This window comes from Desulforhopalus sp. IMCC35007, assembly GCF_005116575.1.
GTDB lineage: Bacteria > Desulfobacterota > Desulfobulbia > Desulfobulbales > Desulfocapsaceae > Desulforhopalus_A.
The window spans coordinates 1-57,671 of record NZ_SWCN01000025.1 but is presented as its reverse complement, the minus strand read 5'-3'; the positions used below and the strand labels follow the sequence as shown (position 1 = coordinate 57,671).

The window sequence follows — 57,671 nt, the reverse complement described above, 5'->3', positions numbered from 1 at the left end:
CTTGAATACTCATTCAACCTTAACCACTTTTTTTATGAAATACACAACAAAAATTGAAAACTTAAGAACAACATTTCCCTCTATATGATACGGCTGGTTTATCTTGCGCTTGGCAACTGCTGTCATGGTTAAAAAGTTTGAAACAATTTCTATCGAAGAGTATCTATTGTTGTATCAAATCTGAGGATTGTACATCTGCACACATCTCAACCTTCTTTTTTAAAAAATTATTTTTTCATCAGCAGATGAATCCATCTTGGCGGATCATAAATGACAGAAAAGACAAAGATATCCCACCCCGCTTCAGCGGGCGTCACCTTGACTAACTATTATTGGATCGGAATTGTTGCGGCAACCTTTGGCATAACTTTCGTGGTCTTGCTGAATATGTTCACCCCACTTCAAATTGCCGTGAATAGTATATCAGAACAGGGCCGAACAACCTCTACAACTACATTTGCAAGTATCGTTCTTCCTCGACTGTTCTTGATACTTTTTATTTCTTACACCGTCATAATCCTAGGTTTGAGACAGTTGCTCAAGCCCATAACAATTTGTCTACGAACAGATCAAAAAGGAGGAACGCCAAATAAAAAACAGTTGCAGGCGGCCAGAAAAAGACTGTTGAGACTCCATATTCTCTTTGCCCAGATGAACATATTACTCTGGTTTTTCCTACCTGCATTGGTTGCCACGGGGGCAGTCATCAACGATACGCTGGATTACAAGACAGCCATTATTTTTTCTGCCAGGGCAAGTATGATTGGTCTTATCTCCTCTTCAATTGCTACCCTGCGGATAAAAATCGCTTCTCGCAAGACACTTATTCCCCTGTTTTTCCCTGCAGGGGTGTTAGACCAGACGGAAGGAAGTACCCCGAGCTCCCTCGGGCGACGGATACTGATTGTGAGCCGTATGGCCGCCTTAATCCCTATAATTATCCTCCTTATAACCCTCCTGACGGTCCAGTGGGAACTTGAAAACGTGTCTGTTTCCGCCGAGGTTTATGGAAAAGAACTGATCATCTTCACCCTCATTCTTACGGGTTGGGTGTTTTTATTTTCAACTCTCCTCAGTCGACTGCAAACGCGCATAATTGTAGAGCCTATACATGATCTGGTCACCAGACTTAAAGGTGTTGAGCAGGGAGAGTATAACGAAAAAATTCTTGTCACCTCAAGCGACGAAATTGGTTATGCCGGAACCGTTGTGAACGCCATGACAAAGGGCTTGAAACATCGATTGGCCCTGCAACATTCTCTCAATCTTGCAGGCCAGGTTCAGCAGAATCTCTTGCCTAAAAGTAACCCTGTTGTTCCCGGACTCGATATAGCAGGACTGAGCATTTATTGTGATGAGACAGGTGGAGACTACTATGATTTCATTCATTTTGAGGAGAGAAATAGCAGCAAGATAGGTATCGTCATCGGCGATGTTTCCGGCCACGGTATTTCCTCTGCATTGTTGATGGCCACAACCCGTGGTTTTCTTCGCCAACGCACGGCTCTGCCTGGATCTATCTCGGAGATAATTTCAGACGTGAACGTTCAACTGGCAAGAGATGTGGGTGACTCAGGCAATTTTATGACCATGTTTTACCTGACAATTGATACGCTGAATCAGAGTATGGAATGGATACGTGCAGGTCATGACCCTGCCATACTCTATGATCCCAAATCCAACTCCATCTCTGAATTGAAGGGGCCTGGAATTGCACTCGGAGTTGATCCAACCCACCAATTTACAAAAAATAAGGCAGTAACTCTTGACGAAGGACAAATAATTTTACTCGGAACAGATGGCATTTGGGAAGCCAGAGATCCTCATGGCAAAATGTTTGGAAAGAGGTCCGTGAATAAAATTGTAATGGAGAACTCACACCTCAAGGCCGCAGAAATCATTGACAAGCTTACACGTGCACTCTCTACATTTCAGGGAAATCTTGCCGCTGAAGACGATTTTACCTGCGTCATCATTAAAACCTCTTCTCCAGATAAGGATTTGGTTGGAAAATCAGGAAAAATAGGACCAGAAAAAGTACATTAATTTATCGCATTGTGATTATTGTTTCTTCACCTCAGCAAACGGGACTCTTGCCATCCTGCAATCTCGCTTTTTTGAGATAATATTTATATTCGATGAAAGACAGCAGATAAAACAACCTTGAATAATCGTTCAATAACTGTATTGACAAGTGATTTTCAAGACTATACTTTGGTCGATTCATCAAGAATAAGCCGTACATTCCAAAAAGATCAAGAGAAACAGTATAATAGCTTGTCGCTGTCAAGGACCTGTACAAACTTACGGAATGTTGGCAGGTAACGCCTGGAAGAAAGATGATGACAAAAATACCGACGTACTCTTATCAATCAAAAACTCAGTTAGACAGTCATGTCGTTACAAATATTCACCGCTGGTTTTGTCGTCAGTTCTGCGTTATAAAAGCTACATCTGAAAGCTTCGAAGATGTTAGCTACGCTCCCCTGCGCATTCACCATATAAGCGGTTTAACAATACCAACTCCCCTTTAGTGACCAAGAAGAGTATCCCTATGCCATCTCACTTAGAAAGCCAGCTACAACTCCTGAAGAACCATGATACGCAGTTATTCCTCAAAGGCGTGCTCCATGGGATCGAAAAAGAAGGCCTGCGAGTTGATGGATCAGGGGCGCTTTCTCTTCTTCTGCATCCCCAGGAACTTGGGGCTCCACTGACAAACGGTTCGATTACGACTGATTTTTCCGAATCACTCCTGGAACTCATTACTCCGGTATTCTCCGATCCGGCAACGACACTCGATTATTTGCAGGCGGTCCATCAATTTACCTACTCCCACCTGGACAATGAGTTGATCTGGGCGGCAAGCATGCCTTGCCATATTGCTGATGCGTCGCTGATACCGATCGCTCAATTCGGTAAATCAAACAAAGGACAGATGAAACATCTGTACCGTGTTGGCCTTGCCCACCGTTACGGGAAAATGATGCAGAGCATTGCAGGTATTCACTATAACTTTTCTCTTCCAGACGAGTTCTGGAAGGCCTACCAAAAGCTCCAGGGTGACCGGGAAAGTCTGCAAACATTCAGGTCCTCATCCTATTTTACACTGATACGAAACTTTCGCCGTCATTCCTGGCTTCTCTTGTATCTTTTTGGTGCCTCGCCTGCGATTTCCCGCTCGTTTTTAGCGGGTAAACAGCACAACCTCGAACCATTACTGGAAGATACCCTTTTTCTTCCTTACGCGACCTCACTTCGAATGAGTGGTCTCGGCTATTCCACAACGGCACAGTCCTCGCTGAGTATCTGTTTTAATCATCTCAAAACTTATATAGAATCACTGACAAAGGCGATTCTCACCACGCATCCGCTTTACGAGAAGATAGGAGTTAAGGTTGACGGTCAGTATCGACAACTCTCCACAACTGTACTGCAGATTGAAAATGAGTATTACAGCGATGTACGACCCAAAAGAGTACCAGAACCTGGTGAAACGGCCTTACTGGCTTTGAAAAACCGCGGCGTTCAGTACATCGAAGTACGAAATACTGATATCAACCCTTTACTGCCTCTGGGCATTGACCTGCGGCAGGCGCTCTTTTTAGATATTTTCCTGATCAGCTGTCTGCTTATGGGAGATGACCTGTTAAGCCCTGAAGAATGCAAAACGGTCACTGAAAATCTACAGAGCGTGACCACGAGAGGCCGTGAGCCTGGTCTTGAACTCCTCTGTCCCGGGGGTAAAATAAAGCTCAAAGATGCGGGCATCAAACTCATGGATCAGATGGACCAGACAGCCGGGCTACTCGACTCGGTTCACAACACAGGTATATATAGCGAGGCCCTGACATTTCAACGTGCAAAACTACAGGAGTCCGCGCTCACACCATCTGCGCAGATTCTTGATCGCCTTACGTCCTCAGGCCTTGAGTACACGCAGTGGGTGGTAAATATGAGTAAGGAGCATAAACAAACCCTGCTGCAGAGCCCCAAAGATGAGGCATTACTCACAAGTCTTGCCCGCCAGGCATCAGATTCCGTTACAAAACTCAAAGAAATCGAGGACAATGACACCCTGGATTTTGATGAATTCCTGCGTCGCAACCGGACGGGCGGCATCGAGAAATACAGCTAACCTGGATTTCTTCCATGAGCATTTTGATTGCAAACACAACTTGATTGATCAGAAATTCGGGTTAAAGGCCACCTTGAAAACCGACGGTGGGGAAATTACCCCGAAAAAAGAAACTGCAACCGGCACCTCTCTTTGCCATTTACGACAAATGATCTCCCAACCAGGCCAGCTGAAGCCGGTCTGGCCAGCGATTGTAAAGATTTTCCATTCCAGACACCTTTCTTTTTGCAGAAAGAATTATACTTTATAGTACGTTGTCGTCAATACAAGCAGATTCACATGCTTAAACAGTGTTCTACTGGCCAAAAGCAAAAGGAGACACAGTATGCGTATAGGTGTTCCAAAAGAGATTCATACGGGTGAAAAACGGGTAGCAACAACCCCGGAGGTTGCTACACTATTACAAAAGCTGGGTTTCGAGGTCATTGTCGAGACCGGAGCGGGTGCTGCCGCAAAATTTACCGATGACGCCTTTCGGGCCGCCGGGGCAAAGGTGGTAAACGACAGCCAGACCCTCTACAATGAAGCGGAGATCATCCTCAAGGTTCGTCCCCCAAAAACCGACAATGATCCGGCAGCCAGGGAAGTTGATCTCCTGCGGGAAAGACAGACCCTTATCAGTTTCATCCAGCCCGGTCAAAACCAGGAGCTCTTAAAAGAGCTGGCCGATAAAAAGGTTTCTGTGCTGGCCATGGATTCAATACCCCGTATCTCACGGGCACAGAAGATGGACGCTCTCAGCTCCATGGCAAATATTGCAGGATATCGGGCCGTCGTCGAGGCCGCACAGCATTTTGGCAGGTTTTTCACAGGACAGATAACGGCCGCCGGCAAAATCCCTCCGGCAAAGGTATTGGTTATCGGAGCAGGAGTCGCCGGACTTTCGGCCATAGGTGCTGCGAGAAGTATGGGAGCCATCGTCCGGGCCTTTGATACCCGTCCTGAAGTCAAAGAGCAGGTTGAGAGCATGGATGGTGAGTTTTTGATGCTCGATTTTGCAGATGAAGACGGCTCCGGTGAGGGTGGCTATGCCAAAGTCATGAGTGAGGAATTTATCAAAGCCGAGATGGATCTCTTTGCCCGTCAGGCCAAAGAAATTGATATCATCATTACCACAGCGCTCATCCCGGGAAGACCTGCTCCTGAGCTGATCACCGAGGCTATGGTTGAGACAATGAAGGAAGGAAGCGTTATTGTCGATCTTGCAGCCGAAATGGGCGGTAACTGTAAACTCAGTGAACCGGACCAGGTGGTAGTAAAACACGGCGTCACCATCATCGGTTATACGGATCTTCCCTCTCGGCTGGCCACCCAGTCCAGCCAGCTCTACGCCACCAACCTTCGCCATCTTCTAACCGATCTGACACCAGAAAAAGATGGCAGGATCGTTCTTAATATGGACGATGAGATCATTCGTGGAGCAACCGTCACCCACGCAGGTGAAATAACCTGGCCACCACCAGCCCCCAAACTTTCAGCCGCCCCGAAAAAACAACCCACGGCTGCGCCGGTAAAACCTGTTCTTGAAAAAAAGCAAAGCCAGGTTCCTGTGATTGTCGGTCTTGTCATAGCCTGTTTTGGTTTGCTGGGGCTTGGAAGTGTCGCCCCTCCTGCCTTCATGTCCCATCTTACCGTTTTTGTGCTGGCCTGTTTTGTCGGCTATATGGTGGTCTGGAATGTCACTCCGTCGCTGCACACACCCCTGATGAGCGTTACCAATGCCATTAGCAGTATCATCGTAATAGGTGCACTGCTGCAGATTTCCTCTGATCGGTTTCTCATCGTATTTCTGGCGGGAATCGCGGTTTTGATTACCAGCATAAATATTTTTGGTGGCTTTGCCGTCACCCATCGCATGCTGAGCATGTTCAGAAAGTAAGGGGGGATCACATGTCTCAAGGTATAGTAACTGTAGCGTATATTGGTGCCACAATATTATTTATCCTGGCCCTCGGGGGTCTGAGCCGTCCGGAGACTTCAAGGCGCGGCAATTTTTACGGCATTTTCGGCATGCTGATGGCCGTCGTTGCCACAATTATCGGTATTGTCGCTGACAATTATTTTATCCTGATTGCAGCCGTCGCCATTGGCGGTACCATAGGAATTACCCTTGCCAAAAAAGTCCAGATGACCCAGATGCCCGAACTCGTTGCGATCCTGCACAGTCTGGTTGGTCTGGCCGCAGTGCTTGTAGGGTATGCCAATTTCATGGACCAGCACAATATTCTTACTGGCATTGACAAAACAATCCACGATGTAGAGACCTATCTTGGAATACTTATCGGTGCCCTCACCTTTTCCGGTTCGATCGTCGCCTTTTTAAAACTGAGCGCCAAGATCAGCGGCAAGCCTCTTTTGCTGCCAGCCCGTCACTGGCTTAACCTTGGTTTACTTGTGGCAGCAACCATACTCGGTGCTGTTTTTGTCAGCCAGTCTGCTGCGGGAAGCGGTACTTTTCCGCTCATCCTTATGACTGTTATCGCCCTTATCTTTGGCGTTCATATGGTCATGGCAATTGGCGGAGCCGATATGCCTGTGGTGGTCTCCATGCTCAACAGTTATTCCGGCTGGGCGGCTGCAGCCACCGGTTTTATGCTCAACAACGATCTGCTCATCGTGGTTGGTGCCCTGGTTGGAAGTAGCGGTGCAATTTTAAGCTACATCATGTGCCGCGCCATGAATCGGAAATTTATTGCCGTTATTGCAGGAGGTTTTGGAACCTCCGGGGGAACAACTGTTGCAGGTTCTGAAGAAGAAGCGGGTGAAATTATAGCCGTTGAAGCAGCAGAAGCGGCGGAACTGCTGCTCGACGCCAAAGAAGTTATGATTATTCCCGGCTACGGCATGGCGGTTGCCCAGGCTCAGCATACCGTACATGAAATTACCCGTAAATTACGGGAAAAAAAGATAAACGTTCGCTTTGGAATCCACCCCGTTGCCGGACGTATGCCGGGCCACATGAATGTGCTTCTTGCAGAGGCAAAGGTGCCCTATGATATCGTTTTTGAACTCGACGAGATAAATGATGATTTCCCCAAGATTGATGTCTCAATCGTCATTGGTGCCAACGACATCGTTAACCCCGCCGCCCAGGAGGTACCAGACAGCCCGATCGCCGGAATGCCTGTTCTTGAATGTTGGAAAGGCAAGACGACCATCGTGTTAAAACGGTCAATGGCAACCGGTTATGCGGGGGTTTCCAATCCGCTTTTCTATAAAGAAAACACCAGGATGCTCTTTGGTGACGCTCGAGAAAGCCTGGATGCGGTATTAAAAAGTATTGATTAACCCCGAAGTGTTGTCCATATGGTATCCTAAACTCAAACCATGCTATCAAAGAGCAAAGAACATCTCTTTGATAGCATGAATCTCTACTGCTGCCGACAATAACAATCTTGACGATCCAATGTTTTTTTATTAATTCAAAACGGAGACCTTAAAAGCGCAGCAGATTGCCATAACATGTATGTAGAAATTCAGATCTGCATATATGCATATTTCGAGTTATGTAATAGGCCAAGCCACCCAGACTCGCACTGGGATGGCTTTTTTTATTTATAACTCTGATATCAAAAATCCGGCAATGACAGCAAAACTCCTTGTTATCGACAATTACGACTCGTTCACCTACAATCTGGTGCAGATGTTCCGCCAGTATCCGCTGGAGATCCAGGTACATCGAAGCGACCAAATAGATGTCGCCGGAGTGGCACACTCTTCTCCCGACTATATCCTCATCAGTCCCGGACCTAAGGCACCAGCAGATGCAGGCATCTCACTGCCTGTGATTGCAACCTACTACAAAGATGTTCCGATATTAGGCGTCTGTCTTGGAATGCAGTGCCTCAACGAAGTGTTCGGTGGTCTCACCACCCGCGCGCCGCAACCCGTGCACGGCAAAACATCTCATATCTTCCACCAGGGTGCAGGTGTTTTCAGGGACCTGCCATCCCCCTTTCGCGCAGCCCGCTATCACTCCCTGATTGTCCAGCCGCGGCCAGATGCCCTGCTAGATCAACTGCTTGTCACAGCAGAAACCAAAGACCAGATTATTATGGGACTGTCACACCGCCACTACCCGCTCCACGGTGTACAGTTTCACCCTGAAAGCTTTCTGACCGACCACAGTTTTCAATTGATAGAAAATTTTTTACGTCTCGGATCCATGGAGAAAATATGATGAACAGTAAAATGAATGCGCTCAGTACATGGGTCGGAAAACTGTCAGGGGTACATATTGAAAACATCGAGCTGCATATTGATTTTCTGGAACTGGCGTCCCGTTTTGCCGACTTGCCAGGCACCGTAGTGCTTATGAGCGGCGGGGATCTCGACTGCGCCCGCTACCATATATTAGGCGCCCTCCCCTGGCTCACCCTCTCAGCCAATATCCGGCAGACTCAGGTTACCATAGACGATCAGGAGCTGATTATCCCAGGTAATCCCTTTGCAGTCCTTCGCCAGTTGCTGGACAGGCTTGCTCTACCCGAAGGTGAATGGCCGGAACCCCTGACAGCTGGCCTTCTGGGCTATTTTTCCTATGACTTAAAAGATTGTCTTGAACAGCTGCCGTGCACAACCGTAGACGATCTCAAACTGCCCGATATGCTGCTCTATGCCCACTCTTTACTGGTTGTCCATGATAAACAGACGAAGACCACACAACTGATGATACCAAAACGAGAGGCTGCCTCCGGATATCCGGATACAGCTGCCTGGCTGGCTGAATTTGATCGTATTGCTGCTGTAAAAAGATCCGAACGTGCCTCGTTTGCAGGTGACAGCGTTGAACTGTCATCAAACTTCAACCAAAGCTCCTATGAAGAGGCCGTGCAGCAGGTGCGCGAATACATCCGTGCAGGAGATGTTTACCAGGTCAATCTTTCCCAGCGGTTTCAGACCCCTTTTACGGGAGATAGTTACAACTTATTTTGCCATCTCTATCAACACAACCCGGCACCTTTTTTTGCCTATGTCCAGGCAGGCAACCATCAGATTGTTTCTACCTCACCGGAGCGTTTTCTGCACCGCAGGGGTTCCAAGGTGGAAGCCCGTCCCATCAAAGGCACCATGCCACGTGGCAGAGGCCCGGAGGAAGACCAGGCCATGCAAGCAGCCCTTGCCGGCAGCGACAAGGATGACGCGGAGTTATCGATGATTGTAGATCTGTTGCGCAATGACATCGGCAAGGTGTGCGCGCCTTTTTCCGTGCGGGTCGCCCGGCACAAGCGCATGGAGGCTTACGAAAACGTCTACCATCAGGTATCAATTGTCGAGGGCGTTCTTGATGCGGGTAAAACTTCTGTTGATCTGATCGAGGCCTCATTTCCAGGAGGCTCCATCACCGGTTGTCCGAAAATCCGCGCCATGGAGATCATTGATGAACTGGAAAGCCATCGCCGTCATCTTTACTGCGGCAGTATCGGTTACCTGAGTTTCCACAACACCATGGATCTTTCCATTGCCATACGTACCGCCACGATTATGGACAGCACCCTCTATTTTTCCGTGGGAGGCGGGATCGTCATCGATTCCGTACCCCAGTTTGAATATGAGGAGACCCTGCATAAAGGAAAAAATCTGATTGAGGCCTGCCAGGGAGGACGGACTCATTCACATTGGCAGCAGGGGTGAAACAGCAACATCCATTGCACAGATACTTGAGTACAAGAGCACTCAAAATCCGTTACATTTTGCAGCGCAACCGGCGAAATGCAGTGGCCTGTTGAGCGTATGCGTTCTGTCCTTACTATACTGTGACTCCTGCCCTGATGCTATCGGCATAGAGCCTGCTTTCTATGTACAGTGAAAGGGAGGCCACCGCACGGTCACAAACTGGAAAAGTCGGAATCCCTTTTCCCAGCAGTGCATCACGAAAAGGATCGTAGAGTCTTCCGCCATCAACCACCGCAATTACGGGAACCTCACTGTTACTGGCCACCTCAGAAAGCAACGATACAATCCCCTTTGCAGCATCCATGGAAAATGCCTGCCCCCGCGTTTTATCAAGGGTATGCATGGCCGGAGATAAGGGATCAAGGCCAACAACAATCGCATCGATGGCACCGTCTTCAGTCAACACCCGGACAATTTCCGCGTGGGCCTCGTCATCTGCAGACGGATTAATATCTAAGGGATTGGACACAGTGACAAGCCTGTCCAGCCCCTTCTCCGCCAGCACTTTTTTAATCTCGCCAGTCGTTGTTGCAGAATAACTCGCCAGTTGCATCTGAAAATCATCTGACTGAATGGAATCTGCCATACCAACAGCCTCAAAGCCTGCGCCACTCATCGCAGCGAGGCGGTTTCCCTTGATTTTTTTCTTGCCTATATTTTCAGCCAGAAGAAAAAGATCCTGAAATTCGGTAAAGGATCTGGCCACGATGGCTCCGGCCTGGCGGATACAGCTCTCACAAACCATATAGTCTCCCGCAAGAGAGGCGGTATGACCGCTGGTGGCTGTCTGGCCCTCCGGGGTGCGCCCAGCCTTGTAAAAAAGGACTTCTTTGCTCATCAGCACAGCTCCACGGACGGCTTTGGCAAATTCAAGACCATCAAGATCATTAAAACCTTCCGCGTAGACAGCAATAACATCAACCTCAGGGGAATCCTTAAAATATTTTGCCATGTCGCCCAGGGTAAGATCGGTCTGATTGCCCATGGAAACGAGATAAGCGGGCGCCAGTTCAGGGCACTGACTGGAGCGATGCAGCATAAATGCACCGCTCTGGCTCACCAGGGCTGCACGGTGAGGCTTGATCTTTCTATTTTTGGGCAGTTTTTCCTCAGGGATAAACCAGGTGTCATACTTACCCGGATGGGATATGACCCCCATGCAGTTTGCCCCTAAAAACACAGGGCCGCCACCTTCTGTTGCGTGGACACCATTAATCTTGGCGATGACCCGCTCGGCCCTCAAGCGACTCTCCTCGTTTTCTCCCATTCCCCCGGGGATTAGCATGACACTGTTGGCACAATCGAGATCAACAATCTCATCGACCAGAACCGGAACCTGTTCCACGCCAATTGCCACAACAAAAAGATCCAGTTTTCCAGGCAGGGATTTAAGGTCAGGCACACACACCACACCATCGATCTCATCTGTTCCCTGCTTGACAATAAAAACCTTTTCCCTGCTGTAGCCCTGCCCCAGAATATTATCGAGAATGATACGACCAAAATTTTTACGCGTGGCTGAAACCCCTATCAAACCAATAGTTTTAGGATGAAGCAAATTGTCGATCTTGGCAACGGGCCTCCTGTTGTCCACTCTTTGTGGCAGTGAAAACTTGCACATGCCATCCAGGGGCACCATCAGAAAATCTGTAAATGCGTACGGATTAATCTCCATTTCCTCAATGACATATTCTGCATCGGGATTGGTGATCGAATAGGTGCATCCCATCTCTATAAAAGAGCTGAAGCATTCAATGAGTTGTTCATCTGTTACAATGCGCCGTTGTCCCCTGGTGAGACCTGCGAGTTTTCTATAGGAAATTGTTTTACGGAAAAGTTCAAAAAAACTCTCACCGTCGGTGAGTTCGCAGGAAGCTGCTATTATAGCCTGGCCTTTACGAAATCTTTTTGCATAGAGCTCCGTATCGGTTCCACCCAGGCCTGCACTGATAATCATGCCAAATTCCCTGGTATTGCGGAGGCCTACAATCAGCTCATTGCCAAAAGCCCCGGAATCAGGCGGCATAAACTGCACCATGAGCACGCCCTGAAGATCACGACTGATTGCTGCAATCAAAGCCTCCCCGGCGAGTCCCCGGTACACGTCCGGCATGCCATCCGGGTTGGCCTGGCACCAGGCAGCATAGTTTTCCGGAACCTCATAGAGCATCCGCCGTATGGAAGACCGTATTTTATTAGGATCTTTCTCAACAACCTGAACACCTTTTACCTCTGTCTTATGAATGATTGTGGGCGAAACGATCTTCAGAACCACTTTCTCACCCGGAAGTGCAAGCAACTCTTCCTCTGAAGGCCTTGCACCCCGTGGAATAAGGATAGATTTCGGGGGTGTTTCGGCACCTGACCTGGCAAGGAGGTTATACACCTCGTACTCAAAAAGAAAGTTGCGATTCTCCTGCTGAGCTCTCTTGAAAAGCTCTGTAATTGCATGAAAATTGATCTGAGTCGTGATTTTAGGTGTCATAATGTTGTCTTGTAAATGTAGTCCACATTTCTCATGAGCATTTTGCTTAAAAACTCAACAGCATGATTTCATTAAAAAAATTTACTGTCGCAGAAAACAGTGGGTTTTTCGTTGCAAAGCAAAAGCTCACCCTTCGGGACAATAAATTTTTATACAGTTGCAGCGCTACAAGCCACTTGCAGTAATGTACTACCGGAGTCTACGCTTCCATGAGAAGGCTTTTGTCTCGACCTGCGAAAAATTGTCTTGATGAGAAATCAGGGCGCGTCCCATCGAAATGATGGAACCGAGCTGTCCCAGGCCTTGTTATGGTTGCACTCCATCTCAATTTTCACCCGGAGTTTACCCTTACAAAAAAAAAATCACCAGAACAGTATTCAATGAAAAAGCAAACAAAGAACACACATCAGTGGCTACAACTTGTATAACAATTTTATACAGCATCTTAGCTTGACATCTTTTATACTCGGTTCGATACATTAGAAAAGGAAGCCCATGCAATCAATTGCAGGATAACACCAATGAAATTTCCCGTAACACTCTTCTTGACCATCATAATGCTGCTCGTCAGCGGTTCCGTCTCTTTTGCCGGCACCAACGCCGGTCCACAGGACCATATTACCTGGTACAGGGCCGATTTCCCCCCGGTGACCATTCCCTCTGGAACCCACACCAATGAGGGTTTTTTCGACAAGGCCATGTATTTTTTAATCGAACGTCTTCCCGAATATGAACACAATTTCCAAACAGCCAATTTCAAAAGGATAGTGGTTGAACTGAAAAACAATAACAATGTCTGTTGCCCATCACTGTATAAAACAAAGGAGCGTGAGGACTTCATTGCTTTTTCACTCCCTGCAATGGTCGTTCTCCCCAACGGCATAATGACTTCCACAAAAAGCCACAACAAGTTAGTGCCCCATATTACTGCAGATGGGCGCATATCTCTTTTGTCACTTTTAAGGGATGACACTATTACGCTAGGAATATCAAGCGGCAGACTTTATTCTGGGGGAATAGACCAAATATTGGAACAATTTGACGGACAGAAAAATCTCCTGGTTCGTTCGGGAAATGATGTTTTCCGCGGTCTGTTACACATGATGAACCTCGGCAGGATAGACTGTCTCATCGGCTATCCCGTTGAAGCTGGATTTTTCGTCAGAGAAAACAACGAGATTAACGATTTTATCTACTATCCGATACAGGAAAGCAATGAACCCTTCACTGTTGGCCATATTGGCTGCCCGAATAACGATTGGGGAAGAAAGGTTATCGGCCAAATTGATGAGATTGTCAAAGAACACAGAGATAAAGAATTTATTCACTTCTATGGGGAGTGGTTAGATGATTCTACCAGAGAAGTTCACAGGAAAATGGCTCAGAAATTTTACGACTCTCTGAACGACTAAGGGCCTTTTTACAAGATATTCTCCTCCCGTCTCCGGCAAATGGTCGTTCTCTGCTTGCTCTGGTTAATGCCAGAATCTCCCCGCTCGGTAACGAGTCGTTTCTCATGCATGCAACAGGCACGACAGCTTTTAACCGGTTCATCAATTTTGTCATATTTTCATGTACAGCAGACTCTCACAAAGCCCTTTTTCCTTGTCTACGACACGCTGCTGAAGTAAGAACAGAGTCAGGTTCCGGATTGCCTCACGGACAAGACACCTGTAGAAAACAGTTTGAAATTATTTGTATTTGTTCAAGGATGATTATGAATATTTATTTTGCTGCACTGCCTTTTTTAAAAGTTTTTGCAGCGTTTGCCCTGATGCTTGCAGGAATGCGTTTCAAAATCGGTCTGGCGGTCTCTATTCTCCTGGGAGGCACATTCATGGGCCTGGCTTTTGGCATGGGCATACTCGATTTGACCACTGTGGGGGGCTTGGCGCTTATCCAGGAGAAGTTTCTCTTTCTCGCCGCCATCGTTGGTCTCATCATGATGCTTTCTGATGGTCTTGAACGTTCCGGACAATCAAAAAGGCTCATGGACTCCCTCTCCAGTTACCTGATCAATCCGAGACTGCGATTAATCTTTTTCCCTGCCTTAATTGGTCTTCTGCCCATGCCTGGAGGTGCAATTTTTTCAGCACCAATGGTTAAAACGGTAGGTGACGAGTTGCAACTCAAGAAAGAGGACCAGGCGGTAATCAACTATTGGTTCCGCCATGTCTGGGAACTGGCCTGGCCACTCTATCCGGGAATCATATTGACTGTCGCACTGGCGGAAATCCCGATCGGCGCCCTCATCAGCAGAACCTGGCCGGGGGTTGTCGCTATGTATATATTTGGCTGGTTTTTCTTTCTGCGAAGAGGAGTACTTGGTGATATCACCGTTTCCCGAGAAATCAGGTCTACGGTGAAAAAACCAAAAACCGTACTATGGGAGGGTTTACCACTGCTGTTTGCCATCTTAGGCGCACTCGGGCTTGAGACACTCATTGACAGGGTTGCCCCAGGCATTCCTTTTGAATGGGGAGTGATTGTGGCACTCGTTGTTGCAATCATCACCATAATGATGCAAAACCGGCTGGGTGCTGTTTTTTTAGGTCAGGTACTCAGTAAAAAAAGTCTCTGGGTGATGCTTGGCGTTGTCGCCGCTATTTTCATCTTCAAGGACATCATGCAAGCAGCGGGTATCGTCGAAGAAATGGCCAATGTTGCAGGCGGTCTTGTTGCTCTTTTTGCCGCTGCTGTTTTTTTGCCTTTGCTGGTGGGGCTGGTGGCCGGGATAAATGTTGCCTTTGTCGGGGCAACATTTCCCCTACTTCTTGGCCTACTGCACAACCTTGGTATGGATTCGCAAACAATCCCTTATCTCGTCATCGCAACCTTTGCCGGGTTTACAGGAGTCATGATTTCACCCATTCACATCTGCTTCGTTCTGACCTGCAATTATTTCGGGGCAAACCTGGTACAGACCTGGCGCAGACTGGTGCCACCTTGTCTCTGCTTGGCCGGTTTTGGTTGCATACTGTTCCTGATAATCAGAGACCTGTAACTTTAAAAAATGAAGCTCCGGTCACTTCGGTTCCGGTCATTTTGAATGACGGTAGCGCTCTTCTTCCTGATAGTAGAGGGGGAAGCCAACCACATCTTTGAGGTGATCAAAGTCGGTAAGTCCATCTGGTATCTCTCCCCGCTGCAATGCCGCCAGAGTTTGCTCAATGGCTGGCAGGATAGCCAATAAAAGAGTGAGAGGGTAGGCAGCGATCTTAAAGCCAATCTCCTCTAACCTGGCTGGTGGCAGTATGGGAGTTTTCCCATGTTCCAACATATTAGCCATTTTGGGGCCATCGGTACAGTTACAGAATGCATGCATCTCTTCTTCACTTTCCGGCGCTTCCATGAAGAGAATGTCTGCACCAATCGCTCGAAATGCCTTTATCCTGCGAATTGCTTCATCCAGGCCATCGGTTGCGCGTGCATCAGTGCGCGCCATGATCAGGATATCTGCACCTTCTTCTCTTGCATCAACTGCAGCCTGTAAACGTCTGCAGGCATCATCAAAGCCTACGACCTCCTTTCCACGGGTATGGCCACAACGCTTGGGCGCCACCTGATCCTCTATCATCACACAAGCAAGACCAGCACCAGCATATTCTTTTACCGTTCGCTTTACATTGAGGACATTGCCATAGCCGGTATCGCCATCCCCAATTACAGGAAAAGTGACAGCCCGGGTGATTGTTCTCGCCTGATCAAGCATTTCCCCAAAACTGATCAACCCTGTATCAGGTAAGGCCAATCTGGCGGCAGATACTGCAAAGCCGCTCATAAACGTGAGCGGAAAACCCGCCCGCTCGATCATTTTTGCTGACAGGGCATCGTAACAGCAGGGCATAGTGATAATCGATGGATCTGCAAGTAATTCGCGCAGGTGCTGTGTCGAAGATTTCATGATTTCATTATAATTTAAAAGGAATGTACAAAACGATGTCCGGAACCAGATAGATAGCGACAACACTGCCAAACATGATGAGAATAAACGGCCAGACACCTCGAACCACTTCGTTGAGTTGTACCTGGCCAACGGCCTGAATCACGAAAAGATTCATACCCACGGGAGGAGTTATCAGGGCACACTCAATCATCACCACAAAAAGAACTCCAAACCAAATGGGATCTATCATCATAGCGCTCAGGGCCGGGTACAATACCGGTACCATGATGAGAAGCATTGAGATGGACTCAAGAAAAAAACCGATAAGGAGCAACACCAGGCAAACCACCAGTATAAACATTCCGGTTTCACCAATATTGTTGGTAATGACCATGGAAATTTCCTGGGGGATCCGATAAAGAGTGATGGCCTTGCCAAAAACCTTTGCTCCGGCGATAATAAGGAAAATTGTCACAGTGGTCGTCATCGACTCCATAACCGCCGCTTTCAATTTATCCCAGGTCATGGTTCTCAGGCAGTAGACTATTATGAGGGAAACCAAAAAACCCACGGCAGCAGACTCAGTTGGCGTAAATACACCAAGATAAATACCACCAATCACAATGCCTGCGAGTAAAAAAGTTGGCAATGCCCGGATGCTCGCTTTTTTTCGTTCCTGCCAGCTTGCTTTTGGGCTCGGTCGATAGCCACCTCCAAAACGCGCATAACCGAGGCAATAAACGATGAAAAGACCCATAAGGAGCAGGCCTGGACCAACACCTGCCATAAAGAGGTCTACAATCGACTCTTCCGTGATGACTCCATAAAGAATCAGAGGAATTGAAGGCGGGATCAGGATCCCCAGCGTACCACCGGCAGCGAGAAGGCCCAGGACAAACGAACGATTATAGCCCCGTTCTGTCATTTCCGGGATAGCCACCGTTGCAATGGTAGCGGCGGTTGCAACCGATGATCCGGAGATTGCCGAAAAAATACCACAACTAAGAATAGTGGCGATACCAAGTCCCCCGGGCCAATGTCCAACCCAGCATTGTACCGCATTAAAAAGATCACGCCCGACCCCTCCTTTTAAGAGGATGTTGGACATAAGTAAAAACAGAGGAACGGCCAGGAGTATAAAACTGTCCGTTGTAGAATAGAGGGCCTGGGGAACCATCACCATGGAAATATCGGCAAGCCAGAGCATGGCCAGACCAAGAATACCAAGAGCAAACGCAACCGGCACACCAAAAAATAAAAGGATGAGAAGAACGAACAGAATCAATCCCGCTATCATTTCCTTCCCCCCTCTTCACAGGTGATATCTGGCCCGTAAAAAAGCTGTACTATTTCCGTCAGTACCTGAAAAAAAAGTAGGCTGAAACCTACAGGGATTGCAAGCTCAGTCATCCACAACGGTACACCAAGCATTGTGGAGGAAGCCCGGCCAATGCGGATCGAATCGAGAACAGTGGTACTGCCGTACCAGACAGCAACCATACTAAAAACTGCAATCAGCGTAAGAGATATGGCTTCACTTATGATACGAAAATACCTTGGCAGTCGATCACGCACAACGGTAATAGCAATCAGTTTCCTGTTTTTCAGAACATATGCAGCAGCAAGGTAGGTTGCCCAAATCTGGAGAAACCTTGACATCTCTTCAACCCAGATGGTTGGTTTAAGAAAGGCATAGCGTGCTACTATTTCGAAAATAATTATGCAGCCGATGGCAAAGTATAGCCATGCAGCAATCCTGCCGCACACGCTACTGATTTTAGAAATAAATACAGGCATCGATGTTTTTTAGCGGGCAGCAGAAAGCCACCCGCTAATCCTTTTATTGTATTACCTAGATATTGCAAGTACCTGGTGTATCATTTTGAAAATACGCTCAAATTAAAAAAATCAAAACAGCGAATAGAATTTTCAGGTACTACTTAATGGCCCTGGCCGCATCAACGACCTGCTGCCCCAGAGGACCGGCATTTTTAACGAAAGCCTCAACAACAGGGGTTGAAAGCTGCTGCCATTGAGCGAGCTGCTCGTCGGTGAGTTGCACCACGTTGATCTTATCCTTTACGAATTCAAAGGCCTCGGTTTCGAGTGTCATCATCTGCTCGCGCAGTTCTTTCTCAACTTTTCGGGCAGCTGCATCCAAGATGGCTTGTTGATCTTCGGTCAGCCCCTGCCATACTTTTTCATTAATGATTACAATAAATTCTATATCAACCATCGATTGAGTTGCTGTGAGATGGTCCATAACCTGAAAGAGTTTCCGGCTTTTTACCGCAGTAACACCGGTAAGTCCAACATCAACAGTTCCCCTTTGGTAGGCGAGAAATTGCTCGGATCCGGAAATCGACGTGGGAGCCCCCCCTGCCGCATTAATCAGTTCTCCCAGAGTTTTGGAGAAAACTCTGACTTTTTTGCCTTTAAGATCATCGGGAACAACCACAGGGGTATCTTTGCTCAAAATGACGGAACCACCGTACGCCTGCCACCACAAAACCCGGGCGCCAGTGGCCAAAATGGCATCGTCGAGTGGCTGACGGACGGGGCTGCCTTTGGCTACCGCTTTATTTAGCGCCTCTTGACTTCTGAAGAGAAACGGAACGTAAAAGAGATCGACCGCAGGGATCGTCCCGGCAAACTGACTGACGGAAGCAACGCCCATTTCTACTGCACCGGAGGCGACAGCTTGCGGAACTTCACTATCTTTATATAATTGAGCCGAAGGATAAATCTCAAGTTTGATCTCACCACCAGTTTTAGCCGCAACCTCGTCTGCAAACGCCTGAACATTTTTACCCAGATGGTGCGCGGCCGGAAGCTGTAGAGTTAAACGTAAGACCTTCTCTGCCTGGGCAGTAGAGGCAATAATGAGCAGTATCGCAGTTGCCATCAATATTTTCCGTAGCATACCAATTTCTCCTTAGTTTAGTTATTCAACCGAAGGGACAAAGTAGTCCCTCCATTACTCTCCCCTTACTACGCAACCTGTCATTGAATACATGCCGTGAACCAGCATTTTCAAGGGCGTTTTTATTACAAGTTCAACAACCTGATTTTATTAAAAAAAAGACCATCTCAAAAAAACAGTGTGTTTTTCGTTGCACATCAAAAGCTCACCCTTCGGGCCAATGGAGTTTTTCCGCAGGTGCAGCGTCACACGCCATTTGCGGTAGTTTACTACCGGAGTCTACGCTTACCTGCTTCATGGCTTGAGTCTCAACCTGCGATAAACTGTATTGATGAGAAATCCAGGTTAAAAAACATAAATTATTTGTAACGATTAGAACTTTCACAGATCGTGGTCTTTTTTACGACCCTTTAAAAGGCTGGTTATTTTTACCTTCAAGGCCACCACCTGTCAATCTAAAGTCTATTTATTTCGATAATTTGAAGATACAATTAACTGAACATACAATACGACCATCTCAATGCCTCTTACCAAAACAGACCAGCCACCCTGAGAAATAAATAACCTTATAACAATATTTTACGTACTTCATTTCACAAGAGCAACACTCCCATCCAATCTACCTGTACAACTTTCTCAACTCGACTTAAAAACAGATTCACGAGTTCTGCTACGTGATCCTGAGCCTCGCTCATTGGGCCTATACTGCTGTAATCTCATTAAATAACTGTAAGAAAAAAACAAACCATCAGAACAGAGTACGGTATAGCCATAAACTGCAACGGGGTATACACTTGGTCGGAGAATTTTATAGGGCAATGAAAGAGGTTTACAGTAGCCGCCGCAAGGCGAAATAACCCGTAAACCGCGTTTCCTAAAAGGGGAGTGATGAATCTGGAGAAATTGCTTGCTGAAGACAGTAAAGATGTGACTTGAGCCACCATCTCAGGAGACAGGATTTGGAAGAGGCACCTTTTTTGATCTCAAAACGACATTAGTTCAGCATGTCAGTAACACCTCAGCTTTTCTGAGCACACAGTAAATTCCTAAAAATACCGTCATGGTATGCTCGAGCTGATTTGCATGATCGCAACCCGTATCAGCCATTCTTTATCTCTAACAGATTGTGAATATCTGCAAGTTTTTCATGCGCACCGATATATCCCTCCTCAATGGTGTGGGCAATCTGATCAAAGTTCATCATTTTCATCTCACCCAGTCGCGGTTGGATTAGAATATCAGGCTGTTCAACGGCAAGGTTAATTCTGGTAATTCTCTCCTGCATTATGCCAACAGAGGTCATAACAGTATCAATAATATCAGGAGTGTTGGTGTCCCGGTGTAAAAATCCGCTGGTTCTCTGACGCAGGCTCTGCTCAATGTTTTCATAATAATCGGCCATCTTTTTCACAAGCTCGTTGCGATTTTGACCTTCGGATGCAGCTTTCTTTTGTACCCGTTTTCTTTCACCTGCACTTATATCTGCAACGTGAGATCTGGACCGGGAGACAATCCTGCTGTTCAAGTCAACGGCTATTACAACCTGTGCCCCCATGGCTCTTGCCAGGCCAACCGGTACCGGATCGACGATACCACCATCTACAAGCCACATGTCTCCCATCGGAACCGGCTCAAACAAGCCGGGGTAGGACATGGTTGCCCGCAGCGCTTTGAGTATACTGCCGGATTTCAGAATAACCTTTTTACCGCTGTAAAGATCCGTTGCAACCATCATCACAGGGATGTTGAGATCGGAGAAATTCTGGGCATCGGTATGCATGGAAAAGAGCTCCTGAACCCGCTTAGAACCGTTGAGTAATCCGGACTTTGGGAAAACGACGTCAAAATATGAAAAGATTTTCTTGCCGTCCATTTCCAACAGAAACGTCTCAAGACTATCAAGACTGCCACTGCCATAAATTGCGCCAACATATGCGCCAACGCTGCATCCGGCAATATAATCTATACCAATACCGGCATCTTCAAGGGCCCGAATAACGCCAATGTGTGCCCAGCCCCGGGAGGCTCCACTGCCAAGAACAAGTCCAACTGTTTTAGAAGATTTCATCTGTTATATCTTTTTGCCAAGCTGGTGAAACAATTTTTTCAATATCTACTATAACGTCCTGATTTAATATACAACATAAGCTCTAAAACGTGCATTTGTAATGTGGTGTTCAGGTGATTTTCACTACTTCAGTTTCAGGTAATTGAAACAGGCTTTCAACAAAATCATCCACAGCGGTTTTTTCGTTTTCTACCCACTGATAAAACGCCTCGACCAGCGTCTTGCCTACAATATGCGCTCCGTGCTGAGGTACAATCATCTCTACATCAAGATTTCGTACCATCGCAGCCCAGCTTCTACAGGCCACGTTGCTGGCGATATATCGGTTATGAAAACCAGACATTTTTTTCTTGTGCAGCTCAAAATCTTCTTCTGTCTCAATGACCTCTTTATGGGGAGCAACCGAGGCTCCCAGATCGCTGGTAAATAATATTTTTGCAACAGGATCGTAAAGATGAAAATTACCTGGTGAATGAAGAAAATGTGCAGCAACAGCCATGAGAGGACTACCGTTAAGTTCAAAGTTTACACCCCGATCAGGAATGGCAAAAAGACGCTCATTGGCAAGCCCCCTGACACAAAAAGCTGGTATAAACCTCTGCCATAACCCGGAGATCATGATTTTAGCCTTACAGATCGGCAGCCATAAATTGAGGCCTGAACCAATATCCGGGTCCTGATGCGATAAAAAAATATAGTCCAGGCTGCCCGCTGGCAAAAAGTAAGACATCGCACCTAAAACCTCCTTATACACCCGATAGCCTCCGCAATCGAGCAACAAACCACGTCGATTGTGGGTAATGAGAAACTGATTGGATGGTATCTCACCCTCCCCGATCAGACCATCAAACTTTACACACTTATGGCTCTCGTCTTCATATAATACTGTTGACATAAGGGCTCCCTGCGCTAAGATTATCAGATATGTAAATTAACAATCATAACAAATAGTTCACGTATGTTAACATAAGAAACCCAAACAAGTAAAGTTTGGAAAAAAATAATAATATCATAGATGTTGCCAGTGTGTTCGCCTGACAGCTCTTTACAAATAGGCGAAATATGGCTTCTTCACACGTTCGATCATCACTGCTCTGCCCAAACTGCAGGAAACTTATCTCGGGCTCCATCGACAGCTGCCCCTTCTGTGGCTTGAAAAATCCATCCTCACCCCTGAAAAACAACCCGTTTACCCGCAGCATTGGCGACTCTGACCAGTTGGTTACCATTCTCATCTCACTTAATGTGGTGATGTTTATTCTCTCCGTGGTACTTATACCGGGGAAAACCGGATTCAACTTTTCTCCTTTTAGTTTTTTGTCTCCAAGCAGCCAGAGCCTTTTTATCCTTGGATCGACAGGCTCCATACCAATATTTCAGTATGACAGGTGGTGGACACTGCTCACTGCCAATTTTCTCCACGGCGGTATCCTTCATCTTGTTTTCAATATGCTTGCCGTCCGTCAGCTTGCACCTCTGGTTATCCAGGAATTTGGCCCTTACCGGACTATTTCTCTCTATATTCTGGGTGGAATCGGCGGTTTTGCAATTTCGGCTTTTGCAGGCGTCAGACTGACAATTGGTGCTTCTGCCGCTCTCTGCAGCCTTATTGGAGCACTTCTCTATTATGGCAAGGCCAGAGGCGGGGTTTATGGTCAGAACATTTTCAGCCAGATCGGTGGCTGGGCTCTTGGGATAGCAGCCTTTGGTTTTCTGGTTCCAGGCATTAACAACTGGGGGCATGGAGGAGGTATTCTTTTTGGCGTTATACTTGCCCTGCTCCTCGGTTACAAAGAAAAACGAAGAGAGAATTTTACCCATAAGACTATAGCTATGACCTGTGTCACCCTGACTGTACTGGCCCTTTTATGGAGCTGTTTTAACGCCGTGTTATTTCTCTTTGTAGCCAGATAAACTGGCTTGAGCGGCAACCGCCGCTCAAGCGAACTCCAGACAGCAGAAGACTCTTTAATTCTTGTCTATTTTAAGGATTTTACTTCCTGGCTTCAGGGCATCCCCTTTCTTTGCAATGATGCCGGTGACTATTCCAGCCATCTCAGCTAGAATCGGTGTCTGCATTTTCATCGCTTCCATAATAGCAACCCTGTCTCCAACCATGACCTCCTGGCCTTCTTCAACTGTAATCTCAACAATATTTCCTGAAAATGGAGAACGGACGTCACCGGCCTGGGCTAAATCGAGGATTTCCTCTTTTGATAAGGTAGCATCACTGCCAGCAACCCCTTGAACCGCCTTGGCCTTAAAAGTATAGATAACCTGGTGATGATCAACCGTCTCATAAACACTGGTTTCCCCGGTGTCAGTTATGGGAGACGGTCCAATCTCAATCATATGTTCCTTACCGTGGCAGTCGCGAAAAGCGATTTTCTCTCCCGGCGCAAATCCACCCTGACGGAAAAATACGGACGGGGGCAGAACATATACCTGACCGTATTTTTCTTCAAACTTGAAATAATCAACGGCGTCGTTCGGGTGCTGCAGGTAGAGGATCAGCTGTTCATCGGTCGGCTCGGAGCCGATCGCCTCGGCAAGAGCGTACCGCTCATGACCAAGATCAATATCGGCACTTTTCTCTAGTCCCCCTTCTTCCTTGAGGACCTCTCTCCAGTTTTCACCGAGCACCTTTTCATAAATCCATTCCTCGGGTTGATAAAAAGGAAAAGGCCCGTATTTACCGAGCAGAAGATTGCGGAGATCTCCGGATGGATTGCCGTACCGTTCCCCATCGAGAACGTTTGAAACCGCCGTGGTCCAGAGAATCTGTGACCCCGGAGTGACCGACCAGTAGTTTCCCAGTTCCTTTTGTACCCGGGGCAGCTCTTTGTGGAGAATTGCGGACACCCTGTCAAGAAAGCCACCCTTTGACGCCTGTTCAAGACTCGAGCCCATGGCACCACCGGGTAATTTATGAATCTGTACCGTGGGCTGAAAGCCCTTGATCTGGGATTCAAACTGGGCATAATGCTGCCTTTCTTCCCTTATGACATCGGACGTCTCAATAACAGCATCTTCATTGAGGCAGGCCGGCTCTATGCCGAATTCACGAAGTGTCTGTACCACCGTCAGAATTGGCGGAGGCCCATAAAAACCTGTAAATGCAGCATCCGCTGCATCAACGATGGTGGCTCCATTTCGCACAGCTTCGACAATACGCCCGACATCGTTACCATCAGTATTATGACCATGGTAGTGCACAATAACATCAGGATACTTCTGTTTTAATGCATCCACGAGCTGACCGATACGGACAGGTGTGCCAAGGCCCCCATGGTTTTTGATACACAGGGTAATATCCTCACCGGTGACCGCTATTATTTCTGCAGCCTTGGCCAGGTAGAAGTCATTGGTATGCTCAGGCCCTGTTGAAAAACAGAGGCAGGGTTCGTTGAGTTTTCCCGCTCTTTCCACTTCCTCAAAAACCGCAATCATATTGGGGACATAGTTGAGAAAATCAAAGGTCCGCCAAACATCCACATACTTTGCAAATTCCCGTACGGTTGCCCGAATCACATTCTGCGGATAGGGTCGGTAGCCGAACAGGTTGATCCCACGGCAGAGAGTCTGAAACATGGTGTCTGGCATCTTTTCCCGGAGCTTCCTCAGCTTTAAAAAGGGATCCACCTGTTTGCGTAGTATGTCAACGTGGATGGATGCACCACCTGTTATCTCCAGAGAAAAATAATTCGCAGCCTCTCTGCTGGGAGCGGCAAGCAGGTCTGTGTGAAGCAGTATTCTGTTTTTAAAGTCAGATTGAGAGAGATCCCGTGCCGTATTGGTGATGTAATAACCTTTGGCTTGTCTCAGTTGACCAACTATTTCTTTTACCGGTGTGCCCTGTACAATTCTAGTCATACGTCATTCCTTCTTATCCGGATATCCTTGATATCCAATCTGCAAGATGCAATATTATAAATCAATTTCAACGATCATTTGGCGAACGGATTTTCCCTTTGATACTGGAGTTCAGCGATAAAACGGGCGAGTTTGCCGACCTCACTTGCATCCTCATCGTAGTGAAAAATATGAGGGTGGGTCTCAATATAGGAGGTATCAAAATTGCCGCTCAGAAAATCCTTTTCATTGGCGATGTTTTCATAAAAAGGAATAGTCGTCTTAGGGCCGCGGATGGCAAAGTTCTTCAGACATCTCTTCAACCGCCCCACCGTCTCCTCCCAGGTAAAACCATGAACCGTGAGTTTTACCAGCAGGGAATCATACACCTCGGGAATGATATAGCCCTGATAGACAAAGCCATCCAGGCGCACACCAAATCCGCCGGTGGAACGATAGACGGAGACCTTTTTCCCGCCTTCCGGCATAAAATCATTTTTAGGGTCTTCGGCGTTAATCCGAACCTCAATTGCGTGACCACGCACCTGCACATCTTTCTGTGAAAAAGACAATGGTTTGCAAAAGGCAATATTTATCTGATTTCTGACGATATCAATACCGGTGATCATCTCGGTCACAGTATGTTCAACCTGGACTCTGGTATTGATTTCCATGAAATAATAACTTCCGTCACGGTCTATCAAAAATTCAACCGTACCGGCATTGAGATAGTTCGCCGCCTTGGCGGCTTTGACGGCTGTTTCACATATTTCGTCCAGAAGTTTTGCGTTTTTGATCATCGAAGGTGCTATCTCAATGAGCTTTTGGTTGCGTCGCTGAATGGAACAGTCTCTTGTTCCAAGATGCAGGGTTTTGCCAAAGCTGTCAGCGAGTATCTGCACTTCGACATGCTTGGGATCGATCACGACTTTTTCCAGATAGACCGAATCATCATTGAAGGCTGCCAGGGCTTCTGCCCTTGCAACCGGGATTTGCTTCACCATCTCGGCGTCATTCTCAATGCGCCGGATTCCACGGCCCCCGCCCCCGGAAGTGGCCTTCAGCATTATGGGATAGCCGTACTTCTCACCAAATGCCAGGGCCGTATTGATTCCTTCCTGCCCCTGCTGGAGATTTTCGGTACCGGGTACCATTGGAATGCCGGCGTCTGCCATAATCTGCCTGGCGACAACCTTATTGCCGAGATTGTAGATAATCTCTGAACCTGGCCCGATAAAAATGAGACCTGCCGCCTCACAGGCCTTGGCAAAGAATGGGTTTTCAGCAAGAAAGCCATAGCCGGGATGAATGGCACACGCCCCAGACTTGATCGCTGCCCGGATAATTTTATCGATATTGAGATAATCACAGCGCGGACCATCCCCCAGCAACACTGCCTCATCGGCAATACGAATATGCCTCGACATCTCATCGGGAGTTTCATAGACGGCAATTGCTTCATAGTCGAGTTCCTGAATTGCCCGAATAAGACGGATTGCAATTTCACCCCGGTTTGCCACGAGTATTTTTTTCTTCATTGAGGTCCTTTTCTTGTTACCTAACAGTACAGCTGTTATCTTTCACGACATTACAAAGCCTTACATCACGATCCCCACAGCTCATCCAAAACAACAGGAGAGCCCAACATTACGCAGGCAACATTAATCAATCCCAAGGATCTAATCAATTAGCATGACTGAGGAAAAGTTTCTTTTTTTGTCTTTTTTGACAACAAGGCTCAAAACAAAATTTCATTTTAAAATTGGACAGTGATAAAGCCGTTTACGGTTGACGAAAATGAGATTTTAATGTTATAGTTTATGGTTTTGTCTGCATATACACGAGGGACAAAAAAATATCCCCCCTCCACTCACTCAAGATGAATCTCCAGGGTATCCCCCAGAGAATTCTCCGGAACATCTCGAATGGTCCAGAAGTGCCGGCATAGACACAAATGAAAGTATTAAAGGGTGTTGAAAAGAATCACCAAACATGATGTGAAGACAATGACTTAATGCATAAAAGCCTCTATAATGGATGGACACTCTGACCAAAGAGAATTCAACCCAAAACGGAGGCTTCTATGCACCACAAGAATATCAAGACCAGCATACGAAAACAACTGAAAAAGCAATATCCAAACTGGAGCAGGCTCCCCAAAAAGGTCAAAAAACATATTATCCAAGAGGTAATTGCAGAATATGTTTGCGATTATGATTTTAGCCGAACTGTTGCCACCCCTCTCGAAGAGCTGCTTGGCATAGAACAACAGGTTCCAATAAAAGGAATTATCAAGCTCAGTGAGATGGCTCAACTTATTGATATGGTAAACAACAACAGAATCGTAAGGTTCAGTAATTACAAGCGCTCTCCTATATATATCAAGGACGAAGAGCTTCAGTTTGTAGACAAACTGATCGATGATGGCATGATCAACCGTCTGTTGTACTATGAGGGGTATAGCCCAGCCATGCGTGGCATCTTCCCCAGTAATTTATTTCGTGCCGAGCTTCTCAAAGCGATAAAATACCCTGAGATCAGTTATCGTAAATTTTGCACAGAAGAATATCTTGGCCTTGACCGAAAGCAGAACCGAGTTTTTACCGGCCTGTCACTGAGTAAAAAGGAGATGATAGATCATACTCAGCTCTGCAAATTTCGAAGTTCACTCTCCTTTGTTCAGCAGGTGAATCTTCTGGTGTACATTCTTCATCATTTCTTCCAATCCGGGCTTCTTGGTGACAGTATTCTGCATGGAATTGATTCTACAGAACTAGCGTGTGATTGCAGAGTCCCATTGGTTAGTTTGAATATCAGAGGGAAGAAAATACGCATCTACAATGATCTTGACTGTGACTGCGGAAAACGACGTAATAAGCGCGACAAATCGGTATACGTTGTTGGTTACCGTCTTCACACCTTGACCGCCATTGATGCCAAAACAGGGCACAGCTTCCCCCTTGTTTCCCTATTGGCACCAGCTAATCATCATGATAGTCATTTCCTCCCATTTTTGGTCAATCTGGCACAGGCAATGGGTATCGAATTACAACTCATTACGGCTGATGAAGCCTACCATGATAAAAATGGTTCTTTGTTTGAAGAAACAGGGGTAATCGTGACAACGCCACCAGCATCAAAGGTGTTGTTACCGAAAAATACCGATGCCAATAGCGGCACAGTTTTTTGTAATGATGAATGTTCTACTCCTATGCTTCATGTAGGTATCGAAGATCAAAAACACGAATACAAATGCAGTGCCGTGTCAGGACAATGCCAATTCGCTGGATCCTGCTCACAATATCGTTTCATACCACTTGATGGCGGCTTGTTTCAACGCATACCTTATCATACTGAACTTATACAACAGGCTCATGATATCAGAAAAAACTGTGAAAGACCCTTTAATCTCATGAAAAATCAAACTGGTCTTGAAACTATTCGGGTACGTAGCCAGCATGCAACTATGGCTCGATGCACACTGAGCAGTATCGCAGTCTTATTGATAGAAATGGCCGGAACACGGAAAAAACAATTTGATGCCAAACCACAACAGTTACAAATGTTTGAAGAACAAAAGGCAGCTTAATAATGCAAAACACCTGACATTGTAAAAATACACACAAAACAGTTATTTGAGTACTCAGAGTTGTTATTGCTGCTGTTCATCTACCGATAAAAGATAGGGGCTGCCTGAAAGAAGGCCAAAAGCTCATCAAAAAAACATCGGTTAGTAGCGTATAGTTGGCAATGGCATTGAGGAGTAACCCAAAAATGCTAATTTAGCATTCAAGGGGATCTGGAAACAGGCCTCAACAAAATACTTTTCAACACCTTTTATTAGCCCTTCTTTTTTTCGCAAAAATGCCAATTTGACTGTCCATTGGCCCCACACATAGAGGAAAGATCACCATGAAAGCAATCATTGCCCTGGAAGACGGGACCACCTTTGAAGGCCACTCGTTCACCGGCCATGGAGAGGCTGTTGGAGAGATAGTGTTCAACACTTCTCTCAGCGGCTATCAGGAAATTTTGACCGACCCTTCTTACACGGGACAAATTGTTACCATGACCTACCCCCTCATCGGCAACTATGGAACCAACCCCGAAGATATGGAGTCCGCCGCAGCGCATCCAAAGGCCTTTCTCATTAAAGAATACAACTCCTATCCCTCCAACTACAGATCAACCAAGCCCCTTGCAGAGTTTTTACAGGAGTACGGTATTCTCGGGGTTGAAGGTTTTGACACACGGGCCCTCGTTCGCCATATCCGTACAAAGGGCGCCATGAAAGGCATTGTTTCCACCAGAGATCTCGATAAAGAAGCTCTTGTGAAAAAAGCCCAGGAGTGGAGTGGTCTCGTTGGTCAGGACATGGTCAAAAAAGTCACCTGTACAAGCCCTTATGGCTGGGGAGAGAACGAGCCTGTTGCCGGCAGTAATTTTGAAACAGCAAAAAAACCAGGCGAAAAGGCATTTAAGGTTGTCGCCTTTGATTTTGGTATTAAATACAACCAGCTGCGCCTTCTGCAGAAGAAAGGCTGTCAGGTTCAGGTGGTGCCCGCCAGAACCGATGCCAAGACTGTACTTGCCATGGAGCCTGATGGAATTTTCCTCTCCAACGGCCCCGGTGATCCAGAAGGGGTTGAAGGGGTTGTCGATACTATCCGCGAACTCCTCGGCAAAAAGCCAATTTTTGGCATCTGCCTTGGCCACCAGATGCTCGGTTTGGCGTATGGAGGTTCAGCATATAAACTCAAATTTGGTCACCGTGGCGGTAACCAGCCGGTCAAAGACCTGACCACCGGCCACGTGGAAATTACCTCCCAAAATCATGGCTTCTGTATTGATGAGTCGACCCTGCCTGCAGGCGAGGTGGAAGTCACCCATATCAACCTTAACGACAACAGCCTTGAGGGGATGCGCCATAAAAAATATCCTGCATTTTCGGTTCAGTACCATCCGGAGCATGCACCTGGACCACATGATGCTGAGTATCTGTTTGACAGGTTTATCGATATGATGCGCGCCGTGTAACCACAAGACAACTGAGAACTCATTTTATAATCCACGGGTCCCCAACAACCCAGAGCCAATACAACACATTATGCCGAAAAGAACAGATATAAAAAAAATACTCATCATCGGTTCCGGCCCTATCATTATCAGCCAGGCCTGTGAATTCGATTACTCAGGTGCACAAGCGGTCAAGGCATTAAAGGAAGAGGGCTATGAGGTTATCCTCATTAATTCCAATCCGGCCACCATCATGACCGATCCTGAGCTGGCCGATGCCACCTATATTGAGCCCATCACTCCGGAATTTGTGGCCAAGGTAATAGAAAAAGAGCGCCCGGATGCGCTGCTTCCAACCCTTGGCGGCCAGACAGCACTCAATACAGCCATCAAGGTCGCTGAACTCGGAATCCTGGAAAAATATAACGTCGAGCTCCTTGCAGCAAATATTGAGGTCATCAAAAAAGCTGAAGGCCGGGAAGAATTTCGCGATGCCATGCGAAAGATTGGCCTCAACGTCCCAACCTCTTTCATCGTCAAAACCCTTGAAAGCGCCATGGCCTGCAGTGAAGAAATTGGCTTTCCTATCATCGTACGCCCAAGTTTTACCCTTGGGGGAACAGGTGGCGGAATTGCCTATAACCGTCAGGAACTGGTAGAATTCTGTACCGCAGGTCTTGACCTGTCAATGACCACAGAGATCATGCTCGAACGAAGCCTCCTCGGCTGGAAGGAGTTCGAACTTGAGGTGATGCGCGATAAAAACGATAATGTTGTCATCATCTGTTCCATTGAAAATATTGACGCCATGGGAGTACACACCGGTGACAGTATTACGGTGGCCCCTGCCCAGACACTGACGGACCGCGAATACCAGAATATGCGCGATGCCGCCATCGCCATTATCCGTGAAATAGGGGTTGAAACCGGTGGCTCCAACGTCCAGTTTGCAGTCAACCCGGTTGATGGCGAGCTGATGGTCATCGAGATGAACCCGAGGGTTTCAAGAAGTTCCGCCCTTGCCTCAAAGGCCACAGGTTTTCCCATCGCCAAGATCGCGGCAAAACTTGCAGTGGGCTACACCCTTGATGAGCTGACGAACGACATCACCAAGGAGACCCTTGCGGCTTTTGAACCGAGTATTGACTATTGTGTGGTGAAAATCCCCCGCTGGACTTTTGAAAAGTTCCCGGAAGCGGAAGACTACCTCACCACCTCAATGAAATCGGTCGGAGAAACCATGTCCATGGGACGGACCTTCAAGGAGGCCTTCCAAAAGGCAATGCGTTCCCTTGAGACCGGCCGAGATGGTTTTGGCGGTGACGGTAAACAACTGATGACACATTTGGATCAGGAGGACCTTGAGAGCGGGCTTCGTATACCAAACTCCCAGCGTTTTGCCCAGATCTACGAGGCACTGAAAAGAGGGATGGGTATTGAGGAGCTTTATACGCTCACCCAGATTGACCCATGGTTCCTCTTCAATTTTCGTCAAATTGTTGACACTGAACTTGAAATAAGCAAAAAAGGTTTTCAGGGCCTTGATTCCGAATTTCTCCGCTATTGCAAAGAGCGTGGTTTTTCCGACAAGCAGCTTGGCTACCTTACCGGAACGACGGAAAACGATATCCGGCAACTCCGGAAAAAAGAGGCTGTCACTCCTGTCTTTAAGCTGGTTGACACCTGTGCCGCTGAATTTGAATCCTACACGCCCTATTATTACTCCACCTACGAACAGGAAAATGAGGCCTCTATAACCACTGGTAAAAAAATCATTATCCTGGGCGGTGGGCCCAACCGTATCGGCCAGGGAATTGAATTTGATTACTGCTGTGTTCATGCAGCCTTTGCGCTTCGGGAAATAGGTGTCGAATCGATTATGATCAACTCCAATCCAGAGACGGTTTCAACAGATTACGATACCTCCGACAAATTGTTTTTTGAACCACTGACCAGAGAAGATGTTCTCAGTATCATCGATCAGGAAAAACCGGATGGTATCATCGTTCAGTTCGGCGGCCAGACACCACTCAATCTAGCAGTACCGCTCGCTGAGGCTGGCGTCACGATTATCGGTACCCAGCCCGATGCCATTGATCGTGCTGAAGACAGAAAGAGATTTCAGCAGTTTTTACAAAAACTGAGCCTGCGACAGCCCGAGAATGACACGGTGAAAACCCTTGACGAAGCACTCAGTGCCGCTCAGCGGATCGGCTACCCTGTTGTGGTGCGTCCGTCATACGTTCTTGGTGGCCGTGACATGCGGATCGTTTACAACGATCAGGGCATTAAAGATTTCATGATCGCCATTGGCGGCACAACCCTTGAGCATCCTATTCTCATTGATAAATTCCTCAAAGAGGCCATAGAGGTTGATGTAGATGCAATCTGTGACGGGAAACGAACCATTATTGGAGGAATAATGGAACATGTGGAAGAAGCGGGAATCCACTCCGGAGATTCCTGCTGTGTCCTTCCACCCCATACGCTCTCCAAGGCGCTGATTGAAGAAATAAAGAGCGCTACACGGGCCATGGCCGAAGAGCTTGGTGTCATAGGGCTTATGAATGTTCAGTATGCCATCAAAGACAACGACCTCTACATCCTTGAAGTCAACCCCAGAGCGTCCAGAACAATTCCCTTTGTCAGCAAGGCGACGGGTGTGCCTCTTGCAAAAATGGCCACCAAGGTAATGATGGGTGCAACCCTGGATGAGCTTGGTCTCATGGCAGAGGTCGAAATCAGCCACTGGGCGGTCAAAGAAGCGGTCTTTCCTTTCGACAGATTTGAAAATGTTGACACCCTGCTTGGCCCAGAGATGAAGTCAACGGGTGAAGTAATGGGAATCGACGACAATCTCGGTCTTGCTATCGCTAAAGCCCAAATAGCTGCCGGTTCTCACATTCCAAAGCAGGGCAACGTCTTTGTCAGTGTCCGCGATAGCGACAAAAAGGTAATTCTGCCTGTGGCCAGGGCTCTGGTCGATCTCAAGTTCAGGATATATGCAACCAAAGGAACGGCAGATTACCTGCAAAAGGCAGGTGTGGAATGTACCCTGATAAACAAAATATCCGAGGGCCGTCCACATATTTTAGATAAGATTCAGGACAGAGACATCTCATGGATTATCAATACATCTCTTGGGAAACGCACCACAGAAGACTCCTACTTGATACGAAGGGCTGCACTGGACTATCACATCCCCTACACAACAACTGCGAGTGGAGCTGCAGCACTTGTCAGAGGTATGCAGGAGTTGGAGAAAAATGAACTGTCAGTTCAACCCGTCCAGTACTTTACATGATTAATTTGATAGGGTAAAATATTAGATGGATTCTGCTCGACAATCTCATTTTAATATTTACCTTAATTGTGCATGGGACCTGAAATCTGCTGTCCTATTGTCGTATTAACAAACAAATCAAAAGCTTAAATGACTAATATGAAGCTTTTTATTCTTTTTCTAACCAGGAACCACCGGAGGGTTCGTTGAATACTTTCTACAAAAATCTGAGCATGTGGCTGGTGATTGGGCTTACCATGATCCTCCTCTTCAACCTTTTCAATAAGCCCCAGAGCAACACGGCCTCACTGAACTACAGTGAATTCATGTCAAATATTGAAAACAAATCAGTAACCCGTGTTTCCATCAGCGGTGATGTGATTTCTGGAGTCCTGCAAAACGGCAAGGCCTTTCAGACAATCTACCCGGTGAACGACAAGGATCTTATGACAATCCTTCGTGAATCCGGTGTGGACATTACCGTAAAAGAGACCCAGAAAGATTCCTGGCTGATGACTATCTTTGTATCCTGGTTTCCAATGCTTCTTCTCATTGGTGTCTGGGTCTTCTTTATGCGGCAGATGCAGGGTGGTGGTAAAGGTGGAGCGCTCTCCTTTGGTAAAAACAGAGCCCGTCTGACTGAGCAGAGTGACAATAAAGTTACTTTTGCAGATGTGGCAGGCATCGATGAGGCCAAGGAAGAACTTGAAGAGATCGTTGATTTTTTAAAAGATCCTGGCAAGTTCACCTCTCTTGGTGGACGTATACCTACGGGTGTTCTGCTGGCCGGTGCACCGGGTACAGGTAAAACTCTGCTGGCAAAAGCCATTGCCGGTGAAGCAGACGTGCCTTTTTTCTCCATATCAGGCTCGGATTTCGTTGAGATGTTTGTGGGTGTTGGTGCTTCGCGGGTACGTGACATGTTCGCCCAGGGAAAAAAGAGTGCTCCCTGTATCATATTTATCGATGAAATTGACGCTGTTGGTCGTCATCGTGGCGCAGGACTTGGCGGCGGACATGATGAGAGAGAGCAGACACTCAACCAGCTTCTCGTCGAAATGGACGGCTTTGAGACCAATGATGGTGTAATCATCGTGGCTGCAACAAACCGCCCTGACGTTCTTGATCCTGCTCTGCTTCGTCCAGGACGTTTTGACCGTCAGGTCATCGTACCAGTTCCTGATGTTGGTGGCAGGAAAAAGATCCTTGAGATCTATGCGAAAAAGACCAAGATGGCAGCCCAGATAGACCTTGAAATCCTGGCAAGAGGAACACCGGGCTTTTCTGGCGCTGACCTTGAGAACCTTGTAAATGAAGCAGCGCTTATGGCTGCAAGAACTGGAGCCAAAGAAATCACTCTTGATCTTCTTGAAATGGCAAAGGATAAGATCATGATGGGTGCGGAACGGCGCTCCATGATCATCAACGAAAAAGAGAAGAAGGTAACTGCGTATCATGAAGCAGGCCATGCCCTGGTGGCCTGGCTCCTTCCTGACACGGACCCAATTCATAAGGTAACAATCATTCCACGTGGAAGGGCATTAGGTCTGACCATGCAGCTTCCAACGGATGATAAGTATACCCATTCCAAGAGTTATCTGGAAAACCAGCTCTGCATCCTTTATGGCGGACGCCTTGCTGAAAAACTTATCTTCAATGAAATCACCACCGGCGCCGGAAATGACATTGAACGTGCCTCTGGCCTTGCCCGCAAGATGGTTTGCGAATGGGGGATGAGTGATGAACTTGGAGCTCTTACCTATGGTAAGAAAGAAGAACAGATTTTTCTCGGTAAAGAGATCTCTCAGCACCGTGATTTCAGTGAAGACACCGCTAAACAGATTGACGTCGCTGTACGACGTATCATTGATACTGCCATGGATACTGTCACCAGGCTGTTAAATGAAAACAAAGACATTCTAGTCCGCATGTCCGAAGAGCTTCTTGAAAAAGAAACCATTGTTCTGAAAGACATGGAAAATATGATTGAAGAACTGCGTCCTGGCCAGTACACCAGTCGAATAAAGAAGAGACGAAGTGCGGCAGAACACAGAACTCAACAGACACCACCTGAACCTGCTGAACCTGCTGAACCTGCTCAGTCAGCCGTTGACGAAGAAACCCCTCAGGCCGGGGACGTCAGAAATGAAGTTCCTCCAGCCCCGCCAGCGGATGCTGAAGTTTCTCCTTCAGCCCCTGAAGAGAACAGAAAAGATCCAGAAGCATAATGAGGCAATCAGGTGTAAAGATTATGGGCGTCCTTAATGTGACGCCCGATTCTTTTTCAGATGGAGGGCTTTTCAACACCGTAGAGTCCGCTGTTGCCCAGGCCGAAAAACTCATCTCACAGGGAGTCGATATTCTTGATATAGGAGGGGAATCAACCCGTCCTTTTGCCGATAGTGTTTCTGTTGAAGATGAACTGTTAAGAGTCATTCCCGTCATTCAAGCAATTCGTGAACGTCACTCTACCCCTATCTCCATCGATACCACCAAAGCTCTGGTTGCCCAAAAAGCTCTGGAAGCCGGAGCTAATTATATCAATGATATCTCTGCTCTGCGACTTGACCCGGAGATGATCAGTGTTGTAAAAACGTCCTCGGTTCCCGTTATAATCATGCACATGCAGGGTAGCCCCGCCGACATGCAGATTAAACCGACCTACGAGAATATTCTTCAAGAAATGGTAACATTTTTTAACGAGCGCATTGCCTGGCTCGTCTCCCATGGTGTTGCCAAAAACAGAATAATCATCGACCCGGGTATCGGCTTCGGCAAAACCATCAGTCATAACCTTACTCTACTAAAAAACCTGGAAACCTTTTCACAGTTTGGTGTGCCGCTACTTCTGGCCCACAGCAGAAAGCGTTTTCTCGGTGAAATAACCGGTGTCGTTGATGAAAAAAATCGAGACCTGGCAACAGCAGTAGTTTCGGCACTCTGCGTCTCAAAAAAAATAGCTATGGTCCGAGTTCACGACGTTGCCTCCACCAGGCAGGCCCTAGAGGTTGCGGCAGCCCTTGAGCGGGGTTTCTGAGTAATAATACCCACCGCTGGCTCTTCCACGCCGGACTATGTTACTCTTTTACGGTGCATTACAGACAGGAAAAGATGCTATCCTCTCTCCCTGTCTCCTCAGAACGCTTACTCTTTCGCACCAACTTTTCTAATTTTTCTAACTTCTATCACTACCCATAACGTCCATGCCACAAGCAAACTACAGTCAGCAACTCTCGCAACAACTTCAGATTTCGACACAACAGATTGATGGTGTCCTCAGACTGCTTGAAGATGGCGGCACTGTGCCCTTTATCGCCCGGTACCGCAAAGAAATGACAGGTAGCCTTGACGAAGTGGCCATTAGTGCAATACGTGATGGTCATCAGAAAATAGTAGATCTTGAAAAAAGGCGGTCTTCAATTATTGAAGGCCTTGAAAAAAATAATCAATTGACCCCGGCCCTGGGTGAGAAGCTACAACAAGCCACCAGCCTTAGCATATTAGAAGACATCTATCTGCCTTTTCGCCCCAAACGAAAGACCCGTGGTTTACTTGCAAGGCAGAGGGGGCTCGAACCTCTGGCAAAGCATATAGAGACCAACAAATCTCGATCAATTGACCTTGCTGCATTTTTAAACGAAGAGCAGGGAGTTACAACCGACCAGGATGCCCTCAAAGGTGCTTTGGATATTATCGCAGAAGAGATAGCCGAAAATGCTGTGACACGGGGAATGCTGAGAAACGTATTTGCAAGTCAGTCAATAATTACCTCAAACCTGGTCAAAAAAAATGAGGCACAGGGAGATAAATTCAAGGATTATTTTTCCTGGCAGGAACCGGCAGCCAAATCCGCTGGACACCGCCTTCTTGCCATGTTTCGGGGAGAAAATGAGGAGGTCCTCAAACTCACGATCCGCCCCCCTCAGGATGTAGCCCTTCGTGTACTCAAAAAACAGCATCTGACTTCCGGGCCATGGCAGCAGGAGATCTTGGCTGCCATTGAGGACAGTTACACAAGGCTCCTAGCTCCATCTCTGGAGACAGAGCTCAAAAATAATCTCAAGAACCGTGCCGACGATGAGGCCATAGAGGTCTTTGGAGAAAACCTCCGCCAGCTGCTACTCTCACCACCACTTGGGGCAAAGCGGGTACTTGCCATTGACCCGGGGTACAGAACAGGATGCAAGGTAGTGTGCCTTGATGCCCAGGGAGGGTTGCTCGAATATACAACCATTTTCCCAAGCCAGAGCCAAAAACAGAAAGAGCAGGCGGCTACCATAATCGGGCAGCTTGTCAGGCAGCACCAGATTGAAGCCATAGCCATCGGTAACGGAACTGCAGGCAGAGAAACCGAAGAATTCATCCAATCCCTGCAACTTTCACCTACACCCATTATTACCCTGGTTAATGAAGATGGAGCCTCGATATATTCGGCCTCTGCGGTTGCGAGATCAGAATTCCCTGATCACGACATAACTGTGCGTGGCTCAGTCTCCATCGGCAGAAGACTTCAAGATCCCTTAGCTGAGCTGGTGAAGATTGAACCTAAATCCATAGGGGTCGGACAGTATCAACATGATGTCAACCAGGCTGAACTTAAACGCAGGCTGGATGACATCGTTTTAATCTGTGTAAACAGCGTTGGGGTAGAACTTAACAGTGCAAGCATTGAACTCCTTACACATGTGGCAGGCCTTGGCAGGACACTTGCTGAAAATATCGTCACCTACCGAAACAGCATCACAGCCTTCACCTCGAGAAAAGAACTCCTCAAGGTTCCAAGGCTTGGCCCCAAAGCATTTGAGCAATGTGCTGGCTTTCTACGAATTCACAATGGTATCAACCCTCTTGATGCCAGCGGAGTCCATCCTGAACGGTACTCTCTTGTTACCAGGATGGCAAAAGACATCGGTGTCACAATCAAAGATCTTCTGGAAAATGAGAATGCCAGGAGCAAAATCAACCCAGACCGCTATACGGATTCGACGACAGGGCTTGAAACCATTGAAGATATCTTAACTGAACTGGCAAAACCCGGACGAGATCCCCGCAGCAGCTTTGAACATTTTTCCTTCCAGGAGGGTATCCGCAGCATGGAGGACCTTCAGGAAGGTATGCGTCTACCCGCTATTATAACCAACATCACAAAGTTTGGTGCTTTTGCCGATATCGGAATCAAACAAGACGGGCTCATCCATATCAGTCAGCTGGCGGATAAATATGTAAAAGATCCTGCAGAAGTCGTACACCTTGGTCAAAAAGTCATGGTCCGGGTGCTTGAAATCGATGATAAGCGCAAAAGGATCGCTCTGTCTTTGAAAAAATAACGTATAGCGGGTTTGTCCACAATAAGAAGAGTTTAAGAGAGATACCGATTCTCTAAAAACGAGCTTCTCATTTCTTTCTGCTGTGTGATAACACGAGGAGAAACTTCTTTTATGAAGTCAATCGCCTACCTTTTGAGGAATAAACGGTAAAGACGCTCAAGGTGAGTCGATGGCATTTCAAAAATCTTCTGCGCAAGACCGGGCGGGTGATTTTTCCCCACTCCACCCAGCTTAAAGTCCGATCGAAACTTTTTGCCACAAGTGGGACAGGCCATAACTATCCCACCAACATTATTGGGGAAACGTAACTTTTGCCCACATTCAGGGCACTGTTTTTCAGTATGGTCTGTCATAATTTTCTACAATGCTGTTGAGATTCTTTTCTTTCTGAATGCTTTTAATTCAGCAACAACTTACTGTTTTAGCTCGCATCCAGTTGCTCAATTACAAAACATAACAATAGTATTTACTTAAATAGTATACAAGTATTTCCTGACCCCTTATACCGTATTTCAACCATATAATTACATTACCAGATAACTATAACATGGCCGAAATAATACCTGAGGATGTAAAACAAGACCTGGAAAAAGCGATTTCGTTACACCAGCGCGCCACAGCAGACTATGCCCAGTGCCAGGAATTCAGCCGGCTGATGTCAAGTATCCTCTCAAGGCTGGAAGATGCAGGCTGCTACAGTGCTGCAGATAGAGTTATGGGAATCCTGCTTGAATGCAACCCCAAGTCGGGCTCAAATTGTGAAAAATCAAGTCAGGTTGCCAATCTTACCAAAAAGCTGGAGAAGTATCGTCATTAGGACCAGCCCAAACTCCACATAAGTACATTCTTAGCCCACATCCAGTGATCAGGCGGATTGTCTCCCCGGCAAAAAAAGAGGCCTTCTTCACTGGGTGAAGAAGGCCCTCTCATATTCAGAACAGATTAAAGCGAACCAATACTATTTATTATCAAAATATTTTTTGGTTTCAGAAACCACGACTGGAGTCAGCATGATCAAACCAATAAGGTTTGGTATTGCCATGAGGCCGTTGAGGGTATCTGAAATATTCCAGACCAGGCTCAGTTTCGCCACCGCACCAACACCAATAAAGATAACAAATACAACCCGGTACGGTAAAACAGATTTAACACCGAAGAGATACTCGATGGATTTCTCACCATAGTAGCACCAGCCGAGAATAGTGGAATAGGCAAATAAAATGATACCAATGGTAACGATATAAGCTCCACCTGGCATACCTGCCTGAAATGCCGTTGTCGTAAGCTCTGCACCCGTCTGGCCATTAGACCAGGTGCCGGTAAGAATCAAGACTAAGCCTGTCATGGTACAGACAACAATTGTATCAATAAAAGTCTGGGTCATGGACACCAGAGCCTGGGTGGTTGGGTGTTTGGTTTGAGCTGCGGCAGCGGCGATAGGTGCACTACCAAGACCGGACTCGTTGGAAAAAACACCACGGGCAACACCAAACCGAATAGCCATCATGATTGTCGCGCCGGCAAAACCACCCACAGCAGCAGTTGGGTTAAATGCCTGTTTAACAATGAACATTAACGCCGCCGGTACTTCTGCAATGTTTGAAAAAATAATATAACAGGCAGAAATTACATAGAAAACGATCATTACTGGTACGAGAAGACTGGTCACTTTTGCAATCGATTTAATTCCACCGAGAATCACGATGGCGGAAAGAACCATAAGAACGGCACCGGTAGCCCAGAATGGCACGTGGAAGGTTGCTTCAACCGCATCGGCCACAGAGTTGGCCTGAACCATATTACCAATACCAAAAGCTGCAACAGAGGCAAATACCGCAAAGACAGTACCGAGCCAAGGCATGTTCAGACCTTTGGAAATATAATACATCGGTCCACCGCACATCTCGCCGTTCGCATCGACTTCCCGATATTTAACGGCCAGAATGGCCTCGGCATATTTGGTTGCCATGCCAACAAGTCCTGTAATCCACATCCAGAACAGAGCGCCAGGGCCACCAATGGCAATAGCCGTTGCAACACCCGCGATGTTACCGGTACCAACCGTTGCAGCAAGCGCCGTCATCAATGCCTGAAAGTGAGTAATATCGCCAGGCTCATCCCCTTCTTCTCTGCGTTTCACCAAGGCAAGATAGAGAGCGTGTCCAAGTTTTGTAAACTGTAAACCTCGTAGATTAATAGTCAGCCAAAAACCTGTACCAACGAGCAGAATAAGCATCGGTGGTCCCCAAGCAAACGCATTTATTTTGCTCACAATTGCATCTAACGTCTCCATAAATCCTCCTGGAATATTGATTGTCGCCTATGCCCTCAATGGATTAAGGACACTCTCTTAAACTAACCTCCAGCCTGCAGTCCGGCCTAAGGGTTACATACACTCATTCTCTATTATTTCTTTACCTTTGGTAAAATATTGCTGCCAAACGGCATCCGGTACCATGCTGCCACCAGTGGCCCAGATAAGGTGGGTCACGTTCTCTTGCTTACAGCGAACCGGTAAGAGGTCAAAAATTTGTGGAATTCTGAGATAACCTGCCCCCCCAACAACCCCAGAAGGCTCAAGGCGGATATTCTCTGTTTCTGAGAGCAGGGCAAGCAGGCGGTACATCTCATCGTCTGCTACAGTGAAGGCACCGGAAAGCAGATACTGCATTGTCCTACTGACAAGCCCTGAAGGTCTGCTCACCGCCAACCCATCTGCCGCTGTTGTGTTTTCGATACCAAACTCCGTTGCGGAAACCCCATCATGCAGCCCTGTAACGAGGCCCAGCAACATAGCCGGCGCCTGCGTAGGCTCCCCGAAAAAGCAGTAAACATTGTCGCCAAAAGCAAGTTTCAAACCAAAGGCAACCCCTCCGGGTCCCCCGCCAACCCCACAGGGGAGATAAACAAAGAGAGGATGCGCTTCATCAATGATAATATGCCGGGCAACAAGTTGATTTTTCAATCTTTCACCTGCCACCGCGTAACCTAAAAAAAGGTCTCTGGACTTTTCATCATCAACAAAATGACAAAATGGCTGAGCTCCAGCTTCTTTTCTCGCCACGGAGACTGCGACACTGTAATCGGCCTTGTGCTCGACCACACATACCCCAAGAGACCTTAACATCTCTTTTTTCCACCGCCTGGCATCCGCCGACATGTGAACTGTAACATTAAAGCCGAGTTTTTTACCTATAATACCAATACTCAGACCTAAATTACCTGTGGAGCCAACTACAATTGAATATTGACTGAATACTTCTCCAAAAGCTCTGGAATGAAAGGCCTCATAGTTGCCGGTCAGCTCCAGCAAACCTTTTTCAACGGCAATATTTTCGGCAAGCTTGAGTATTTCATATATACCACCTCTTGCCTTAATTGAACCTGAAATAGGCAAATGGCTGTCAAGTTTAATAAACAGATCCCCAAATACAGTCGCCCCCCTCCCTGATACCTCATGCTGAAAGGCAGGTATGTGCCGCAGGGGAGATTCGATTTTTCCCGCTGCCGTCATGGTCTCAGGAAACGCCTGGATCAGATAGGGGCGAAAGCGCTCTAACCGCAACGCAGCATCTCGTACATCTTCAAGAGTAAACGCAAGATATTGCTCAATCGCAGTAAAGGGTTGTAGCCCTTGATTGAGCCAAAAGACAGGTCGCAGGGCAGCAACATCCTCCAGGATCGGCTGCTCTTGTACCCACTTTTTAACAGTCTTATCTTGAATACTATTCCCCATTCATCTGTCTCAGATAGTGAACGGCGCTATAAAATGTACACTAACAAGAAATAGCTTTATTCTGCCGGCAGCTTCATTTACATTTTCAGGATAGAAAACAATTTATGTATACAACGTCTATCTAGCATTGTAGAGAAACATCGGCAAACGAAAAATACAAATCGATACATTAGAAGGACTAATCTATGGACCAATTTGCTCTCCGCCAGGCGCTTCCTCTTTTGCCTATTTTTATCTGTACGGCAAAGCATCAAAGCTTTTCCAAGGCAGCAGAAGAACTCTGCATTACCCAGGGAGCCATAAGTCAAAATATTAGAAAACTCGAGAATATTCTCGGTTTTTCGCTTTTTCATCGACTCACACGACGCATTATGCTCACGGAGAAAGGCGAGCGCCTGCTTGTCACAGTTCACGGCTCTCTCACCGAAATAAATGATGAAGTTGAAAGTATAAAAAGCAAAGAACTTACAGGAAGCCTTAACATTTCATGCCCTCCAACCTTCGCGAGTAAATGGCTTGCTCCCCGGCTGAAGAGCTTTACCGAAAAAAACCCCGGAATTACGATACATTTTCGCTGTCGTAATGATCTTGTGGATTTTGAAAAAGAACACGTCGACCTTGCCATTTATTACGGAAAGGGAACCTACCCTGATTTAAATGTAACCTTTCTCATGAACGAGTATTTTTTCCCGGTCTGCTCGAGACAGTATGCCGACCAATTCTCCCTGTGGAAAAATCCGGGAGCCCTGCAGCACTGCCTGCTGTTGCACGACAGCCAGCCATGGCCTCACGCACAGTACTATTCCGAGTGGAAACTCTGGGCGGAGCAGATGAAACTCACTGATTTAGTCGTTCAAGCTGGGATCAGTTTCGATCAGAATATTGCAGCGGTTATTGCCGCAACTGAAGGAATAGGTGTTGCCCTTGGCCGAAACCGGTTGGTTCAATTGGATATCGAGGCAGGCCACCTGGTCGCCCCAATCGGCACAACATTACTTGCTGATCAGTCCTATTGTATTGTCACTATGCACGAGGATACCAATGCTCCGCGAATAGCAGCCTTTCGCCATTGGCTTCTTGGTGAGGCTGCACAATAATAGCAGGTGCAATTCCACTCCGCCTCTTTCCCGCACAAGATGATGACTTGCCCCATTCTATGGATACGGCCACATAAAATAACGTCATATTATACGGATAACATTAATTATGCGGACGAACATGCTGGTGAATTTTATTTGCATTTGCACATAATCTGCAGTAGATATTACAAATAGGTGCAGTATAAACAGGCCTTGCTGGCTCTGTATTTTCATTCTATTTTACTGGTGACCCAACAGTTCATGCACACTCACTTCGCATCACCTGAGCGCACTTCTCAACAGGAGTTGCTTGTTGAGATTGATATGGCCAGTCATAACGCTGTTATCTCAGAAATGCTCCAGTCTGTAAGTGGCCTGCTCGCTATACTCGATGAAAACCGTCAGATTATTTCACTCAACGATGCTTTTTTAAAAGTCCTCGGAATAAAAGATGCACATGAAGTGTTTGGACTACGTCCCGGTGAAGCTGTTCACTGCATTCATGCCAGCGCCGAATCAGCAGGCTGTGGAACCTCAAAATATTGTTCGAGTTGCGGGGCTGCTGTTGCAATAGTTTCAGCACTTGAACATGGCTGTTCTGAGGAACGCACCTGCTCTATTTCAACCAAACTCCACGGTCACAGTACCGATCTTTTCTTTTCGGTGAAAGCCTCCCCTCTCAGGCTCAACAACAAACTTTTCATTCTACTTTTTTTGCAGGACAAAACAGCAGACCAACAAAGAACCGCTCTAGAGAGAACATTTTTCCATGATGTGAGCAATATGCTGCAAATACTGGTCGGGGCCAGCGAGCTTTTAATTGCAACCAACACTTCACCACTTGCCAAGACCATTCACCAGGCTTCATTGATGCTACAGGATGAAATCGCAATTCAGCGATGTCTGTCTCAACACAACGCGACCCGTTATCAGCCAGTTTTAAGAAGAGTTTCCACACGCGATATCATCCGCGATATGCAGCTGTTTTTTGCAAACCACCCATTAACAAAAAGCAGGAAAATCAACTATTCCCTGTGTCCGGCAGAAAACGTTGATTTCACAACAGACTACTCCCTGCTTTGGCGTATTCTTCACAACATGCTGTTAAATGCGCTGGAGGCCACAAAAGACGGTGATGAAGTAAAGACCTGGTTTGAAAAAACAGGTGCTATTCTCACATTCAAGGTCTGGAATATGAGCGTTATAGACGAAAAAGTTACCAATAGAATTTTTGAGAGAAATTTCACCACGAAGAACAACTCAGGTCGAGGCCTTGGTACCTACTCGATGAAATATTTTGGAGAACAGATACTCGGTGGTACCGTTGCCTTCAGTTCCGTCCCTGAGCTCGGGACTACATTCTGGTTCGCAATAGACATAACCTGACTGATCTCTCCTGTCAGTTCTCGTAATCCATCTACTGCCTGTATACCTTTACAGATGATTCAAAACAGCAAGCCGCTTGAGAGCCAGTAATAGACGATATAGCCCCCTGCGACAATGAGGAAAAGGGCAGATATTTTCTGCACATAAGGTAGAAACTTCCTGAGCGCGCCAACAACAACTCCCTCTTTCACCACTGCAATGCCAAAAGTCAGAAGCTGCATGATAGCGCCCATGCCAAGGACATAGCTTACAAAGTGCAACAGGCCACCGGCAAAATCTCCGGCCGCAACTGAACTGCCGACAACCATGAGGAAAATTGGCAGAGTGCAGCTCAGCGAGGTTGCACCAAAGGCAAGGCCAAACAGGAAAAAACCAAAAACGGACATCTGGCGTGGATCACCGATTTTTCCTGCCAGATGGGCAATAGAGTGAAAGGCAACGGTATTCCCAAGAAAAATCCAGACACCAAGCAATAGCAGACCACCACCTACTATGACAGCAAGCCAGGGCATAACTCCCATAAGAAAGGAGCCCCCAGCAGAAACAACAATGCCCACAAGACCGAAAAGTAAACCAAAACCGGCGGTCACGACAAGCGCAATCCAGAACGATTTGAACAATCTATACCACAAGGATCGACTTCTGAAATTATCGTCTTCAGCACCAAGATAAAGGGTCAGATAGACCGGCAGCATGGCAAAACCGCAGGGGTTCACAGCCGACACCATACCCGCCCCAAAAGCATATCCAAACGGGAGTAACTCCGCTACCTGTGACAACAATTGACTAATCTCCGCCTGCGCTTCCATCAACACGACCTTTGTATTTAGATTATCCCAGAAAACTACCCGCTATTTTCTTTTCGCATGCAACCATAAGACACCACAACAGATATTTCTACCATTTTTGCGGTAATTTTCCTGTCTACCTCCCAGGGCTGCCGTGGCCTCAACCTTAAAACATTTTCGACCACAGTCACTTTTTTCTTGTCCACCTGTTCATTTATAATTATACATTTTGACTGCAGTCAATTTTAACGGAGATTCATCCATGTCCATACGGGAAGAGAAAAAGAAAAAAACCAAAAGAGCAATCCTTCATGCCGCGATTTCTCTTTTCAATAAAAAAGGGTACGACAACACCTCCATCGAGCAGATAGCACAAAATGCAGGCGTTGGCAAAGGGACCATATACAGCTACTTTGACAGTAAAAAATCGATCATAAAAGGATTCTGCGAATATGAGCTGGAAAAAATTCACCATCAGCTTGTTGCCCAGTCAAACGAACAATCCTCGGTTCTTGAACAGATGCTGATCATCTTTATGACCGAATTTGACCATGTGACCCAAAACCCCGAGTTCGGCAGACTCTATTTACGAGAAACCCTGTTTCCCGACAATATGGGGAGAAATAATGCCTCTGATTTTGACGAAAAATATTTTGAAATTCTTTTTCCCATCCTCGAAAAAGGGCAGCAGCGAGGGGAATTAAGAGAAGACATCGAACATCTCTATCTTTGTGCCCATTTCTACAGCCTTTATATACTCGTAATATCGGCATGGTACAGTGGAAGGATTGAGAAATCTGCTATACAAGACGCCATGAAAACCCTTTTCAAGCAGACACTCGATGGATTGCGGCCCGTGTCACAAAATCATACGACAGGTAATAACAATGACTAAACCCCTTCCCCCCAATACAAGTCGTGGCAAAATTGTCTACTTTATCTGGAATAATCTACCGCGATTTGTCCTCCTCATCATGATAGCCTTGATTTTTGTTCTGTATGACACCATAACCGAGCAGACAAAAATAATAGCCGCCAAAAAGGCTGAAGAGGTTAAACCTGAAAAGCCGCCGGTCAATACGGTGCTGTTAACCCTTGCTCCGAAAACCATTACTGATCGTATTAACTTACCCGGGGCAATAGAACCCTGGACCAGGTTGAGGCTTATGGCAAAAATCGGCGGTACTATCGACGAGGTCATGGTCACAGAAGGCAGTCATGTGAAAAAGGGCGATGTTCTGGCACGTATTGAAGATGCAGACTACCGTATCGCTCTCGATCGGGCCGATGCGGCCTATAAACTTGCCAGAAACGATTTTGAGCGTGACAAGAAAATCTATGAAAAGGGGGTTATTCCAACTGCCACGCTTGACACCAATAAAACAGCAATGCAAACCGCCAAGGCAGACTATGATAATGCAAAACTCATGCTCTCCAGGACCATCGTCACCTCGCCCATGGATGGTATCATCAGAAGACTTGACGCAAAAGTCGGCCTTCAGCTTGCCATGGGCGACCCCATTGCAGAAATCCTTGAGATCGACAGGGTTAAAGCGGTAATCGGAATCCCTGAATCCGATGTAACCGCGGTCAGAAAACTTACAACTGTCAATCTTACCGTCCAGGCCCTTGAAGATCGAAAGGTCCAGGGCAAAATCCACTTCCTCTCTCCGGCACCCGACACAACAGCACGACTCTATAACCTTGAACTGGCAATAGACAATTCACAAGGCGAGATACTCCCCGGCATGTTTGTGCGTGCGGATATTGTTAAAAACCGCCATGAAAACAGTATCGTCATTCCCTTTTATTCAGTGATTTCACGAAACGACGAGCAGTACGTCTATGTTGAGGAAAATGGGCTTTCCATCAAAAAAAATGTGTCTCTTGGAATCATGGAAAACTGGATGGTCCAGGTGATTGATGGCCTCTCTGTCGGTGAAAACCTGGTGGTGGAAGGACACAGGGACGTCGAGAACGGTCAAAAAATCAACGTCATTAAAACCCTCAACAGTATGGAGGACATGGGGCTATGATTGTTTCCGACACCGCCGTCAAAAAGAGTGTGTCGGTGGTTGTCCTCGCCTTCATGCTCATTATTTTCGGGGTCTACTGCTACAAGACCCTCCCCCGGGAAAGTGATCCTGATATTACCATTCCCAATGTTTTTATCTCAACGGAATATCGAGGGGTCTCCCCCGCCGACATAGAAACGGCAATCACCATAGAAATCGAGAAAAAAATCAAAGGTTTAGATGGGATAAAAACAATTAAGTCAGTCAGCTCTGAAGGCCTTTCATCAATCAACGTTGAGTTTGTTACCGGAACAGATATTGACAAGGCAATTCAGGACGTCAAAGACAAGGTGGATGAAGCAAAGGGACAACTTCCGAGTGACCTTGAAGAAGATCCGTCTGTCTTTGAGGTCAATTTTTCCGAAATGCCCATTGTCATTTATTCTCTTTCAGGTACCTGTGGTCTTCCCTGCCTCAAAGACATTGCAGACGACTTAAAAGACGATATCGAAGGGGTGGCCGGTGTCCTGGAGGTCGAAGTCACCGGAGGCCTGGAAAGAGAGATCAGAATCGAGGTCTTCACCGAAAAACTCGCCTACTACGGCTTGAGTATCGGCAGCCTTCAGGCGGCCGTCAAAAGTGAAAACACCAACACCTCCGGAGGTAATATCAACCTCGGAGATGGCCGGTTTCAACTCCAGGTGCCAGGTGAATTTAAAACCCCCGAAGAGATCTATGGTCTTGTTCTGACGGTCCATGACGGTGAACCGGTCTATCTCAAAGATGTTGCCCGGGTTGTGGATGGCTTTAAGGAAGAAACCAGTATTTCAAGGCTTGATGGCAGGGAGGCCGTAAATATTACGGTAAAAAAACGCTCCGGTGAAAACATCATTTCCATATCAAAGGCGGTGGATAAGATCATAGACCAGGATATGATCAGCTGGCCCGGTGGAACTGATATCACCAAGGTTCTGAACAAGGCAAAGGATATTGACATCATGGTGGCCGACCTTGAAAACAATATACTTTCAGGTCTGGTACTCGTTCTGATCGTCATCTTTTTTGCCATGGGAATACGCAATGCCATCCTGGTCAGTATGGCAATCCCCTTTTCCATGCTGCTCACCTTTATGGTTCTCTCCATCATGGGGATCACCCTGAACATGGTGGTGCTGTTCAGCCTTACTCTCGCCCTTGGCATGCTTGTGGACAATGCCATTGTAATAATTGAAAACTGCTACCGGTTCATGGAACAGGGCGCAGGCAGGACAGAAGCGGTCATGAAGGCCACCTCGGAAGTTGCCTACCCGGTAATCGGCTCAACCCTCACCACCGTAGCAGCCTTCTCCCCTATGATGTTCTGGCCTGGAATCATGGGAGAATTCATGAGCTACCTGCCGTTGACCCTGATCATTACTCTTTCCTCCAGCCTCTTTGTCGCCCTCGTCATTAACCCCGCCATAGCCTCTATGTTCATGAAGGTCAAACAAACCGGTCCGGCAAGCGAAAAGACCATGGAGGAAGTGACCCATGCCGTTGAACAGCCCGTTCAAATATCCGGGTTCTTGCTCAAAAGGTACAGCGCCCTGCTCAGGAGTGCCCTTGACAAGCCACTCACGGTAATCGTCAGTTCATTTTGTATGCTTATCCTGATGTTCCAGGGTTGGCTTCTGGTGGTCGGTCTTGAAAAGCCGGTGGAGTTTTTCCCTGAAATTGACCCGAAAGGGATGTATGTCAACGTCGATATCCCCGAAGGCGCAGATTTAAACTACATTGACAAGGTTATCAGGCGGATTGAGTTTGCCCTCGCCGGACAGAATAAAGGTGACGGGAATACGACCGCAGAAACCTCTCTTGTCCAGGCACTGGCACCAAAGACCTACCATAACCCTGACGGCAGAGAGTACACCGGGCCGAGCGACCTGCAAAACATCAGTGATATTTATATGAGAGGTGTGGTCTCTTCTGGGGGCAGTTCCGCATTTGCCGCCAATACCCCAAACCATGTGGGAGTGCGCTTTCTCGATCTTGAAGACAGAAAAAGGTCGACTCACGATACGGTTGCAGATATCAGAAAACGGGTTAAACATCTGCCCGGCGGAAAAATCACCATTGCCATGGAAGAGCAAGGTCCACCAACCGGAGCCCCGATCAATATAGAGATTGCCGGTGATAACTTTGCCGTACTTGGGACAATAGCACAGCAGATAAAAGACATCCTCAGTCAACAGCCTCACGTGGAAGACGTCCGTGATGACTTTGTCGAAGGGATTCCAACGGTAAAGGTGCTCATCGACCGTCAGAAGGCCTCGCTGTTTGGTCTTACCTCGGACATGGTCGGTTTTGCTTTAAAAAGCGCCTATAACGGCCTTGAAGTATCATCTTTCAGGGACGGCAACGACGACTATGATATTACTGTTCAGCTGGCGGAGAAAGACCGTAAAATGGTCGACATCCTCCATGAACTCATGCTGCCAACGCCCTCAGGTCAGATGGTGCCGCTTTCCACCATCGCAAAAATATCCTTTGCAGGAGGGCTGGGGGATATTAACCGGATCAATAACGAGCGGGTGGTGACCGTCAAGGCGAATGTGGATGAAACAAAAGTCCCGGGCCCTGTCGCCCGGGCAAAAGCCGAAGAGTTCCTGAAAAAAATGCATCTGCCTGCAGGATACAAAATCACTTTCACCGGCGAATTTGAATTTCAACAGGAGTCCCAGGATTTCCTCAGTAAAGCCTTCATGGTGGCTCTTCTGCTCATTTTTCTTATTCTGGTCTCAATGTTCAACTCCGTCGGTCAACCCTTTATCATTATGACCTCGGTCATTCTTTCACTGGGGGGCGCGTTTCTTGGCCTTGCCCTGTTCAAATCTCCATTTGGCATCATTATGACTGGGGTTGGTGTCATATCCCTGGCTGGCGTGGTGGTCAACAATGCAATCGTCCTTATCGATTACACCAACCGTCTGAGAACTCGGGGAATGGAACTCAGAGATGCAGTCATCGCTGCGGGTGCCACCCGCCTTCGACCGGTCCTTCTCACTGCAGTGACGACAATCCTAGGACTGATTCCGATGATCACAGGTGTCTCTTTTGATTTTCATAAGGGGGTATTTTCCTGGGTCAGCGAATCTAGCCAGTGGTGGCAGTCGATGGCTATTGTGGTGGTCTTTGGCCTTGTGGTCGCGACCTTTCTCACTCTGGTTGTCGTCCCTACTCTCTACTATCTCTTTGAGAGGGTCGGGAGTCTCTACCAGCGACTTTCAGGAAAGATATCAACTCTCTACTGGAAGCCTTTTCCACTGCTGGCAGGTATCAAGGGTAAAGAAAAAACGACTGAACAGTAATCCTGTTCCAGACCAGCATCACAGACACAAAAAAGGGGTTGAAGACAAATTCTTCAACCCCTTTTTTTACTCCAGGTACTTCACAGTACAGGTGAACCGGTCTTACTCCAAAGTACGGGTTCGTGCCAGATAGTAATAACGGTTGAGATCAAAAAGACCGGAGCCGACAGGATCTTCCTCATTAAAACGGGCCTGAAAGCGATCATAGACCTCCCAGAATCTGTCATCGGCCCGGTTGACACCAAAGGTATCCAGGATCTTCAAATACTTTTTGCTCCCATCAAAATCCTGAAGTACCTGGAAAAACTGTGGCAGATCAGCAAGGGCAACTTCGTAGAAATAATTCGGATAGGAGCCGACAAAGCCTTGAACAAAGGAGGCGCTGTCTTTTTTTGGATTGAGCCTGCTGGCCTCACCAAAAAGTGTTGTCACATCATCGTGCCATCTGTTTATGACCACAGAGATATACACATCCTCTGCGGGATCATCATTTACCATAATGCGGACGTAGGCGAGGTTGGCATTGTGATCATGAACGTGGGTAAAGAAGGAAGATCCACGCCTTGATACAGATTTAAACCCTTGAAAATAATCTGCCATGGTTTCATATTTTTCAGGTAAAGGGGGATATTCCTCTCCCTGATGGAGATAGTTCAGATCAAAGTTGATATTCTGTTCGGGCTTAAAGTGGTTTTTTACAAGATACTCTACAAATTCACGTTTTGGCTCACTGCTCGTAAAGGAAAAACCCGCAGCAAGATCAGATGGGTAGTAACTGATATCAGACCCCGAGACATCCAGACCTCCATACCATTCCTGCATTATTTTTTTACGCTTTTCCCGGGGCATGAAATCAATAAAATTGCTTTCTCCCTCCTGACGGAGTTCGTCCATATAGGTTCGAATCGTCAGCTGGTGCATGGCAGTCCCATAGACATTAAACCCTGCAACAAGAGAATAATAGATCCGCTCAAGAAGTGGATAGTCGATTACCCAGACGGTTTTTGGTAAATTGCCAAGGGGACCGGCGAGCACCGAAGCACTGTCAAAATGACGAAATACGGTGAGAAGCGGTGTGTCAGACGGGCCATTGCCAGCCCAGATCGCCTCGGCTCCAGCCTCCCGATATCGGTACTGCATTGAATAAAACCGACTGCGGTTTCTCACAAATGAGGAGGCTTTTTTCCTGTATTTCCGGGTAAAAACACTCTTGGCAAGATCCATTTCGTCCTTTTCAACCAGGGGCATCTCAAGAAGTTTATTATACATTGTCAAAAAGCCCGGATGCTGGACACTTAAATCGTAATCCGGATCAAGAAACAGGGTCCAGAAATGATCTTGTATTACGTTAAGGGCGACCTGCCCCTTGCAGACAGGACCGCGAATAAAGGTCATTAGGATATAATGATTGTTGTCGAGGAGAAACTGATACCTTGAGCGTGGTGGAATCTGCTCATACAACCTGAAGGGATTGGCACTCAGTGGTTTGTCATAGCCCATGACCCTCGGTTCAACCAGCCAGTCCGGCTTGATAAAGAGCTCATTGAATCGGGCCAGCTTGTCCTGGTTCAGGGTAAAAACCATGTGGGTTTTGTGTACAATGGTGGAGTGAATTTTCCGGATTCTATAGTAAAACGGTGCTTCACCGGGACTGTCATAAGGAAGATCGGTTGCGATAACCTTAATCGGCTCCCCCGGAGGGGTGCTGGACCGTACAAGTTCGTAGAAGGTGTTTTCTCCAGTATCAAAAGTTATATGGGCCAGGAAAAGATGTTCGTATAGATACCTGGCAGTCATCTTGTGCTTGGCATCAGCGTGATTAAAAAATGTCTCCCAGATCGCAATTTGTTTCACATCATTTTCTGGTATGGCCACAAGTTCAGCCTGTTGCTCTACGCTTGGACCATGCGCACCCTGGGCAAGCCAGCCAGCGATGGTCTCAAAATCATCCTGGGAAAGCGGAGGAAAACCAAAGGGCATACCTTTATTGGGGTGTTTATCCAGATACGCTCCCAGCTCTACTCCATTTTCAGGACATGTCAGATCTTCCGCTTCAGGAAAAAATTCATCACCGTCTTTCATCGGGTTGTCTTTTTTATGGAAGAGAAGTTGCATCATAAGGGAATCATTCTCTCCTTCCGGTGCCGTGTTTTCTGTCACACTGTGAAAACCACGCGTCCGCCACTGTGCAGTGGTTCCGGCATCCATAAACAGACGCGTTGGTTCCATGGTGGTCAGACGGCTGGAATTGTAGACCGCCTTCTTGGTCGCACCACGGTCAAGCCCCTCAAAGGAACTCAGTTTGAGCTGACAGGGGGAGTTATAACAACTGTGACAGACCACACAGCGTTTTACCAGGACCGGGCGCACCTCCGTCAGGTAATCGATGGTTCTTTCAGGAGGAACAAAGACAACGGGGGGCATTACTTTATCGGCACAGCCGCCAATAAAGAGAAGACAGAGAAGTAAAAGTGGCAAACGGTAAGTCATAAGTATCCCCAGAGCAAAAAGATTACAGTCGGTTAACTGACAAAATAACACTGGAGACAAAAACTAACGAAAAGGACAACACCATGCAATCTTTCTTTGGCATCTTTTGTATTTAATCATGCCAATGTCCGATTCTGGTGTTTATGGGTATTTTAGGTTTTACCCGTGGGCGGGAAGCAGGCTACACCTGCAAAATCCTGATATTACAATACAAAAAATTAGTACACTGGTAGAAACGACATAACAGAAGAATAGTGACCGTGAAGGTGCCTGCCTGTCAGCATCGCCTGGTGGCATCCAGCGTTTACAGGTTGAATTAATCACCGCTCTTTTGCCTTTATATCACGATACCGGCAGGAAACAGGAACATCGGCAACTTGAAACAGATAAATTGCACAAACTACAAATAATTAATCCGGACAATCTCAATACTCTTCTATCTTCCGGCCCCGCTCCACCATGGCATCGATACTTTCACTGCAGTGCTTTACACCTCGGATCATGGAAATAACTTCCTGAAATACAGGGTCATCCTCGCCAATATTTTCTTCCACCTTTGCCATCAGGGAAAGGCCCATCTCCAGATAATGCTGGATATCACCTGCGACCTCTTTTCTCTTTTCATGTTTGGCCTTTTCTCTCGAGAGCAAAGGCAGGATTCTGCCTATAGAGTGCTCAACCAGCGCGTCTCTCGGGGCACCGTACTTAAGAGAGATCCGCTCAAGGGTATCTAATGTTTTCCTTGAAATCACATAGGTTTTAGCAAGACGCCTCGATGGATTATCCAACTCTTTCGCCTGGCTTGCGATATGTCGGAGCACTTCTGTATCTTCCATGAGGTGATCAAAAAGCGATTTTTGCTTTATACCCATCTGTGTCGCCAGAAGACTCAGAGCGTTTATAGCATCCTCAGATATTTTAAAGGTTGTCCGTACAGACTGTTTGCCCCGCAGGTCAGCGGATGATGTTTCGCTGAATTCAAAGCGTATTAGGGTTCTTTTGGAATCTGCCATTTTCGCACCATTAAATTACTTTTAACATTTTTTACTTTTAGTAATATTTTTATTATTGACTTCATTTTTTAAATTATTACCATTTACAGCACAAAGCAACAATCTTTATCAATTTTGCAGCAAATAACGAATCAAACTTAAGGAGAAAAATTATGAACCTCGTACGTTACAACCCAAATCGTAGAATGGCAGTATCACAACGTCCAACAAATGATCTGTTTGATGGTTTTTTTGATGGCTTTCTCAACCCTTTCAGCTCGTTTCAGGACAATCTGACCACAGGTGGCTTCCATAACCTGAAAGTGGATATCTATGAAAAAGATGAAAAGATAATAGTAGAAGCTGAACTTGCAGGCGTAGAAAAAGAAGACATCAGCGTTGATGTAAAGGGTAAAGTTCTCACCCTCAGCGGAGTCCGCAAACACGACGAGGAGGTCGCAGAGGAAAGGAGGTACCGTAGAGAAAGAAGTTATGGAACCTTTGAAAGAAAATTCACTCTTCCTTTCGAAGTAGAAAGTGATGACATTGTCGCTCACTTTAACAATGGTCTGCTCAAGCTGACTATATCAAAACCTGAGACTCAGGTTGCAAAGAAAATCACGATTAATTAATCGGCGATTGTAAGAATCCATTCCGTTGTATTGCTCAGGGGTGGTGGCATTGTGCCACCACCCTTTTTTTGTTTTCGCTAAAAAATAAAAATCGTTGCCTGTGATGAACATATTCAGTAGGCTGGATCTTCCAAAATCAGACAGACATCCAAGACAAGCTATCTTGCGCAAAAAACACATTCAAAAAAGACATGTTTTCACAGCTGAAAGAACTCTACAAATTTGTTGATACAACCGTGGCTGATATTCAACGGCAACATCCCCAGCAAGTGCATTGCAAACCCGGTTGCGCAGATTGCTGCCATGCGGTGTTCGACGTTTCCTTTATTGAGGCAGCCTATATTGCCGATTTCTTAACACTACATCCGGCAATAAAAAAGAGCCAGCATGACCAGGCTCAAAAAGCCGCGGTGCAATTTGAGCAGATTATACAAGAGCAGGCAGAACTCAGTACCAAAAGAATCCGTTGCCCCTTTCTTGGCGAAGACAATCTCTGCCTTGGCCACGAGGTCCGGCCAGTCAACTGCAGAACCTACGGTACTCCAACCATGATAGACGGCAAAGCCCACGTCTGCGGATTGTCGGGCTTTGACAACAAAGCTCAGTATCCGACCATCAATCTGGAACCACTGCAAAACAGTTTATACCAATACTCGGTCGAACTCGTCGGAGAAGAGTTTGGCCAGCGGCGTTTTCCAATAGCCTGGGTTTTCCTGAAGACGGAATTCTTCCTTCCCCGCTCATAGCAGGATGAAAACAGAGAGCAGATCATGACGACAAAAAGCCAGGCTATCTATTTTCTTCATGGACTGGAATCAACGGGTAATGGAACCAAAGGCCGTTTTTTCGGGGAGAACTTCCCGCAGATCGTTCGACCTGACTTTACCGGCCCACTCACCGCTCGTCTGCAGTCACTCACAGAACTTTGCGGTAATGAAGACGCCCTCACCTTTATAGGCTCAAGCTATGGTGGCCTTATGGCCTGCTGTTTTGCAAAGGCAAACGCCAAGAGAGTCGAGCGACTTATCCTGCTCGCCCCTGCCCTTAATTTTGAGGGTTATACACCACCTGCAATACCAATGGAAATCCCTACCCTTCTGCTTATTGGCAGGCATGATGATGTCACTCCCCCGCATCCGGTTCTGGACCTGGCGAGAAAGTCATTTTCCAACCTGAGTGTCTGGACAAGTGATGACGACCACATGCTGCACAATACCTTTGACCGCCTGAACTGGCACGAGTTGTTAGATGGTGCCACTGATTTTTTATCCCTTACACCACCACCGGGAATTAAGACGGAAAAGAGTTGATGAAACTTTTCTTTGGATGCCTGAACATTCAGGCGTTTGGACGTTTTCTGAAACGGTACCACAAGTGTCAGCTGTCAACCGACGATATTTCAACCAGAACCAGAAGGTTTCTCTGGATCTTCAAAAGATCTTTTGGCCAAAGAAGGTCAAATCCAGATCATCTTTTCAGGTTCCGATAACGCTTAACTCAGCGGAAAACCGCAGCGCAGCGTAGGTTTTTCCGCTGCAGTTGCTTGTTAAGTTACTTTGTCATTATTAGGAGAATTTGCAATTTTTTTGAATATTTTATATTCGGACATTTCTCGAATATTCCTACTAGCAATAAATAGTGGATGTCCATCTTCAATTTCTCCAATGCCAAATCCAGAAGGCGTTTTCCGACTATCTATTTTTATATCAACAAACAACTCACCCAAATAAAACCGATAGTAATTAATGCCGTAGGTACTCATAAGGCGAATAGGCATGAGAATTGGGTATCCATTAGGCATTCCTCGGAAAGAAAAAACTTGAGCCGAGTATTTATCTTTGGACCCCGGATTATTCGCAACAATCATTTCTCTCAATCTATCTTGATGTGGACCTAGTTTCACTTTATCAAAAAAAGGTCTTTTCGATGCTCCGGCGCGCCAAACCATAGAAAGCAGAAAAAGTTTGAGCTTAGGATATTGAAAATGTGATATTTCATGTCCAATTATTTGCCCATTTTCGACAATCGAATTTGAAGCTTTGTATTCGTCAATTAATAGATTCTTTCCGTGATTATCCCAATCACCAAATATTTTTTCGCAAGACTTACACAATATTTCCGAATCATACTCTCCTATGGGCCGCTTCTTGGGGAACTCATTTTCTTTGTTGGTGGCCAGAATTAAAGTTTCATTTTTAGATCCGGCCTCTACGAAAAAAGATTCTGGAATTATATGAGATTTTCCAAGATCTTCACTAGCGCCGCAAAGTTCACATATCATTGGAATAGTAATTTAACGTTTAGCTCAGTGGTTTGCGGATTAGTAGCAACATGTTTGCAATACAACTGAAAAAATTAATAACACCATACTTCAAACTACCGCAGACCTCAGCAAATCCACTGGAGCGCCTGGTTAACATTTTATCAGCTATTCCCGTTTTAGGGCTGAATGTACAGTTTAAGAGCGGTTTTTCAACCATAGCCCCTTTGCGACGAGACATAATCTGAAGTCATACTCTCAAATTGTATTTATTTATAATTTTTTGCAAATT

The 57,671-nt window shown here is 46.7% G+C and carries 40 protein-coding genes; 24 read left to right on the top strand and 16 right to left on the bottom strand.

What is annotated here, in order from left to right; all coding sequences use genetic code 11:
• The first annotated feature begins 270 nt into the window (after positions 1 to 270).
• The 6 genes from FCL48_RS20670 to pabB all read left to right on the top strand — a co-directional run bounded on the left by FCL48_RS20670 (position 271) and on the right by pabB (position 9,772).
• A complete protein-coding gene (locus FCL48_RS20670) occupies positions 271 to 2,046 on the top strand; it encodes a PP2C family protein-serine/threonine phosphatase (RefSeq protein ID WP_136875224.1) in 1,776 nt (591 codons plus the stop codon).
• A gap of 508 nt (positions 2,047 to 2,554) precedes the next feature.
• A complete protein-coding gene (gene gshA / locus FCL48_RS20665; RefSeq protein WP_136875222.1) occupies positions 2,555 to 4,138 on the top strand; it encodes a glutamate--cysteine ligase in 1,584 nt (527 codons plus the stop codon).
• Between the two features lie 325 nt (positions 4,139 to 4,463).
• Entirely contained in the window at positions 4,464 to 6,017 is a 1,554-nt protein-coding gene (locus FCL48_RS20660; RefSeq protein WP_136875220.1) for a Re/Si-specific NAD(P)(+) transhydrogenase subunit alpha, read from the top strand.
• A gap of 11 nt (positions 6,018 to 6,028) precedes the next feature.
• Entirely contained in the window at positions 6,029 to 7,426 is a 1,398-nt protein-coding gene (gene pntB / locus FCL48_RS20655) for a Re/Si-specific NAD(P)(+) transhydrogenase subunit beta (RefSeq protein ID WP_136875217.1), read from the top strand.
• 253 nt (positions 7,427 to 7,679) lie between these two features.
• Entirely contained in the window at positions 7,680 to 8,318 is a 639-nt protein-coding gene (locus FCL48_RS20650; protein ID WP_240744906.1) for an aminodeoxychorismate/anthranilate synthase component II, read from the top strand.
• A complete protein-coding gene (gene pabB / locus FCL48_RS20645; protein ID WP_136875215.1) occupies positions 8,315 to 9,772 on the top strand; it encodes an aminodeoxychorismate synthase component I in 1,458 nt (485 codons plus the stop codon). The genes FCL48_RS20650 and pabB overlap by 4 nt, the downstream gene beginning before the upstream one ends.
• 115 nt (positions 9,773 to 9,887) lie before the next feature.
• Here pabB and FCL48_RS20640 read toward each other — a convergent pair whose 3' ends face one another.
• Positions 9,888 to 12,299: an acetate--CoA ligase family protein gene (locus FCL48_RS20640; RefSeq protein ID WP_136875213.1), complete on the bottom strand. Its 2,412-nt coding sequence runs from the start codon at positions 12,297 to 12,299 to the stop codon at positions 9,888 to 9,890.
• Between the two features lie 521 nt (positions 12,300 to 12,820).
• On the opposite strand from FCL48_RS20640, the gene FCL48_RS20635 reads away from it, so the two are divergent.
• Together FCL48_RS20635 and FCL48_RS20630 are read left to right on the top strand one after the other, a co-directional pair.
• Positions 12,821 to 13,711 (top strand): TIGR02285 family protein, encoded by an 891-nt coding sequence (locus tag FCL48_RS20635; RefSeq protein ID WP_136875211.1) that lies wholly within the window; start codon positions 12,821 to 12,823, stop codon positions 13,709 to 13,711.
• Between the two features lie 305 nt (positions 13,712 to 14,016).
• A complete protein-coding gene (locus FCL48_RS20630) occupies positions 14,017 to 15,303 on the top strand; it encodes a DUF401 family protein (protein WP_136875209.1) in 1,287 nt (428 codons plus the stop codon).
• Between the two features lie 36 nt (positions 15,304 to 15,339).
• Here FCL48_RS20630 and FCL48_RS20625 read toward each other — a convergent pair whose 3' ends face one another.
• The 6 genes from FCL48_RS20625 to FCL48_RS20600 all read right to left on the bottom strand — a co-directional run bounded on the left by FCL48_RS20625 (position 15,340) and on the right by FCL48_RS20600 (position 22,071).
• Positions 15,340 to 16,203 carry an oxaloacetate decarboxylase gene (locus FCL48_RS20625; RefSeq protein WP_136875207.1) on the bottom strand — a complete coding sequence of 288 codons (864 nt, stop codon included), beginning with the start codon at positions 16,201 to 16,203 and terminating at the stop codon, positions 15,340 to 15,342.
• 7 nt (positions 16,204 to 16,210) lie between these two features.
• Entirely contained in the window at positions 16,211 to 17,482 is a 1,272-nt protein-coding gene (locus tag FCL48_RS20620) for a TRAP transporter large permease (RefSeq protein WP_136875205.1), read from the bottom strand.
• Positions 17,479 to 17,982, bottom strand: a complete 504-nt coding sequence (locus FCL48_RS20615) for a TRAP transporter small permease (protein ID WP_136875203.1) — start codon at positions 17,980 to 17,982, stop codon at positions 17,479 to 17,481. Before FCL48_RS20615 ends, FCL48_RS20620 begins: the two co-directional genes overlap by 4 nt.
• Before the next feature lie 139 nt (positions 17,983 to 18,121).
• Positions 18,122 to 19,108, bottom strand: a complete 987-nt coding sequence (dctP, locus tag FCL48_RS20610; protein ID WP_136875201.1) for a TRAP transporter substrate-binding protein DctP — start codon at positions 19,106 to 19,108, stop codon at positions 18,122 to 18,124.
• 1,099 nt (positions 19,109 to 20,207) lie between these two features.
• Positions 20,208 to 21,176, bottom strand: a complete 969-nt coding sequence (locus tag FCL48_RS20605; protein WP_136875199.1) for a patatin-like phospholipase family protein — start codon at positions 21,174 to 21,176, stop codon at positions 20,208 to 20,210.
• A gap of 109 nt (positions 21,177 to 21,285) precedes the next feature.
• Complete coding sequence (locus FCL48_RS20600; protein ID WP_136875197.1) at positions 21,286 to 22,071, bottom strand: MBL fold metallo-hydrolase; 786 nt, start codon at positions 22,069 to 22,071, stop codon at positions 21,286 to 21,288.
• 167 nt (positions 22,072 to 22,238) lie between these two features.
• On the opposite strand from FCL48_RS20600, the gene FCL48_RS20595 reads away from it, so the two are divergent.
• A complete protein-coding gene (locus FCL48_RS20595; RefSeq protein ID WP_136875195.1) occupies positions 22,239 to 23,090 on the top strand; it encodes a rhomboid family intramembrane serine protease in 852 nt (283 codons plus the stop codon).
• 54 nt (positions 23,091 to 23,144) lie between these two features.
• Here FCL48_RS20595 and FCL48_RS20590 read toward each other — a convergent pair whose 3' ends face one another.
• Together FCL48_RS20590 and FCL48_RS20585 are read right to left on the bottom strand one after the other, a co-directional pair.
• Positions 23,145 to 25,049 (bottom strand): biotin/lipoyl-containing protein, encoded by a 1,905-nt coding sequence (locus FCL48_RS20590; RefSeq protein WP_136875193.1) that lies wholly within the window; start codon positions 25,047 to 25,049, stop codon positions 23,145 to 23,147.
• Between the two features lie 74 nt (positions 25,050 to 25,123).
• Complete coding sequence (locus FCL48_RS20585; protein ID WP_136875191.1) at positions 25,124 to 26,566, bottom strand: acetyl/propionyl/methylcrotonyl-CoA carboxylase subunit alpha; 1,443 nt, start codon at positions 26,564 to 26,566, stop codon at positions 25,124 to 25,126.
• 545 nt (positions 26,567 to 27,111) lie between these two features.
• Between FCL48_RS20585 and FCL48_RS20580 the strand changes: the two genes are divergently transcribed.
• From FCL48_RS20580 to FCL48_RS20555, 6 genes are all read left to right on the top strand, one after another.
• A complete protein-coding gene (locus FCL48_RS20580) occupies positions 27,112 to 28,617 on the top strand; it encodes a transposase (RefSeq protein WP_136875189.1) in 1,506 nt (501 codons plus the stop codon).
• Between the two features lie 323 nt (positions 28,618 to 28,940).
• Positions 28,941 to 30,065 carry a glutamine-hydrolyzing carbamoyl-phosphate synthase small subunit gene (carA, locus tag FCL48_RS20575; protein WP_136875188.1) on the top strand — a complete coding sequence of 375 codons (1,125 nt, stop codon included), beginning with the start codon at positions 28,941 to 28,943 and terminating at the stop codon, positions 30,063 to 30,065.
• Between the two features lie 70 nt (positions 30,066 to 30,135).
• Positions 30,136 to 33,348 (top strand): carbamoyl-phosphate synthase large subunit, encoded by a 3,213-nt coding sequence (gene carB, locus FCL48_RS20570; protein ID WP_136875186.1) that lies wholly within the window; start codon positions 30,136 to 30,138, stop codon positions 33,346 to 33,348.
• A gap of 185 nt (positions 33,349 to 33,533) precedes the next feature.
• A complete protein-coding gene (ftsH, locus tag FCL48_RS20565) occupies positions 33,534 to 35,555 on the top strand; it encodes an ATP-dependent zinc metalloprotease FtsH (RefSeq protein ID WP_136875184.1) in 2,022 nt (673 codons plus the stop codon).
• A 23-nt stretch (positions 35,556 to 35,578) separates the two neighbouring features.
• Positions 35,579 to 36,364 carry a dihydropteroate synthase gene (gene folP, locus FCL48_RS20560; protein ID WP_240744905.1) on the top strand — a complete coding sequence of 262 codons (786 nt, stop codon included), beginning with the start codon at positions 35,579 to 35,581 and terminating at the stop codon, positions 36,362 to 36,364.
• 166 nt (positions 36,365 to 36,530) lie between these two features.
• Positions 36,531 to 38,654, top strand: coding sequence for a Tex family protein (locus tag FCL48_RS20555; RefSeq protein ID WP_136875180.1), 2,124 nt, complete (start codon positions 36,531 to 36,533; stop codon positions 38,652 to 38,654).
• 125 nt (positions 38,655 to 38,779) lie between these two features.
• Here the strand turns inward: FCL48_RS20555 and FCL48_RS20550 are convergent, their stop codons facing one another.
• Complete coding sequence (locus FCL48_RS20550) at positions 38,780 to 39,007, bottom strand: hypothetical protein (RefSeq protein WP_136875178.1); 228 nt, start codon at positions 39,005 to 39,007, stop codon at positions 38,780 to 38,782.
• A 194-nt stretch (positions 39,008 to 39,201) separates the two neighbouring features.
• On the opposite strand from FCL48_RS20550, the gene FCL48_RS20545 reads away from it, so the two are divergent.
• Positions 39,202 to 39,471 carry a hypothetical protein gene (locus FCL48_RS20545; RefSeq protein ID WP_136875176.1) on the top strand — a complete coding sequence of 90 codons (270 nt, stop codon included), beginning with the start codon at positions 39,202 to 39,204 and terminating at the stop codon, positions 39,469 to 39,471.
• Between the two features lie 141 nt (positions 39,472 to 39,612).
• Here FCL48_RS20545 and FCL48_RS20540 read toward each other — a convergent pair whose 3' ends face one another.
• Positions 39,613 to 40,947 carry a sodium:alanine symporter family protein gene (locus FCL48_RS20540; protein ID WP_136875174.1) on the bottom strand — a complete coding sequence of 445 codons (1,335 nt, stop codon included), beginning with the start codon at positions 40,945 to 40,947 and terminating at the stop codon, positions 39,613 to 39,615.
• Between the two features lie 93 nt (positions 40,948 to 41,040).
• Positions 41,041 to 42,390: a D-serine ammonia-lyase gene (locus tag FCL48_RS20535; protein WP_136875172.1), complete on the bottom strand. Its 1,350-nt coding sequence runs from the start codon at positions 42,388 to 42,390 to the stop codon at positions 41,041 to 41,043.
• 185 nt (positions 42,391 to 42,575) lie between these two features.
• On the opposite strand from FCL48_RS20535, the gene dsdC reads away from it, so the two are divergent.
• Both dsdC and FCL48_RS20525 read left to right on the top strand, forming a co-directional pair.
• Positions 42,576 to 43,487 (top strand): DNA-binding transcriptional regulator DsdC, encoded by a 912-nt coding sequence (gene dsdC / locus FCL48_RS20530; RefSeq protein WP_136875170.1) that lies wholly within the window; start codon positions 42,576 to 42,578, stop codon positions 43,485 to 43,487.
• A gap of 243 nt (positions 43,488 to 43,730) precedes the next feature.
• Positions 43,731 to 44,855, top strand: a complete 1,125-nt coding sequence (locus tag FCL48_RS20525) for a HAMP domain-containing sensor histidine kinase (RefSeq protein ID WP_136875168.1) — start codon at positions 43,731 to 43,733, stop codon at positions 44,853 to 44,855.
• Between the two features lie 59 nt (positions 44,856 to 44,914).
• Here FCL48_RS20525 and FCL48_RS20520 read toward each other — a convergent pair whose 3' ends face one another.
• Positions 44,915 to 45,664, bottom strand: coding sequence for a cytochrome c biogenesis CcdA family protein (locus FCL48_RS20520; protein ID WP_205747788.1), 750 nt, complete (start codon positions 45,662 to 45,664; stop codon positions 44,915 to 44,917).
• 241 nt (positions 45,665 to 45,905) lie between these two features.
• Between FCL48_RS20520 and FCL48_RS20515 the strand changes: the two genes are divergently transcribed.
• The 3 genes from FCL48_RS20515 to FCL48_RS20505 are packed head-to-tail and all read left to right on the top strand — an operon-like array spanning position 45,906 to position 51,005.
• Positions 45,906 to 46,538, top strand: a complete 633-nt coding sequence (locus FCL48_RS20515) for a TetR/AcrR family transcriptional regulator (RefSeq protein ID WP_136875166.1) — start codon at positions 45,906 to 45,908, stop codon at positions 46,536 to 46,538.
• Complete coding sequence (locus tag FCL48_RS20510; protein ID WP_169309304.1) at positions 46,531 to 47,679, top strand: efflux RND transporter periplasmic adaptor subunit; 1,149 nt, start codon at positions 46,531 to 46,533, stop codon at positions 47,677 to 47,679. The genes FCL48_RS20515 and FCL48_RS20510 overlap by 8 nt, the downstream gene beginning before the upstream one ends.
• Entirely contained in the window at positions 47,676 to 51,005 is a 3,330-nt protein-coding gene (locus FCL48_RS20505) for an efflux RND transporter permease subunit (RefSeq protein ID WP_136875162.1), read from the top strand. The genes FCL48_RS20510 and FCL48_RS20505 overlap by 4 nt, the downstream gene beginning before the upstream one ends.
• 102 nt (positions 51,006 to 51,107) lie before the next feature.
• On the opposite strand, the gene FCL48_RS20500 is transcribed toward FCL48_RS20505, so the two are convergent.
• Complete coding sequence (locus FCL48_RS20500) at positions 51,108 to 53,495, bottom strand: fatty acid cis/trans isomerase (RefSeq protein WP_136875160.1); 2,388 nt, start codon at positions 53,493 to 53,495, stop codon at positions 51,108 to 51,110.
• Between the two features lie 425 nt (positions 53,496 to 53,920).
• Positions 53,921 to 54,508, bottom strand: a complete 588-nt coding sequence (locus tag FCL48_RS20495) for a hypothetical protein (protein ID WP_136875158.1) — start codon at positions 54,506 to 54,508, stop codon at positions 53,921 to 53,923.
• 152 nt (positions 54,509 to 54,660) lie between these two features.
• Here FCL48_RS20495 and FCL48_RS20490 point away from each other — a divergent pair, with 152 nt between their 5' ends.
• From FCL48_RS20490 to FCL48_RS20480, 3 genes are all read left to right on the top strand, one after another.
• Positions 54,661 to 55,119: an Hsp20/alpha crystallin family protein gene (locus FCL48_RS20490; protein ID WP_136875156.1), complete on the top strand. Its 459-nt coding sequence runs from the start codon at positions 54,661 to 54,663 to the stop codon at positions 55,117 to 55,119.
• Between the two features lie 191 nt (positions 55,120 to 55,310).
• A complete protein-coding gene (locus FCL48_RS20485; protein WP_136875154.1) occupies positions 55,311 to 55,865 on the top strand; it encodes a YkgJ family cysteine cluster protein in 555 nt (184 codons plus the stop codon).
• A 24-nt stretch (positions 55,866 to 55,889) separates the two neighbouring features.
• Positions 55,890 to 56,429 carry an alpha/beta hydrolase gene (locus tag FCL48_RS20480; RefSeq protein WP_205747787.1) on the top strand — a complete coding sequence of 180 codons (540 nt, stop codon included), beginning with the start codon at positions 55,890 to 55,892 and terminating at the stop codon, positions 56,427 to 56,429.
• A 236-nt stretch (positions 56,430 to 56,665) separates the two neighbouring features.
• Here FCL48_RS20480 and FCL48_RS20475 read toward each other — a convergent pair whose 3' ends face one another.
• Positions 56,666 to 57,400 carry a hypothetical protein gene (locus tag FCL48_RS20475; RefSeq protein ID WP_136875152.1) on the bottom strand — a complete coding sequence of 245 codons (735 nt, stop codon included), beginning with the start codon at positions 57,398 to 57,400 and terminating at the stop codon, positions 56,666 to 56,668.
• Positions 57,401 to 57,671: the final 271 nt, after the last annotated feature.

Coding starts and splice junctions, on each gene's coding strand:
- FCL48_RS20475 (WP_136875152.1), bottom strand. CDS start 57,400: ATGATATGTGAACTTTGCGGCGCTAGTGAAGATCTTGGAAAATCTCAT.
- dsdC (WP_136875170.1), top strand. CDS start 42,576: ATGGACCAATTTGCTCTCCGCCAGGCGCTTCCTCTTTTGCCTATTTTT.
- FCL48_RS20510 (WP_169309304.1), top strand. CDS start 46,531: ATGACTAAACCCCTTCCCCCCAATACAAGTCGTGGCAAAATTGTCTAC.
- FCL48_RS20605 (WP_136875199.1), bottom strand. CDS start 21,176: ATGAAATCTTCTAAAACAGTTGGACTTGTTCTTGGCAGTGGAGCCTCC.
- pabB (WP_136875215.1), top strand. CDS start 8,315: ATGATGAACAGTAAAATGAATGCGCTCAGTACATGGGTCGGAAAACTG.
- FCL48_RS20545 (WP_136875176.1), top strand. CDS start 39,202: ATGGCCGAAATAATACCTGAGGATGTAAAACAAGACCTGGAAAAAGCG.
- FCL48_RS20660 (WP_136875220.1), top strand. CDS start 4,464: ATGCGTATAGGTGTTCCAAAAGAGATTCATACGGGTGAAAAACGGGTA.
- carA (WP_136875188.1), top strand. CDS start 28,941: ATGAAAGCAATCATTGCCCTGGAAGACGGGACCACCTTTGAAGGCCAC.
- FCL48_RS20640 (WP_136875213.1), bottom strand. CDS start 12,299: ATGACACCTAAAATCACGACTCAGATCAATTTTCATGCAATTACAGAG.
- FCL48_RS20595 (WP_136875195.1), top strand. CDS start 22,239: ATGGCTTCTTCACACGTTCGATCATCACTGCTCTGCCCAAACTGCAGG.
- FCL48_RS20635 (WP_136875211.1), top strand. CDS start 12,821: ATGAAATTTCCCGTAACACTCTTCTTGACCATCATAATGCTGCTCGTC.
- dctP (WP_136875201.1), bottom strand. CDS start 19,108: ATGCTACGGAAAATATTGATGGCAACTGCGATACTGCTCATTATTGCC.
- FCL48_RS20520 (WP_205747788.1), bottom strand. CDS start 45,664: ATGGAAGCGCAGGCGGAGATTAGTCAATTGTTGTCACAGGTAGCGGAG.
- folP (WP_240744905.1), top strand. CDS start 35,579: ATGGGCGTCCTTAATGTGACGCCCGATTCTTTTTCAGATGGAGGGCTT.
- FCL48_RS20505 (WP_136875162.1), top strand. CDS start 47,676: ATGATTGTTTCCGACACCGCCGTCAAAAAGAGTGTGTCGGTGGTTGTC.
- FCL48_RS20650 (WP_240744906.1), top strand. CDS start 7,680: ATGGCTTTTTTTATTTATAACTCTGATATCAAAAATCCGGCAATGACA.
- FCL48_RS20615 (WP_136875203.1), bottom strand. CDS start 17,982: ATGCCTGTATTTATTTCTAAAATCAGTAGCGTGTGCGGCAGGATTGCT.
- pntB (WP_136875217.1), top strand. CDS start 6,029: ATGTCTCAAGGTATAGTAACTGTAGCGTATATTGGTGCCACAATATTA.
- carB (WP_136875186.1), top strand. CDS start 30,136: ATGCCGAAAAGAACAGATATAAAAAAAATACTCATCATCGGTTCCGGC.
- FCL48_RS20495 (WP_136875158.1), bottom strand. CDS start 54,508: ATGGCAGATTCCAAAAGAACCCTAATACGCTTTGAATTCAGCGAAACA.
- FCL48_RS20630 (WP_136875209.1), top strand. CDS start 14,017: ATGAATATTTATTTTGCTGCACTGCCTTTTTTAAAAGTTTTTGCAGCG.
- gshA (WP_136875222.1), top strand. CDS start 2,555: ATGCCATCTCACTTAGAAAGCCAGCTACAACTCCTGAAGAACCATGAT.
- FCL48_RS20555 (WP_136875180.1), top strand. CDS start 36,531: ATGCCACAAGCAAACTACAGTCAGCAACTCTCGCAACAACTTCAGATT.
- FCL48_RS20600 (WP_136875197.1), bottom strand. CDS start 22,071: ATGTCAACAGTATTATATGAAGACGAGAGCCATAAGTGTGTAAAGTTT.
- FCL48_RS20620 (WP_136875205.1), bottom strand. CDS start 17,482: ATGATAGCGGGATTGATTCTGTTCGTTCTTCTCATCCTTTTATTTTTT.
- FCL48_RS20590 (WP_136875193.1), bottom strand. CDS start 25,049: ATGACTAGAATTGTACAGGGCACACCGGTAAAAGAAATAGTTGGTCAA.
- FCL48_RS20515 (WP_136875166.1), top strand. CDS start 45,906: ATGTCCATACGGGAAGAGAAAAAGAAAAAAACCAAAAGAGCAATCCTT.
- FCL48_RS20670 (WP_136875224.1), top strand. CDS start 271: ATGACAGAAAAGACAAAGATATCCCACCCCGCTTCAGCGGGCGTCACC.
- FCL48_RS20585 (WP_136875191.1), bottom strand. CDS start 26,566: ATGAAGAAAAAAATACTCGTGGCAAACCGGGGTGAAATTGCAATCCGT.
- FCL48_RS20625 (WP_136875207.1), bottom strand. CDS start 16,203: ATGAAATCTTCGACACAGCACCTGCGCGAATTACTTGCAGATCCATCG.
- FCL48_RS20480 (WP_205747787.1), top strand. CDS start 55,890: ATGACGACAAAAAGCCAGGCTATCTATTTTCTTCATGGACTGGAATCA.
- FCL48_RS20550 (WP_136875178.1), bottom strand. CDS start 39,007: ATGACAGACCATACTGAAAAACAGTGCCCTGAATGTGGGCAAAAGTTA.
- FCL48_RS20485 (WP_136875154.1), top strand. CDS start 55,311: ATGTTTTCACAGCTGAAAGAACTCTACAAATTTGTTGATACAACCGTG.
- FCL48_RS20500 (WP_136875160.1), bottom strand. CDS start 53,495: ATGACTTACCGTTTGCCACTTTTACTTCTCTGTCTTCTCTTTATTGGC.
- FCL48_RS20535 (WP_136875172.1), bottom strand. CDS start 42,390: ATGGGGAATAGTATTCAAGATAAGACTGTTAAAAAGTGGGTACAAGAG.
- FCL48_RS20540 (WP_136875174.1), bottom strand. CDS start 40,947: ATGGAGACGTTAGATGCAATTGTGAGCAAAATAAATGCGTTTGCTTGG.
- FCL48_RS20580 (WP_136875189.1), top strand. CDS start 27,112: ATGCACCACAAGAATATCAAGACCAGCATACGAAAACAACTGAAAAAG.
- FCL48_RS20525 (WP_136875168.1), top strand. CDS start 43,731: ATGCACACTCACTTCGCATCACCTGAGCGCACTTCTCAACAGGAGTTG.
- FCL48_RS20490 (WP_136875156.1), top strand. CDS start 54,661: ATGAACCTCGTACGTTACAACCCAAATCGTAGAATGGCAGTATCACAA.